We start from the raw sequence: 57671 nt of genomic DNA, 5'->3' as shown, positions 1-57671 counted from the left end.
CCCATATTCCCCAGGATCCATCAAAATCCGCATCATTATTGTATTCCGTCTTACCGTAATAATGATCAAATCCCAATATATTACCAAAACCTAAGAATCCCATCGAACCGTTAGGAGCACCGTGGAAAAACGACGTATCATAACCTTCTTCTTTTAAAGTGGAAACCAGCGACTGTATTTTCTGTTTCGGGTATGGCGAAGAAGTAAAAGCATCCTGGAAAGAAGGAATACCTGCCAGTACCGACGACATTCCGTGAATAGACTTACTACCGTTAGCAAAAGCATTGGTAAAAATCAAACTGTGCTGCGACAACGAATCGATAAACGGCGTATAGCTCACATAACCCGGTATGTTTTTATCCTTATTAAAAGCCCCTATATATTCCCTGCCGTAACTTTCCGTAATAAAAATAACAATATTCGGTTTTGTCTTCGGATGGTTACGATACAGCTTAATCGGTTCAATTTCGGTATTCACAACATCCTGCGATACAAAATTCACTTTCTTAAAGCTCGTGGTACGCATCGTTCTGATAATCGCAAAAGGCGTATTCAAAACAATATCGGCATGTTCCGGCTTGGTTACATAACGGTTTGCATCCACGATATTAATAGGACGTGTACTCTTTTTAAAATCGCCGCGGATCCCGCCAACGGCCATTACCGCAATAACAACAAGCCCCAGCAAAGAGGAAAGGAAATATTTCGGTTTATTTTCATGCTTCACCTCCACTACCTTTACCTTTTTGTACAGGTAAACCCATAAAAAGGCACAAATAAAAAACAACAGGTAAACGTGCCAGTAGCTCACAATAAAGCGGGAAAACATATTGCCTTTATTGGATTCGTTTTTAATAATATCCATAAAAGCGATTGTTGTCCGGGCATACGTAAACCGGTAGTAGATAAAGTCTATAAAATTGGTCGCATAACCAATCAGGTTAAAGACAAAATACACATAAAACAGGAATTTCTGGTATCCTTGTTTAGTGGTTATCCATAACGGAAGTATGGAAAGCACCACAAACAACGCATTCAGATACAAAATCGCGGCAGTGTCAAACACCATACCGTGATATGCCAGCGCTAAAAAGTCGGAAACAGAATCCACCTTCAGCAGCTTGTAATTGTATGTAAAGAACAGCAGTCTGGCAATGAAATAGAAAAGATAGGCTAAAAATAATCTGTAGAATAACGCCTTATATTCCTGAATACGATAATTTGTGTTCATAAAATCCTATAAAAGTCAAAATTATAAAGGAATCAAAATTACAAAATTACCAACACCACTTTTATAATTATTGCTTTTAAATTTTTTGGTTTGAGTTTTTTTTATAATTTGCAGTAACAAAAAAAACAGGACATGACTAACGTTACACGCTTATTTGACTTTCCATATTACCAGTTAGAGAAATACAACCTGTCTGACGCATTGGTAACAAAATACAATGGTCAATGGGTAAAAACATCTACTAAAGAATATCTTGATAAGGCCAATGCCATTTCCCGAGCGTTATTACGAATGGACATTCAGAAAAATGATAAAATTGCTGTCATTTCTTCAAACAACAGAACCGAATGGAATATTACCGATATAGGTGTATTGCAAACCGGAGCCCAAAACGTTCCGATCTACCCTACTATCTCGGAAGACGATTATGAATTCATCCTAAACCATTCCGAAGCGATTTACTGCTTTATTTCCGATATAGAAGTTTTTAAAAAAATCAATGCCATCCGCAGCAGAGTACCTTCATTAAAAGAAGTATATTCCTTTGACCAGATTGACGGTTGTAAAAACTGGCAGGAAGTACTGGACTTAGGAGCCGACGAAAGCAATCAGCAGCAGGTAGAAGACCGCAAAAACAGTATTGTTACGACCGATCTGGCTACTTTAATATATACTTCCGGAACCACCGGAAGACCAAAAGGAGTAATGTTAAGCCACCAGAACATTGTTTCCAATGTACTGGCAAGCTCCGTAAGAGTACCGTTAAGAGCCGGCAGCACAAGAGGATTAAGCTTCCTGCCGATCTGCCATATCTTCGAACGCATGATATTGTACCTATACCAATATTATGGTATCTCGGTATATTTTGCCGAAAGCATCGACAAAATGAGCGACAACCTGAAAGAAGTAAAACCGCATGTCATGACTGCCGTTCCGCGTCTTTTAGAAAAAGTTTACGATAAAATATATGCCAAAGGAGCCGATTTAACCGGAATCAAGAAAAAACTATTCTTCTGGGCAATCGACTTAGGCCTGCACTACAAACCATACGGCGAAAACGGATGGTGGTACGAACAAAAACTGGCCATTGCCCGAAAACTGATTTTCAGCAAATGGCAGGAAGGACTTGGCGGACAGCTGGAACTGATGGTGTCCGGTAGTGCTGCGTTACAGTCGCGTTTAACCCGTGTTTTTGCCGCAGCCGGTATCCCTATTATGGAAGGTTACGGTTTAACGGAAACCTCACCGGTAATTGCCGTTAACGATCAGCGTAACCGCGGTTTTAAAATTGGTACCGTTGGAAAAGTTTTAGACAACCTGGAAGTAAAAATCGCCGAAGATGGTGAAATCCTTTGTAAAGGACCAAGCATCATGATGGGCTACTATAAAGATGAAGAGAAAACTGCCGAAGCATTACAGGATGGCTTTTTCCATACCGGCGATATCGGAGAAATCGATAGCGAAGGCTTCCTGAAAATCACCGACCGTAAAAAAGAAATGTTCAAAACTTCCGGTGGAAAATACATTGCCCCTCAAATCATTGAAAACACGATGAAACAATCCCGCTTCATCGAACAGATCATGGTTATCGGCGATGGCGAAAAAATGCCGGCCGCGTTTATACAGCCAAGCTTTGACTTCCTGAAAGACTGGGCAGCACGCAAACACCTTACTATAGGTACTACCAACGAAGCCATCGTTAGCAACGAACATGTTATTGAACGTATTAAAGAAGAAGTTGACGCCATCAATAAAAAGTTCGGACACTGGGAACAAATCAAAAAATTTGAACTTACCGCAAATGTCTGGTCAATTGACGGAGGCGAATTAACCCCGACACTGAAGCTCAAAAGAAAGATCATAAAGGAGAAATACCAAAATCTTTATGATAAAATCTACAATAACTCTTAAAAAAATGAATAGACTCCTCCTCGCTGGGGAGTTTTTTTTTATTTAACTTAAAATTAATTTTCTAATATTATGCATGCATAGTATTTTTTTGTATATTTGAAATCACAGAAGAAAAATGAAGGACAAAACTATAGATTATGTTTTACGTGCAACCTGGCAAGCTGTTGCAAGAATGTACAACGAAGAAGCTACAAAATATGGCGCCACTATGGCTACAGGTTTTGCTTTGTTAAGTATCGACAGGGAAAACGGAACACCATCAACAGCCTTAGGCCCGAAAATGGGAATGGAAGCAACAAGTCTGACCAGGACTTTAAAATCCATGGAAGACAAAGGGCTGATTATCCGAAAAAAAAATCCGGTAGACGGACGCGGTGTATTGATTCACCTGACCAAATTGGGTAAAGAAAAACGAGAACTGTCTAAAGTAACCGTATTGAAATTCAATGAAACTGTAAAGCAGCACATCAGCGATGAAAAACTAAACCATTTTATGGAAGTCGCTGAGATCATTAATGAATTGATTATGGATAAAACCATCTTCAATACAGAGGAGGATTCTAATTAATAGTACAATAATTGACTGCCTGCCCGTAATATAGTTACCGGCAGGCAGTCAGGCAAACAAAGAAAATTGAAAACACAAATGAAACGACTAATCAAAAAAGTAGCGGTTATTGGATCGGGTATCATGGGTTCTGGAATTGCCTGCCATTTTGCCAATATCGGTGTAGAAGTATTGCTTCTCGATATCGTTCCGAGAGAACTAACCGACGCTGAACAAAAAAAAGGATTAACATTAGAGAGTAAAATTGTTCGCAACAGAATTGTAAACGAACATTTAGCCAACTCTTTAAAATCAAAGCCCTCTCCTATTTACGATCAGAAATTCGCCAGCCGTATTACGACCGGAAATATGGAAGATGATCTATCCAAAATCAAAGATGTCGACTGGATCATTGAAGTTGTAGTAGAACGTTTGGACATCAAACAAAAAGTATTCGAACAAATTGAAAACTTCAGAAAACCGGGTACTTTAATTACTTCAAACACTTCCGGTATTCCAATTAAATTCATGAGTGAAGGACGCAGTGAAGATTTCCAGAAACACTTCTGCGGCACCCACTTCTTTAATCCGGCACGTTACTTAAAATTATTCGAAATCATTCCTGGTCCGCAAACAACAACGGAAGTACTGGACTTTTTAAATAACTACGGTGAAAAATTCTTAGGAAAAACATCCGTAGTAGCCAAAGACACCCCTGCATTTATCGGAAACCGTATCGGAATTTTCGGAATTATGAGCCTTTTCCACCTGGTAAAGGAAATGGGATTAACAATAGAAGAAGTAGACAAACTAACCGGACCAGTAATCGGACGACCAAAATCGGCTACTTTCCGTACCGTCGATGTGGTTGGTCTGGACACCCTGGTTCACGTAGCCAACGGTTTGTATGAAAACTGTCCGAATGACGAAGCACATGACTTATTCAAACTTCCGGATTTCATCAATACCATGATGACCAACAACTGGCTGGGAAGTAAAACGGGACAGGGTTTCTATAAAAAAGTAGACAAAGACATCCTGTCTTTAGACCTGGATACTTTAGAATACAGAGCCGCTAAAAAAGCTTCTTTCGCAACTTTAGAATTAACCAAAACAATAGACAAACCCATTGACCGGTTTAAAGTACTGGTAAAAGGAACCGATAAAGCCGGTGAATTTTACCGAAAAAGCTTTGCCGCCATGTTTGCCTATGTATCCAACAGAATCCCTGAAATTTCAGACGATTTATATAAAATAGACGATGCCATGAAAGCCGGTTTCGGATGGGATAACGGTCCTTTCGAAATCTGGGATGCCGTAGGCGTTGAAAAAGGTATCGAATTACTAAAAGCCGAAGGATTAACGCCGGCGGCCTGGGTAAATGATATGCTTGCTTCCGGAAACAAAAGTTTCTACACGGTAAAAGAAGGCACAACACATTATTACAATATTGCTTCCAGATCCCAAACCAAAGTACCGGGACAGGATGCCTTTATCATCTTAAACAACATCCGCGAAAGCAAAAAAATATGGAGTAACAGCGAATCCATCATTCAGGATTTGGGAGACGGAATTATCAATGTGGAATTCCAGTCCAAAATGAACTCCATTGGCGGTGGTGTTATCCAGGGAATCAATAAAGCTATTGACCTGGCCGAAAAAGAATACTCCGGATTGGTTATTGGCAACCAGGCTCCTAATTTCTCTGTAGGCGCTAATTTAGCCATGATCTTCATGATGGCGGTAGAACAGGAATATGACGAACTGAATATGGCTATCAAAGCCTTTCAGGATACTATGATGCGCGTGCGTTACTCCGGAATTCCGGTAGTAGTGGCTCCGCACGGAATGACTTTGGGCGGCGGATGCGAAATGAGCATGCATGCCGATAAAGTGGTTGCTGCTGCCGAAACCTATATCGGATTAGTAGAATTTGGTGTCGGGGTTATCCCTGGCGGCGGTGGTTCTAAAGAAATGGCTTTACGAGCTTCCGATACTTTCCGCAAAAATGATGTGGAACTAAACGTACTTCAGGAGTACTTCCTGAACATCGGTATGGCAAAAGTAGCGACTTCCGCTTATGAGGCTTTCGACTTCGGAATTCTTCAGAAAGGAAAAGATGTCGTAGTAGTCAACAAAGACCGTCAGTTGGCCGAAGCTAAAAAACACGCTTTATTATTGGCCGAAGCCGGTTATACCCAACCGGTAAAACGAAAAGACATCAAAGTACTGGGCAAACAAGCCCTGGGAATGTTCTTAGTAGGAACCGACAGTATGGAAGCCGGACACTATATCTCCGAGCACGATAAGAAAATTGCAAACAAACTGGCTTACGTAATGGCCGGAGGAGATTTATCGGAACCGACATTAGTAAGCGAACAATACCTGTTGGATTTAGAAAGAGAAGCTTTCCTATCACTATGTGCAGAAAGAAAAACACTGGAACGTATCCAGTTTATGTTAACGAAAGGAAAACCACTTAGAAATTAGACAAAAGGAATTAGAAGTCAGCAAAAAGAAATCGGCCCGTTCCTTTATCTTTTCACTTACTTCATTCATCTAAAACAAAAACAATGAAAACAGCCTATATAGTAAAAGCATACAGAACAGCCGTTGGTAAAGCACCAAAAGGAGTGTTCCGATTTAAAAGACCGGACGAGTTAGCTGCCGAAACCATAGAATACATGATGAAGGAACTGCCGGACTTCGACAAAACCCGTATTGACGACGTTATGGTAGGAAATGCCATGCCGGAAGCAGAACAGGGATTAAACGTAGGACGTCTGATTTCCTTGATGGGATTAAAGATCGAAGATGTTCCCGGTGTAACTGTAAACCGTTATTGCGCATCCGGAATTGAAACCATTGGTATGGCAACCGCAAAAATCCAGGCCGGAATGGCCGACTGTATTATTGCCGGTGGCGCAGAGAGCATGAGTTATATCCCGATGGGTGGTTACAAACCTACACCGGATTATAAAATTGCAGCAGCCGGTCATGAAGATTATTACTGGGGAATGGGACTAACAGCGGAAGCCGTTGCAAAACAATTCAACGTTTCCCGTGAAGACCAGGATGAGTTCTCTTATAATTCCCATCAAAAAGCATTAAAAGCTCAGATTGACGGAAAATTTGACCAACAAATCGTTCCGATCACTGTAGAACAGGTATATATTGATGAAAAAGGCAAAAAGGCTGCAAAATCCTATGTTGTCAATAAAGACGAAGGACCAAGAGCCGATACTTCAAAAGAAGCTTTAGGGAAATTAAAACCTGTTTTTGCTGCTGACGGTAGCGTTACAGCCGGTAACTCTTCCCAGATGAGCGACGGTGCCGCATTTGTTCTGGTAATGTCTGAAGAAATGGTAAAGGAATTAAACCTGGAGCCCATCGCAAGATTAGTAAACTATGCTGCTGCCGGTGTGGAACCAAGAATTATGGGTATCGGTCCGGTTAAAGCCATTCCGAAAGCCCTGAAACAAGCCGGTTTAAAACAGTCTGATATTGAATTAATCGAATTAAACGAAGCCTTTGCAGCACAAAGTTTGGCAGTTATTCGCGAATTAGACCTTAACCCGGATATCATCAATGTAAATGGTGGTGCCATTGCTTTAGGCCACCCGCTGGGATGTACGGGAGCAAAACTATCGGTTCAGCTTTTTGATGAAATGAAACGCCGCGGAAACAAATACGGTATGGTTACCATGTGTGTTGGAACCGGTCAGGGCGCAGCCGGAATATATGAATTGCTTTAGTATTTGAGGAGAGAGAAGAAAGAAGAAAGAAAAAAGAGTTATGAGACATAACTTTAAAAATTTAAAAATATGGACTTTAGCCATGGAAATTGCCGCCGATATTCATAAGGCATGCAAAACCTTTCCAAAAACTGAAGTATATGGTCTCATAAGTCAAATGAATAGATGTTCTGTTTCTATGCCATCAAATATAGCAGAAGGGTCAAGTCGGGGAAGTAAACATTTTCAACATTTTCTGGACATTAGTTTAGGCTCGTCCTATGAATTACAGACGCAGTTATTAATCGCGCTTCAAAACCAATATATTTCTGAGGAATCAGCTATAACAATAGAAAATAAAATTATCGAATTTCAAAAGATGACTTCGGGATTCATAAACAAGTTAGGCCGTTAGTCCTGCTTCTTTACTCTTTCATCTTTTATCAAAAAATCAATTAAAAATGGAAAACATAACAAGAGGAGGTCAATTCCTTGTAAAAGAAACAAAAAGTGAAGACATCTTCACTCCTGAGGATTTCTCAGAAGAGCAGTTAATGATGCGTGACTCAGTAAAAGAGTTTGTTGATAAAGAATTATGGCCTAACAAAGACCGTTTTGAGAAAAAAGATTATGCCTTCACAGAAGAATGCATGAGAAAAGCCGGTGAACTGGGACTTTTAGGGGTTGCTGTTCCGGAGGCTTACGGCGGACTGGAAATGGGATTTGTATCGACCATGCTGGTTTGTGACTATATTTCCGGAGCTACCGGATCTTTCTCTACCGCATTTGGTGCCCATACCGGGATCGGAACCATGCCGATTACATTATACGGTACGGAAGAACAAAAGAAAAAATACGTTCCGAAATTAGCCAGCGGAGAATGGTTTGGTGCTTACTGTCTGACAGAGCCGGGAGCCGGATCGGATGCTAATTCCGGAAAAACCAAAGCTGTTTTATCGGAAGACGGTAAAAGCTATAAAATTACCGGTCAGAAAATGTGGATTTCCAATGCAGGATTCTGCAGCGTATTCATCGTTTTTGCCCGTATTGAAGATGATAAAAACATCACCGGATTTATTGTAGAAAATGTTCCGGGTAACGGTATTACGTTAGGAGAAGAAGAACACAAATTAGGTATTCGCTCCTCTTCTACCCGTCAGGTATTTTTTAATGATACGGTAGTTCCGGTAGAAAATATGCTGGCTGGCCGTGGTGAAGGATTTAAAATCGCGATGAATGCCCTGAACGTAGGCCGTATCAAACTGGCGGCTGCCTGTTTGGATGCACAACGCAGAACGATCTCCGGAGCTGTAAAATATGCCAACGAAAGAATTCAGTTTAATACACCAATTGCCAATTTCGGTGCTATCCGTTCCAAACTGGCAGAAATGGCAACTTCCTGCTATGCAGGGGAAAGCGCTTCTTACCGTGCTGCAAAAAGCATAGAAGACAGAATTAATGCCCGTATTGCAGAAGGCGCCTCGCATCAGGAAGCCGAATTAAAAGGTGTGGAAGAATTCGCTATTGAATGTTCCATCCTTAAAGTGGCCGTTTCGGAAGACATGCAAAACTGTTCGGACGAAGGAATCCAGATTTTTGGTGGAATGGGCTTCTCAGAAGACACCCCTATGGAAAGTGCCTGGAGAGATGCCCGAATTGCCCGGATTTATGAAGGAACCAACGAGATCAACCGTATGCTTTCTGTGGGAATGCTGATTAAAAAAGCAATGAAAGGACATGTTGACCTTTTAGGACCTGCCATGAAAGTAGCCGAAGAATTAATGGGAATCCCATCTTTCGACACACCGGATTATTCCGAATTGTTTGCCGAAGAAAAAGAGATCATCGGCAAATTGAAAAAAGCATTCTTAATGGTTGCCGGTAGTGCGGTTCAGAAATACGGACCGGATTTAGACAAACACCAGCAATTATTAATGGCTGCTGCCGATATGTTAATCGAAATCTATGTAGCGGAAAGTGCGATCCTGAGAACCGAAAAATCGGCTAAAGCCAATGGTGCTGAAAACGTTAAAGAGCAAATCGCAATGGCGCAATTGTATTTATACCATGCGGTAGACACTATCACGCTGAAAGGAAAAGAAGGAATTGCTTCTTTTGCCGAAGGCGACGAACAACGCATGATGTTAATGGGATTACGTCGTTTTACAAAATATGTAAATGTGCCTAATGTAGTGGCATTGAGAGAAATTATTGCGGATAAATTAATAAAAGAGAACCATTACTGTTATTAATAACGCAATAATTATTTTGGTTTAGTTTGTTTGAAAAAAGCCGCTTTGCATTTTGTAAAGCGGTTTTTTTAATTATTTATCTTACATGGCCCCTTTAATTTCCGTAAATTTGATAAAAACAAAATATCATGAAAAAAATCATATTCCTTTCTTTCGGACTGGCACTGTTGTTTTCCGGCTGTAAAACCAAAACAGCATCAAAAGCAAACGAGCTGAAAATAAACCTGGAGGCCAAAAGCAATACTAAAACCAGCGGCACGGTTACCTTTAGCGAAAAAGACGGCGTAGTTACCTTTACAGCGAATATTGCAGGACTAAAACCGGGTATTCATGCCATTCACATTCATGAAAAAGCAGATTGCTCTTCTGCCGATGCTACTTCTGCCGGCGGACACTGGAATCCAACTTTTAAAAAACACGGCAAATGGGGCTCTGCAGAATACCATAAAGGCGACATTGGAAACTTCCCGGCAGACCGTAACGGTAACGGAAAAATCATCATGTCCACAAACGAATGGTGTATTGGCTGCGGCGATCCTGCAAAAGATGTTCTTGGAAAAGCCATCATCGTACATGAAGGTTCAGACGATTTTGTAACACAGCCAACAGGAAATGCCGGCGGACGTGTTGCCTGTTCTGCAATCATCCGATAAGTTTCAATAATATTCTTAAAACTTGCCTGCATATTTTTGTGGGAGCAATAAAAAATATAGCTTTGCGGAATAATACACGGCAATGATTAACCCTTCGATTAACGGTTGGATAGACAAGTTTTTTATTAAGCAAAGTCCTTTGCCTTTACCTGTCGTTATCTACTCGAAAGCGTTTTACAACAACATCAGGGAAACGGGGTTTATTTACGGCCATGTTGTCGATTTTGTAACCGACAAACCCATTAGTACAAAAGGCTGGACTTCCGAAGAGATTACGAAAGTAGCCTTATTAAACATACTATACGGCGTTTTTGGCATGGTAACGCATAGCGGCGAACCAAAGGATTTTATTGAAAAAGCCATTGCTTTTTACAATCAGATGAATCCGGAAGGTTTTAACCTGCTCAAAAAGATGCTTCCGAGCGCCTCACCCAGCAATGAATTAGAGAAAATAATCAATGAGAGAGTTCAGACTAATGACAACATCATTAGTAAGAACTTTTCTCATATTCTTACCAATGCGCTGCTGTTTATCGATGTGCTGGCTTTCCGTCAGTACCTGATACATGGTGAAATTCCCAATAATTACCTGAAAAAACTGGAAGAAACGATCGTCAACCTGGTTGCTTTGGCTTTAAACACCAAAACAAACAAATCCAATTATGACGATTTACTGATCAAATTATTTGAATCTTCCGTACGGTTTACCAAATTTTCCAAAATAGGCATCCAGGATCTGCAAATGCTGGAACTGGACTATTTTTCTTCGGCCCTGGAAAAAAACTATTTGCTGGATATCACCGGTATGGCTTTATGGAGCGATAACATACTGGAAGAAACAGAAACCCGTTTTCTATACAGTCTGGCCGATCAGCTTAAAATTGAAAAGGAATATGCCACGGAAAGCATTACCGCTATTGATAATTTCATCAAAAAATACCAGAAAGAGATTCCATATTTCCGGTATTCCAATCCGGTAAAGCATTTTTATGACCAGGCAACGCAAAATGTGGTCGTACTGATTACACGTAATAAAAACCGGCTTTTAAAGGAAATCAGCGAAAGCGGTGAGTTAATGCTGCTTTTGGCAAAATCCACTCATAAGGAACTGGATTCAAAGGAAAAGAAAAAAATGAAAAAGCAGCTGCTGGATATTTGTAAAACCATCCCGTCGCTAACAATTTTCCTGTTACCGGGCGGTACGTTGCTGCTGCCGATCCTGATTAAGTTCATTCCAAAATTACTTCCGTCAGCTTTTAATGAAAATCTCGATACCGAATAAATAAAAAGTCCGCTGATTAGCGGACTTTTTTTATTGCTTATAATTTTAACTGGTAGACTTCATCCAGATCTTCATTCGAACTCAGGTTTACCTTTAAATCGGTTATATACCCCGATTTCAGTCCGTAAACCCATCCGTGTATGTGCAGTTCCTGGTCGTTTTTCCAGGCGGTCTGAACAATAGATGTTTTGGCTAAGTCATATACCTGTTCGGTAACGTTCAATTCTATGAAACGGTTAAACCTTTCGTTTTCATCTTCAATAGCATCCAGTTCTTCTTTATGAAAACGATAAACGTCTTTTATATGCCGGATCCAGTTATCGATAATACCGACAGAATCGTTAGACATGGCTGCTTTTACGCCGCCACAGCCATAATGTCCGCAAACAATAACGTGTTTTACTTTTAAGATATTCACGGCATAGTCCAGTACGCTTAACATGTTCATATCCGAATGGACAACCATGTTTGCAATGTTCCGGTGTACAAAAACTTCGCCCGGTTCGGCCCCAATAATCTCGTTGGCCGGAACGCGGCTGTCAGAACAGCCAATCCATAACAATGGCGGATTCTGGCTTTTTGATAAACGAACAAAATAGTCCGGGTTGTTGCTCAGTTTGGATTCAACCCATTTTTTGTTATTCTCTATTAATTTCCGATAAAATTCGCTCATCAGGATTTGTCTGTTTTGGACTGAGTCATCAGTTGTTTACTAATCGTGTAAAATTTCTTTCATGAACTGAACTTCTCCGGTTTCAATGTCATAATAACCGCCGGCAATTCCAATTTGTCCGGATTCGAAAAGATCTTTCAAAACCTCGCTTCTATCCAGAATTTCATCCATAGTATGAATTACATTGTGTTGTGCCACGGCAGCTACAAGCCCCGGATCGTTTGTTGCAACACCCGGCATCTCTGCTTTTACTTCATCAACAGATGGTTGTACTTTACTTAAAAGGTTAGTAAGGTGTCCTAACTTCGCTCCTTCACATGCTCCTTTAATAGCACCGCATTTGCTGTGGCCCAATACCACGATCAATTTGGTTCCGGCTACTTTACAGGCATATTCCATACTACCCAGAATGTCTTCATTTAAGATGTTTCCGGCAATTCTCGCGCTGAAAATGTCCCCTAATCCCTGATCGAAGATTAACTCTGCCGACGTTCTGCTGTCGATACAGCTTAAAACTATTGCAAATGGAAACTGACCGTCTTTTGTGTCGTTAACCTGCTCTAAAAGATTTCTGTTAACTTTTAAATTGCTTACAAATCGCGCGTTCCCTTCTTTAAGAAATGCTAATGCTTTATAAGGGGTAATCGTTGCCTGTGTTTCTGCTGTATGTGCTTTCATTTTTATAATTTATTTGTTTGGAAGCTCCATTAAACCATGTTGAAATTAAGCTTTTTTAAATTTCATTAAAATTACTCATTAATATAAACATGATAATAACTTTTGCTTTTTAATTTATTTTTCTTTTTTTAAATCTCTTATTTTGAATGTTCTACAAATACATTTTTTTTATCTGCATTGGTATTTTCAAGCTCGTAGGCTTCTTTGAATCCTATCAGATGTACTTCGATATTGTCTTCAACAGCCCTGATTGTCTTGAATTCTTTAATCAGATCCTGTACATCATGTGCGATATATACCGTATCGGAAGCATTGATGATCACTTTGGAATTTTCCGGAATTTCGTTTAGCGTATTTTTGATAGCCGCTTTATTTAAAAAGGATACTTCCTGTGCCAAATCAATATGGATGATATCACCGTCATGGTATTCTTTTTTAGTGAAGTTGTAGGCTCTTTTATGATTTCCTCTTAAAATAAAAAGAATACTGATCACAATACCTAAAGCAACTCCTTTTAGCAAATCGGTGAAAACCACCCCTAATAATGTCGCAACAAAAGGGATAAACTGGTATTTACCTTTGTGCCAGAAATGTAACAACACTGCCGGTTTCGCTAATTTATATCCTACCAGTAACAGGATCGCTGCCAAAGTAGCCAATGGGATTTTGTTTAGTAAAAAAGGAATGGATACCACACTGATCAGTAATAACAAACCGTGAATAATGGTCGACATTTTAGATTGTGCACCGGCTGTTGCATTGGCCGAAGAACGTACCACTACCGAAGTCATCGGCAATCCGCCTAATAGCGAACTCAACATATTACCAACACCCTGTGCTTTTAGCTCCACATTGGTATTGGTGAATCTTTTATGTACATCCATTCTATCGGCAGCTTCGATACACAATAGTGTTTCTATCGATGCTACAACTGCAATTGTAAAGGCTACGGTCCAAACCTGCGGATTGGTTATTGCTGAGAAATCTGGCGTTACGATAATGTTTTTCACATCATCAAAAGAAGTCATTACCGGTAACGATACCAAATGCTCTTTAGAAATAGCCAGGCTGCTTCCGCTGATCAGAAAGAGTTCGTTAATAATGATTCCCAAAACTACGGCCACCAATGCACCCGGAACCAGTTTTATTCTTTTAAGGAACGGAACCTTGTCCCATGAAATTAAAATAGCCAGGGAGATTACCGTGATAATGATCGAACCTAAATTGATATAATCCAATGCTCCCAATAGAGAGGAAAACGTATTTCCGCCTTCCATCTGTACAAAAGACTGATCTCCTTCGAAATCGTTGTCGTATCCTACTGCATGGGGAATTTGTTTTAAAATGATAATTACTCCGATACCCGCAAGCATTCCTTCAATAACATTGGTAGGGAAATAATTCGAAATACTTCCTGCTTTAATAAAGCCTAAAACGATTTGAATCAAACCGGCAATAAAAACAGTAAGCAGGAACACATCAAAGGCTTTAAGATCAGTAACGGCGGTAAGTACAATCGCTGTAAGTCCGGCAGCAGGTCCTGAAACACTGATGTTTGACTGACTCAGGTATCCTACAATGATACCTCCAACTATTCCTGAAATAATTCCTGAAAACAACGGCGCCCCAGATGCCATAGCAATACCTAAACACAAAGGCAGGGCCACCAAAAAGACTACTAATCCTGAAGCAAAATCCGCTTTCAGGTTAGCAAAAAGATTGATTTTTTTTGTCATAACCGATAAAATATAATGCAATTAGATAGTAAGCGTGTTAAAAGAAAACGCTTAAACTGTTGAACATAAAAGTTCCTGTAATTGTATTATACTAATTCGGGAGGCGGTGAGAAGATCTCTCGGAAACTACTATCGTGTTTTAAAGTATTTTCAAACGTGATGGCAGCTAATGCAGGTTTTGCAACAAAGTAAACCGGGATCTGCAATTCAAATTTCAATTGCGCTTTGGTTTCTTTGATTTCTTTTATCGTTTCTTCTTCTGAGAAACTATATACAGACGAAGTATCAGTATCACTCTTCAGGAACCCCACAACTGTTGGAGTAGCCAAAAAAGTGATAAATAGGAGTAAAACTATTTTTACCAGTACTTTCATGCCGCGAACTTACAAAAAAAATTAAGTAAAAAAAGTTAAGTGAAAAACAATTAATATTTCTTTAATACTTTTTCACTTAACTTTTGGATTTTTAGATCTCTTCTTCTAACCATGCTTTCATCATCCACATGGTTTTTTCCTGCTCTTTGATGAAATCACTCATCATCGAGTTGGTTCCTTCATCGTCAATTTCTCCCGACTGACTTAAAATAACTCTTTCAATCTGCAACAGGCTGGTCAACGATGCGATAATCAAATGAATAGCTTCCTCATCATTGGATATATTTTTCCCTACCGGTAATTTATTGTTTTTAATATAATCGTCAAAAGAATGCAGGGGTACTCCTCCTAAAGTCAGAACACGCTCTGCGATCAAATCCACTTTTAACTGGGCATCGTTATAAAGCTCTTCGAATTTTACATGCAGATCAAAAAAACGTTTTCCGCGGATATTCCAGTGCAATCCTCTCAGATTTTGGTAATAGACCTGAAAATTGGCTAATAGTATATTCAGTTCGGCTACTAAAACTTTCGTTTCTTTTACGGGTAATCCAAGACTATTTGTTTTCATACTTCTATTTTTTTAAATATTATACCTACAAATTTAACCAAAATTTAGGGCTTAAACTATAATTAATATTGATACTTTTTATATTTTTATCGAAAATATTTATACAATGACCATCACCCAATTATACTACGTTTTAGCCGTAGCCGAACATAAAAACTTTACGCTTGCAGCCGAAAAATGTTTTGTGACACAGCCCACGCTGAGCATGCAGATTCAAAAACTGGAAGAAGAACTGGAGATTTTAATTTTTGACAGAAGTAAAAAGCCCATACAGCTAACCGAAATAGGACAGAAAATCGTTACCCAGGCAAAAAACATTGTCAACGAATCCGACAGGATTAAAGATATCGTAGACCAGCAGAAAGGATTTATCGGCGGGGAGTTTAAAATTGGTATCATCCCAACGATAATGCCAACGCTATTACCGATGTTCCTGACCAATTTTGTAAACAGGTATCCGAAAGTCAATTTAATCATAGAGGAATACAACACCGAAGAAATTATCAAACGCCTTAAAAACGGGCATTTGGATGTTGCTATTGCCGCGACACCTTTAGAAGAAGAAAGTTTAAAGGAAATCGTTTTGTATTATGAGCCTTTTGTGGCCTATATACCGGAAAGCAATAAAAACTTTGAGAAAAGTGAGATCGACATCAATGATCTCGATGTGGATTCTATCCTGCTGTTACAGGACGGACACTGTTTTAGAGACGGAATTTTAAATTTGTGCAAAAGTCACGCAGCACATCCTGACAGCCGTTTCCAGATTGAGAGCGGAAGTTTTGAAACATTAATCAAGCTTGCCGATGAAGGATTGGGAACCACACTGCTTCCCTATTTGCACACGCTGGATTTAAAAGAAAAGGACAAAACCAAACTACGCCACTTTAAAGAACCCCGTCCGGCACGTGAGGTTAGTTTAATTTATCCCAAAAGCGAATTGAAAATGCACATTATCGAAGCCCTTCGCAGTACCATATCGGGTGTTGTAAAAGGTGCCATCGCTTTTCACAACGTACAAATTATCAGTCCGCTGAAAAATAAAAAAGGAGCTTAAAGCTCCTTTTTTATTTACTGATTAACGTATATAAGACATTGTTTTAATTCCGGCTTGCCAACTGTGTAATTCAGCAACCAATCTCTCAATTGCTCGATTTCGTATGGTAATAAATTCTTTATGGCTTTTTCTAATTCTTTACAAAATAATTTAGGGTCAAAACTTACTCTTTCTAAAATAGATTTAGTGTAAGAAAACATGGCTCTTGGCATAATTCTACAGCATTAATATGGTTAATTTAGGGTAAGAACGTAAAACTGTTGGGTAAATTTACAAAAAACGTATTTGTTTTCTAAAGACTTAACGTTTCAATTTCATTTTTAGTATGAATTTTATATTTTATTTAACATTCACACTAAAGACTTATTTTTTAACAGCTCTCAGCATTTCGCGTTTCCCCGGCGGCCCTTTTAGCTTCTCTGTTTCAAAACCGGCTTCCCGTAAAGCTTTAATGATTGAAGTTCTACAGGCGTATGTTACTAAAACACCTTTATCCTGTAGCGCCTCATACATGATTTTGAAAATTTCAACTGTCCAAAGCTCCGGCTGAACCTGAAATCCGAATGCATCAAAGTAAATCAAATTAAACCTGTTTTTGTAATATATTTCGTTAAAGTATTGTTGCCTTTTTGTTAAAGAAAAATAAGGCGAAACCTGTACCTGCTCTTCCCAGGGCGAATGGTGCAGCTGTTCAAACTCCTTTTCGAACGCAACAGCATTTAACTCCGATACATAGTTAAGACTCTTCCGCTCTTCCAACGAAATTGGAAATGCTTCCACACCAACATAGTCAACAAATTGTTTTTTTTGTTCCGCTTCCAGTAAGGTAATAAAGCTGTTGAGCCCCGTTCCGAAACCGATTTCTAAAACAGCAACGGACTGTTGCTCCATGAGTGACAGTCCGTTTGCTATAAATACATGTTTTGCTTCCTGTATCGCTCCGAATTTAGAGTGATATGTTTCTCGCCATTCTTCTATATAGATGGTAGAAGAACCGTCAGCCGTTTGTATTACTTTTCTTTTCAATGTTATTTGATATACAATTTTTTAATTCTCGGAATAGGCCCGCCGCATTTGGATTCATGACAGCGCACACAGGCATCGACCCCATTATTAAAATGCTGTTTGGCATTTTTAGGATCGCTGTAGATCAATTCCTGAGCTTCAATAAATTTTTTAGCCTGTTCTTTAAAAAAGGCATCATTCTCGCTTTCATCCGTCATAACCGCTTTGTGAATCTTTAAAAAGTGATTCGGAAAGCGCCCCACGTCTTCTCCGTTGTTAATACGATCTTTTAAACGCTGATTGTCCACATACATCTGCTCCATTAAAGCAGCCATTTCGGACATTTCATACATTTTAAAATCCTTTTTCCCGGATACTTTTTCTTTTTCAACTTCCTTTTTCTGGCAGGCAGCAAACAAAACCACTGCCGAAACAAAAACTAAAATTTTCTTCATTATTATTTACTGATTAAAACCCCGTCCGCCATGAAGGAATACGTCACTTTCGGCTGAGTAATACTGTCAATCTCCGCCTGTGTTTTTCCACCATCTTTAGCATAGTGCTTTAAACGTTCCACCGTTTCAATATTAACAAATGCTTTTCCGTTTACTATCGCTTCCTGGTTCATTGCGTTCATCGGTACAAAAAAGGCATAGTCCTTAAATTTTACAAATGTTTCTTTACCATCTGCCAGATCCATTGTCATCCAGCATCCTTTTTTCTGGCAAACATCTTTAATATTGGACTTAAATTTAAGGTTTATCGTATCGCCTTCTTTTAAATCTTTAAATTTTGCAAACATATCTTCCTTTGTAATAGCACCCTCACTGGTAATACTATCGCCAAAAACGGCATATTCTGTTTTTACCGCTTCCGCTGTTTCTGCACCTTCCTGTTTTTTATTCTTATCATTACAACTCATTAAGCTCAATAATAATCCGGCTAGTAAAATAGTTTTTTTCATATATAATTGTTTGGTTAGTCTGGTTATCAATAGTTTAAAAAAAGAAAACAACAACCCTGTTAACGGCCGGAAGCTCACTTTTTTTTCCACAATCCAAAGAAACAAATTTATATCGAATAGACATAATTCTAATTAATTTTTTCGTTAATTCCCGCTAATCCGAATGATTTTGAACCTATTTTTATCAATTCACAAAAAATTTAATAATTCTTTATACAATTACATTATTTTTAATTGAACAGTCTAAAAAGTGCTTTTTTTCATTAAATTTGCAAAGACACAACAAAAATTTTATCAATTTAAAAATTACACTTTTCGTTGATAGCCAATAATTTAGTGTTCTTTTTAAATAATTATCACATTAAATGGAATTAAAAACAACTACTGATATTAAAATTATCAAAGCTGATGCGTCTAAAATCAACAGTGTTGATTTTGAAAACCTGACATTCGGAAATACTTTTACCGATCACATGTTAATTTGTGATTTTAAAAACGGTACCTGGGGACAACCTGTAATACAACCTTACGAACCTTTCACTTTGGATCCTTCCGCAAAAGTATTCCATTACGGTCAGGCGATCTTTGAAGGTATGAAAGCCTACAAAGACAATAATGATGATGTTTGGTTATTCCGTCCGGATCAGAACTTTGATCGTTTTAACAAATCAGCTGTGCGTCTTGCCATGCCGGAAGTTCCGGAAGAGGTATTCCTTGGCGGTTTGCACAAATTATTGGAAATTGAGAAAGAATGGGTTAAAAAAGGATTCGGAAACTCTTTATACATCCGTCCTTTCATGATTGCAACAGGCTCCGGTGTTGTTGCTGCTCCATCGACACAATATCGTTTTACCGTGATTTTATCTCCGGCAAAATCATACTATTCCGGTGAAGTTAAAGTAATCATTGCCGAACATTTCAGCCGTGCTGCAAATGGAGGAATTGGTGCTGCAAAAGCAGCCGGAAACTATTCCGGACAATTCTATCCGACAAAATTAGCAAACGAACAGGGCTTCCAGCAAATCATCTGGACAGATGATGCAACCCACACAAAACTGGAAGAAGCCGGAACCATGAATGTGTTCTTCAGAATTAACGATACCTTATATACCGCTCCAACCAGCGAGAGAATCCTGGATGGTGTTACCCGAAAAAGTATTATCGAACTAGCAGAAAGAGAAGGAATCAATATTGAAGTACGTCCGGTTTTGGTTAACGAAATCGTGGAAGCGGCAGAAAAAGGCACTTTAAAAGAAATCTTCGGAGCCGGAACTGCTGCCGTAGTAAACCCTATCGTTGGCTTCTCGTATAAAGAAACTTATTATGAGCTGCCAAAATCAGACACTACTTTTGCTGCAAATATCAAATCCATACTTACCGGTATCCAGCACAAGGAAATTGAAGATACTTTCGGATGGACTGTAAAAATCTAATCCGTTTAAAAAGATAAACACAAAAAATCCCGAATCATATTCGGGATTTTTTTATTTTAGAATGGTTTCAAAATTGGGTTTGAAATAGTTTGGTCCTTTCATAACCTTACCATCTTCTCTGTAAATCGGTTTTCCGTCTTCGCCCAGTTTGCTCATATTGCTTCGCTGGATCTCCTCAAAAACATCTTCAATTTTGTGCTGCAGTCCGTGTTCCAATATCGTACCGCACAAGATATAAAGCATATCCCCCAAAGCATCGGCAATTTCAACCAGATCATTATTCTGAACCGCTTCAAGGTATTCTTCATTTTCTTCTTTCATCAGGTTAAACCGCAGCAGGTTTTTCTGTTCTCCCAAATCGGCTTTTGGCGCCTGACTAACTCCCAGACCAAATGATTCATGGAATTCCTGAACGGCTTGCAATTGTTTTTTCATGACATTTAATTTTGCTGTCTAAAATAGAAAATCTCCTTTCAAAACGCTAATTTTGCATAAAAATTAAATCCATGTTTACATCAGGTCAGCTCTACTTTGCATTGTTTTTTGTTTTGGTATTTGTAACTGCTATGATTTATGTATATCGAAAAGACCTGTCAATGCACAAATTACACTATAAAGGTTCGCTTTGGATATTATTAGCCTTTTTTGCTTTTATAGGAATTTTATTTATAATTAAACTCTTTTTGAAAGAATAATTATTATAACTTTGGACAACAAAATGAAATTATCTATAATTCTATGCGCATAGTAAAATACATATTTCTTTTAATCGTTTTGGGGGCAATCGCTTTGGCGGTTTACATTGCTACTCAGAGCAGTAAGTTTGACATTCAAAGAAGTAAAGTAATAAACGTATCACAATCGGCTCTGTATAGTTATATCAATGATTATAAAAATTGGGAAGACTGGGGCCCTTGGAAAGAAGACGATCCGAACATTAAATACAGTTACCCGGAAATTACCGAAGGCACAGGAGCTTCTTTCTCCTGGACCGGAAAAGAAGGAAACGGTAAAATGGAAACCATCAAAACGGTTGACAACGACAGCATTACCCAAAAAATATATTTTAACGACAGTACTGTACCTTCCGATGTTTACTGGACTTTTACGCCTGTAAAAAACGGTACAAAAGTAACCTGGGGCATGAAAGGCGAAATGAATTTCATGATGAAAGCATTCTCCATTTTAAGCGGCGGTGCCGAAAACATGCTGGCGCCAATGTTTGACAAAGGGCTTACCAACATTGACAATGTACTCGTTAAAGAATTAAAATCGTATAACATCAAAATAAACGGTCTGGTTAAAAAGGCAGGAACCTATTATATCAAACAAACCGTAAGCTGCAAGATTCCGGAATTGCCTAAATTAATGAGTGCCATGCTGATTAATTTAAACAAATTCACAAAAGACAATAATATAGCCGTAAACGGCAGTTCTTTTGCTATCTACAACAAATACGACACGGCTAATAACAGCGTAGAGTTTTCGACCTGTATTCCGGTTAAGGATGAAATTTTCACGGCACAGGGCAGCGACATTACCGGTGGAAAATTAGAACCGTATCTTGCCTTAAAAACAACGTTAACCGGGGATTACTCCCACAGCAAAGAAGCCTGGGATAAAGCCTATGCCGAGATCACCAAAAACAAGTGGATGGAAGATACCACCGGAAAATACATCGAGGTTTACAAAGTTAGTGCACACCAGCACCGAAAACCTTCCGAATGGGTTACCGAGATTTTTATCCCGATAACGGCAAAACCAAAACCGGTCGTAAAACCGAAACCGGTTACTCCTACAGCAACACCTGCAGCTCCGGCTGCCACCGAATAATAAAGCATAAAAAAGTCCCTTTTCAGGGACTTTTTTTATTTCTTCAGCAAATATTTGACTACTGTTTCCGCAGCATGCAAACCGAACAATGCCGGCATCCAGCTGTTCGTTCCGTAAAAAGACTTTTTAAAGTTGAGTCCATCTGTCATTTTCAAACTGGTTTCATCCGGTGTTTCCGTCGAGAAAACAGCTTTTACCCCGGTAGTGATCCCTTCTTTCTTTAAACGCTTTCTAATGGTCTTTGCCAGCGGGCAAACATCTGTTTTACTGATATCCCTTACTGTAACTTTACTGGCAAGCAGTTTCCCTCCTGCTCCCATATTACTGATGATCTTTACTTTTTTTCGCTTTGCAGCCAGGATAAGATTCAGTTTTGGTGTAATACTGTCAATACAATCCAAAACATAATCAAACTCCGGAGTTACGAGTTCAAAAGCGCGTTCCGGCGATAAAAATTCCTGAACACGGGTTAACTGCAATCCGGGATTGATATCCATTAACCGGTCCCCTACAATGGTTACTTTGGGTGCCCCCACGGTAGAGTGCAAAGCCGGCAGCTGTCTGTTAATATTGGTTATATCCACTACATCACCGTCCACGATTGTCATTTTACCAACACCCGCTCTGGCTATAAATTCAGCTGCAAACGAGCCTACTCCGCCCATACCCACAACCAAAACGTTGGCATTCTGTAATTTATCCAATCCTTCTTTCTTAAAAAGCAATTCTGCTCTTTCTGTCCATTCCGCCATTTATTTCTTTTTTAATCTTATTTATTGTTACTATTAAATACGTTCTCAAAATTACGGGCCACTATTTCGGTAACAGCATACTGTTTTATCTCCTCCGCTTTCTGATATACCTCAAAAATGGTTTCTTCCACCATATCGGTTTCCATAAAAATACGGTCGTCCGGTATTTGCTTAAAAACAGCCGCTAATTCCGGATTGCGCAGCAGGTATTTTCCAAAAGACAGGTAAAATCCGTTGTCCAGTAATGATTTTGCCACCTGGTAATTTTTTGAAAAACCATGTATAACCATCGGCACCGTGAGCTGCATGCGTTTTTTAATTGCAATCACCTCCTGATAGGCGGCCACACAATGCAGTATAACCGGTTTCTGAAAATGTCTGGCCAGTTCCAGCTGCTTTTCAAAAACGGTTATCTGTGTCTTCAGATCCGTTTCAATTCTTTTATCTAATCCGCATTCTCCCAAAGCCAGGCAGTTATCCCACTGCAATTTTTCTGCTATTACTGCCAGATCCTGATCCAGGCGTTCCAAATGAATATGCCACGGATGAATCCCGATGGAAAAGCACTGTGCCGTCGCGTCAAATTCATTCGGATACTGGTTGACAATTTCCAAAACATTGGCAGCACCGGAAGCTTTATGCGTATGAAGGTTATAGAACATTATTTTTTAAATGTTTTTACTCCGGCTTTGATTTCTGTTTTCAAATCATTTTCCTGAGGCGGGATCGGGCAGGAATATCCTTCGTTATAAGCACAATAAGGGTTGTATGCCTGATTAAAATCAATCGTCAGCATATCGGTTTCCGGCAGCTCCAGATCAATATAACGTCCGCCGCCATAACTCTCCACCCCACTCGTATAATCTGTAAACGGTAAAAACAAATGTTTTTTATACTGCTCCATTTTTATCAGCTCCAGGTTCTGATAAACATTCAGCTTAAAGTTTTTATCCCCTAATGTAAAATGTACTTCTCCGTATTTCACATACAGCGGCTTCCGCTTACCGGTTGTCGGCATATTAAACGGTTTGGCATCTGTAGTTCTGATGAATTTCGCTGTAACACAATACGCTAAATCAATTGGAAAAAAGTCCAGTGATTTAAATGTTTTTAAATCTTTTGCTTTTAAAGGACTATGGGCCGGATCGGCATATTCCGAATTAATTTTCTGCCGAAACGCCTCAACTGCTTCCTTTCCGCATTGCGAAAAACCCAAAACCGGGAACAGTATCGCTATCAGTAAAACGCTTATTACTTTCATGGATTCAAAGTCTTTAAAATCAATTTATTTTGTGCTGCAAAAATAATCAAAAATACCATGCTGAAAAATTCATCATGATTTAACGATTAAACCGTATTAAAATACTAAAACCGGAATAAATTAGTTTGTAAATTTGATGTTTAGAAACCCGCTATGCTGCAACAGGCTTTTTCCCGTTATATCAATAACTTTAAAGGATTCTCAAGAGAGATCTGGATCCTTACGCTAATTACATTTATCAACCGTGCCGGAACCATGGTACTCCCTTTTTTATCCAAGTATTTAAAAGAGGACCTGCTTTTCGACTACCATCAGGTAGGCTGGATAATGGTTTGTTTTGGCGCCGGTTCGATGATCGGTTCCTGGCTGGGCGGTAAACTATCAGACAAGATAGGCTTTTACCGGATCATGATTTTCAGTCTTTTCACCAGCGGTTTGCTGTTTTTCGTAATTCAGTTTATCACCAGCTTTGCAGGCCTGTGCCTCGCCATGTTTTCGATCATGATCATTGCCGATATGTTTCGTCCGGCAATGTTTGTATCGTTAAGTGCCTATGCCAAACCGGAAAACCGTACCCGCGCGCTCACCTTAGTCCGGTTAGCCGTAAATCTCGGCTTTGCTGCCGGACCGGCTTTAGGCGGTTTAATCATTATGGGAATCGGCTACCAGGGGCTTTTCTGGATAGACGGTGCTTCCTGTATTGTTTCCATCCTCATTTTTGCCCTGTTGGTAAAAGAAAAGAAAAAAGAAGCTTTTCACAGTCATAACGATGCTCCTGCCGTGGCAAAATCCGTTTTTAAAGACCGTCCTTTCTGGCTGTTTCTTTTTATCAGTTTTGCAACCGCCATGGTATTCTTTCAGCTATTTACAACCCTGCCGTTATACCATCATGAGCAATTCAACCTTTCCGAATTTCAAACGGGATTACTAATGTCCTTTAACGGTTTGATGATCTTCTTTTTTGAAATGCCTTTGGTCAGTTATTTCGAACGCAAAAAAACGGATAAAACAAAAATCATTTTTTATGGCTCCGTATGCATTGCCATAGCCTTTTACCTGCTGTTACTCAATATATGGGCCGGAATACTCGTGCTCAGCATGATTTTTATCACTTTTGGAGAAATGTTTGCTTTCCCGTTTTCAAATTCCTTTGCCATGGGACGTGCTCCCAAAGGACACGAAGGACGTTATATGGCTTTGTACACCATGAGCTTCAGCCTTGCGCATATTATGAGTTCGAAAACCGGAATGGAGATCATATCCCGCTACAACTACAATACCAACTGGATTTTTATGGGCACTTTTGCCGGAATTGCAGCTTTATGCGGAATCTGGCTGCAAAAAATATTGCGAAACGAAAATTCATAAAACACTAAAAAACAACATTTTAAAACACATTCAATCTTCCAAAACCCCGGCTTAACTATTTTTTTAGTTTACAAACTACTTTTTTAGTTGCAAAACTAAATTTATAGTTATACATTTGTTCTGCGTTACTATAATAAGGATTGCAAACAGTATCGCAATAATTTATCATGACACAGAAGTTAACAAACAAAGAAGAGGAAGTAATGCACATTTTATGGATGCTGGAAAAAGCATTTGTAAAAGAGGTGCTTGCAGAAATTAAGGAAGACCAGCCCCATTACAATACATTATCCACCATAATCCGAAACCTGGAAGAGAAAGGCTATGTGTCCCACAAAGCTTTTGGTAATACCCATCAATATTACCCGCTGATCTCGAAGGAGGATTACCGCAAAGGTTTTATGAATAATGCTATTGAGAATTATTTTAACAACTCCTATAAGAGTATGGTTTCCTTTTTTGCTAAAGAGGAAAAAATCAGTGCTGAAGAATTACGTGAAATTTTAGACATGATCGAAAAAAAATAGGTTTATGGAAGCGTTTGGTATTTATATCTTAAAAGTAACAGTGCTGATAGCTGTTTTTTATCTGGCGTATTTTATCTTTTTGAGAAAAGAAACTTTTTTCAATTCGAACCGCTGGTTCTTACTATTAGGATTGTTTACTTCCGTTTTGCTGCCTTTAATATCGTTCACGAAAATTATCTGGGTAGAACGCACTCCAACTGTCCCGGACACCTATCATCCATACATACAAAATACAATTCCGGCGGTCAGTGAACCTGATTTTCAAATTAACTACCATTTAATTGTCATTTTATTATATGCTGTCGGAATTCTTTTATTATGTATCCGCTTTATAGCAGAATACATCTCTTTACAGCAGATAATTGAAAAACCAAAAGCCGTTACCAAAAATAATCTTTACTATATCGATACGGAAAAAGTCCAATCACCTTTTTCTTTCTTTAATTACATTGTTTACAACTCCAAGCTTTTACAGCAGCACGAGTTAACAGACATTATTGAGCACGAGAAAATCCACAGCATTCAAAAGCATTCGGCCGACATGCTTATTGCGCAGCTGTTCTGTATTTTCTTCTGGTTTAACCCTATTATCTGGGTATACAAAAAAGCCATAGCCCAAAATCTGGAATTCATTGCCGATGCAGAAGCAACAAAAGTTGTCAATGATAAAAAAGCGTATCAAAAAACCTTAGTAAAAGTAACCATGCACACCCAGTGCATTGCGATCACCAATCATTTTTATCAATCATTAATCAAAAAACGAATCGTTATGTTAAACAAAGATCAGTCCCGAAAAAGGAATTTGTGGAAGTACCTAATCATCCTTCCGCTTCTGGCATTATTCATCATGCAGTTCCAGGTAAAAATCCTGGCACAGGAAAAACAAAGCCATATAGCACAAAGTGAAAAAGCTGCCACAGCCGATAATGTTACTGTAGTAATAAACAAAAATACTACAGACGAAGAATTAAAAAGAAATGCCGAGCTGCTTCAAAACGAATATGGCATCAATCTTAAATATTCCAAGATAAAACGAAATAAGAATGGGGAAATCACCCGTATTAAAGTGCAGTTCAAAGACAACAACGGAAATAACGGTATTACGCAAATCGACAACGATGAACCGATATCCACTATCCGTATTGTCCGAAAAACGGACAAAAACGGGAAAGTAAAAATTGGCTTTAATACCGATGCAACACCTGACACTCCCAACAGAAGAACCAGTGTAAAAACGATTGCCCAAAATAGCGACGATGACAATGACGATGCCGAGGATAACAGCTCCTGGTTTGACAATCTGTTAAGCCCGCCGAGTCCACCATCGCCACCTAGCCCGCCTTCTCCGGCAAGTCCGCCTTCTCCGGCAAGTCCGCTTTCGCCATCTGCTCCGGCATCACCAGCTCCGATGAGAAGCTCTACAACAACAACCAGCAGCAGCAGTGTGGTTATTAAAGACGGTAAAGTTGTTTCCAAAAAAGGAAGCACACGGATAATTATTGACGGTGAAGAAGTTTTTAACAGTGACGACATTGATATCGATACTGCAGAAATTGCCCGAAAAGCCATAGAAGATGCCCGCGTTTCAATGGAAAAAATCAGACCTGAAATAGAAAATGCAAAAGCGGAGGCTTTCAAAGCAAGAGAGGAAGCCATGCTGAAAAGAGATGAAATGTTCAAAAAGAGAGATGAGCAATTTAAGGTAAGAGACGAAATGTTCAAGAAAAGGGACGAAATGTTTAAACACAGAGACGAGCTCCGAAAAGACGCTATGAAAGCCAAAGAAAAAGCCCTCAAACTTCGCGAGAAAGAAATCGAAAAGCGTGTAGAAAAAGCGCAAAAAGAAGAAAAAAACAACTAAAAAAAAGACTGTCATGCATTCATGACAGTCTTTTTTTTAACTTTACAAAAACAACATACTCATGTTCAAAGCATTAGCCCGGATAAACAAAATACTGCTTCCCAGTTACAGCAAACAAAATCTGGATTTGTCCAAAGCCAGCAACTGGCAAAAGGCAATTCTTGCCTGGCGGTATTATGTTACCTGTAAAGCGCTGGACTAATATTCCATTGCCGCAAAAATATCATACGGCTTAATTTTCTCCCTTCCGTTTAAAAAACGCAGCTCCATTAAGAAATTCAACTGAACAATTTCTCCGCCCAGCTTTTCTACCAACTCACAAACGGCTTTAGCGGTGCCTCCTGTCGCCAGTACATCATCATGGATCAAAACCCTGTCCCCTTTCTTTATCGCGTCTGTATGGATCTCTAAATTGTCCGAACCATATTCCAGCTCATACGAAGCCGAAATGGTCGTAAAAGGCAGCTTTCCGGGTTTACGGACCGGTACAAACCCAACATTAAGTTCATGAGCCAGCAAAGTAGCAAAGAAAAAGCCCCTGCTTTCCACTCCGATTACTTTATCGATCTTCTTATTTTTCAGGTTTTCCATCAATATTGACAGACATTCTTTAGTTCCTTCCGGGCTATTCAGCAACGGAGTGATATCTTTGAAAATAATTCCTTTTTTAGGAAAATCCTGAATATCACGTACATACTCTTTTAGTGCCATTTTTTTTTAAATTTTATTTCAATTTCGTTTGCAAGTTACACATTATTGCCTATATTTGCACCCGTAAAAACAAGGCCTCGTGGCGCAACTGAATAGCGCATCTGATTACGGCTCAGAAGGTTACAGGTTTGAATCCTGTCGAGGTCACAATATCAGCTCATCTTTAAGATGAGCTTTTTTTTTATTCAAATCTAACTTTTATTGTGAAATAATGAGTTTTTTGCATTTTTTTTAATTCATTTATTCGTATTTTTTATAAATTTATAAAGTTTTAACACCCATCCCCAAAGGCATCTCTAATGAATCTGGATAAAAAAATTACTATTCTCATAAGTTGGTTTTTATCAAGACCTAAAACCACTGGGATATTGGTATTTACACTTTTATTTTTAATCTCAAATTTAATTCTTTTTCTACGTTATCAAATCATAAAAGAAAGCGAACAGCGTGAAATGAGCAGTATTCTGAATGTCGTTCATCAGAATATTGAGCAGTCTTTGAAAAACAGTTACATCACAACCCTAACGTTAGCCATGACCATTGACGATAACGGTCATTCCAAAAACTTTAACGAAGTAGGAAAACAACTCATCGAATCCAGTCCGAATATTGATGCTATCGAATTGGTTCCGGGCGGTGTGATCAAATATGTATATCCTTTAGAAGGAAATGAAGCCGTTGTTAATTACAACATCCTTGACCCTTTAAAAAAAAACAAATCCGCTTTAAAAGCTATTGAGCTCCGTAAAATGTACTATGCCGGTCCGGTAGAATTAAAACAGGGCGGATTGGGCATCATCGGACGGTTTCCGGTTTTTAAAGCCAATAAATTCTGGGGCTTCTGCGCCGTTGTGATCCGTTTTGACACCTTTCTGGAGTCTTCCGGTATCAAAGCATTCTCTAAAGACAAATATTACTTTCAGTTCTCAAAAACCGATACCGATACCGGTAAAGAAGAATTCTTCTTGCCGAATAAGAAAAATTTCCGAAAAAGAACACACCTGACCGTTTCCTTCCCGGAAGGAGACTGGAAATTATACCTGATTACCACAAACAATTACTATTTAATCAAACAGCTAACACCGATAGCCATCCTGGCGATCGTGCTTTCGCTGATTTGCGGCTTATTTACGACAAGCTTATTAAAAAGACCATCAGAACTACAGCGTCTGGTACATTCTCAGGCACTTCGTTTAATGAAGAGCGAGATTAAGTTCAAATCCATATTCGAACAGGCCGCCATCGGAATTGCCCATATTGATTCCAATTCCAGTACGTTCATAGAAGCCAACGAACGCTTTTGCCAAATGCTGGGATATGAAACCAACGAAATCAGCAAGATGGATTATATGATGATCACCCATCCTAACGATCTGGAAAATGATTTCAAAAAAATGAGGCTTCTGAAAAGAGGTGTCATCCGGGAATTCGGACTTGAAAAACGCTTCTTCCACAAAGACGGAAACATTGTCTGGGCAAGCGTTACCATTACACCGCTATGGTCTGTTGGCGAAAAACCGACTTCACACATTGGTATCATTGAAGATATAACCGACAAAAAAGAAGCACAGGACAGAATCAAGAGAAGTGAAAAACGTTTTAAAAGTTTATTCAACAACTCCCCTATCCCCTTATGGGAAGAAGATTTCTCCGAAGTAAAAAATTATCTAAGCGAACTGGATCTTATTGACGCCAGTAAAGAATATGTTGAGAATTATTTCAAAAACAACCGCGATGTTGTCCTGAACTGCCTTACCATGGTTAAGGTAATCGATGTCAACAACATGTGCCTGGCCTTACATTCCGTTAAAGACAAAAACATATTAAAAGGTAAATTAAGCACCATTTTTGACGAAGAAGGCATTCCTATCTTCACCAAACAATTAATTGCCATTACACAAAGACAAAACCACATTACCGGGGATTCCCAGGTAAGACTGCTGGATAACGAGCACCGCCACATTCATTTCAGATGGAGCGTGGTACCGGAATATGAAGGCACTTTAGAACGCGTTCTGGTATCGACAGAGGACATTACGGAACGTAAAAACTCTGAAGAAGTCATTCTGAAATCGCAGCAGAAAATCGAATCCCTGATCAACACTATCGATGGTATTGTATGGGAAGGCGATCCGAATACTTATGATTTTACATTTATCAGCCGTAAAGTAGAAGACATCTTAGGCTATACACCGGAAGAATGGCTGGACTCCCCTTCTTTCTGGATCAACCACGTTCATCCGGACGACAGGGAATGGGTAATCGAGTATTTCTCCCGATACACTTACGAAAAAAGACAACACGACTCCGAATACCGCATGATTCGCAAAGACGGCGAAATCGTATGGCTTCGTGACATCGTTAGCGTTGTGGTCGAAAATGATATTGCCGTAAACCTGAGAGGTATCATGATTGACATTACCAAAGCCAAAATGGCAGAGCTTGAACTGAACAATACCCTCCATCTGGTTACCGAACAGAACAAGCGTCTTTTAAACTTCTCGTATATCGTTTCGCACAACCTGCGTTCGCATACCAGCAATATTCAATCCATCTCCAATCTGATTGAATCTGCGGATACCGATGAAGAAAGAGAAGAAATGATTCAGCTGCTGAAATCTGTTTCTTCGGTACTTAATGAAACCATGAACAATCTGAATGAAGTTGTCACCATTCAAACCAATATTAACCTTATTATTGAACCCTTAAACCTAAATAAATACATAGTAAAAACACTGGATGTACTCCGAGAACAAATTTTAAAGAATGATGTAATAATTAAGAATGAAGTAAACAATGATATAGAAGTAAAATACAATCCTGCTTATCTGGAAAGTATATTGCTTAATTTTATATCGAATGCCATTCGATACGGACATCCTGACAGACAAACGGTCATTGACCTCAAATCGTATCAGGAAGAAGGAAAAACCGTTTTAGAAATAACAGACAACGGAATAGGAATTGATTTGGAAAAAAATGGAGAAAAACTTTTCGGAATGTACAAAACATTCACCAATCACGGTGAAGCAAGAGGAATCGGTTTATTCATTTCTAAAAACCAGATTGATGCTATGGGTGGAAGAGTTGTCGTTAAAAGCGCATTAGGCGAAGGAACAACTTTTAAAATATATTTCAGATGAACGCCCCAAAAAGTATCTGTATCATTGATGATGACCCCATCTATCAATTAATTACAAAAAAAATAATTGAGAAAAGTCAGTTATTTAGTCAGATTCTTAGTTACAAGAATGGAAAAGTTGCTATTGATTCATTCAAAGAAATTGAAAATGCCGAGGAATTTCCCGATGTTATCCTACTAGACATCGACATGCCGGAAATGGACGCCTGGGCATTTATGAATGAATTGCGGCGGATTGATTTCAAGTTTGAAAAAAAACCTGCCATTTACATAGCAAGCTCCTCAATTGCTAACGAAGACCGGGAAAAAGCCAATAGCTTTCCCGAAATAATAGGCTACCTGTGTAAGCCTATTGACAGAGATATTCTCGAGAGAATTGATTTAGAAAACCCCAAAAACTGACACATGAAAAAAAATTCACTTTAAGCAGCCAGCAGCCACTTTAATGAAAAACAACGATTTTATATTCAATACCACTTTTAAGGATCATATTTTTTCCGAAAACGAAATTAAGTTTAAAGAATACGAAGAATGCACATTTAGTCACTGCGATTTTACCAATTGTAATTTTTCAGGAGTAGCTTTTACCGACTGTAATTTTGACAACTGTAACTTTAAAGAAGCAGAAATCAATTATGTCGGCTTACGAAATGTCCAATTTAACAACTGTGATTTCACGAATGTTAACTTTGCCATGACCGACCAGCTGCTGTTTGAATTCCATTTTAAGGACTGTCTTTTAGACTATTCCAAGTTTTACGCTCTCAAATTAAAACAAATGACCTTTACCAATTGCAGTATGATTGCCGCCGATTTTATGGGCACCGATTTAACAGCAGTATTATTTGACAACTGCAACCTACACCAAGCAGTTTTCACAGATGCCAAAGCAGAAAAAGCGGATTTCGTAACCAGCTACAATTTCACGATCGATCCGGAAAAGACCCGGTTGAAAAAAGCGCAGTTTTCTAAAGACGGCTTAAAAGGATTACTGAGTAAATACGAAATTATCGTCAGGTAAAAGGTTAATATAACAACCTGACTTCTTTAATATCAAACGTTTTTACCGAATCATCTTCAAGGAGCACCTCAAGCTTACCGTTTGAGGTTACTCCTTTGATAATCCCCATAAAACGATGGTGATCATCCGTTTCAAACGGCATCGGCACTCCTTTTTTAAACAGGTTTTTATCATAAACCTCCCAAAGCAGGCTGTACTCTTTATTTCGCAGCAAAGCCATATTCCGTTTCAGGTTTTCCAGAATGGCAACAAAAACGGTTTCCTTATCAAATTCTTTACCTGTTATCGCCAAAAGTGAGCTCGCTTTAGGCAGATTTTTAAAGTTTTTCTGGTTCACATTAAGCCCGATGCCCACGATAGAAAAAATCTCACCATTCGGTTTGATGCTGTTTTCAATCAGTATGCCACCGATCTTTTTGTTCTCTGCCAAAATGTCGTTAGGCCATTTAATAAATAAACCGGGAATATTTAAACTTTCCAATGCCTCCACTATGCTAATGGCTACTGCAACATTCAAATGAAAAATCGCATTGATATCCAGCAGCAAATCCTTGATTAAGACACTAAAGGTCAAATTCTTACCCGATTCCACATTCCATTCCGATCCCATCTGGCCTTTGCCTTTTGTCTGATTTTCTGCAATGATAACCGTATAGTTTTCAACAAATTGTTTTGTCAGTAAATCTTTTAAAAAATCATTTGTCGAAGATGTGGCACCGAGTTTGATAATATTCATAGAAATAAATAACTTTATATCGCTTAATCTTGTGTTAAGGTTCAAAAATAAAGACAAAATTTGATAACTTTGCGAAAATATATAAAATAATAAATGGCGAAAAAGGATATTAATAATGATGATTTATTAGCAAACATCATCAAAGGCGTAGAAGAAGTTAAAGGGAATGATATAGATATTCTGGATTTAAGAGCAATCGAAAACACCGTATGCGATTATTTCGTAATTTGTAACGGTAATTCCAATACACAGGTTAACGCGATCGTTAACTCTATACAAAAAGTAGTTTCCAAGGAATTAAAAGACAAACCTTGGCATGTTGAAGGTACCGAAAACGGAGAATGGGTTTTAATGGACTATGTGAGCATCGTGGTGCATGTATTCCAAAAACACATCCGTGAATACTACAACATCGAAAGTCTGTGGGGTGATGCTAAAATCACTTCAATTGAAAACAAATACTAACACTCACATTTTCACATGTCAAAAGATAAAAAACCGAATCCTTCTAAGATCAGAATAAGCCCATGGGTTATTTATGGTGCAGTACTTTTGATTTTAATTGCGATACAGCTTGTTTCCAGCGGAACCAATTTCCAGGAAGTTAAACCGACAACTTTATCCAAATTCTACCAATACCTAGACTCCGGTCAGGTAGACAAAGTAGTTTTTAATAAAAGTACGGCTCAGGTATTCCTGAAAAAAGAAGCGCTTAGTAGCAAAACTCACGCAAAAGTTGAGAAAAAAAACCTATTAGGAAAAGAAAATACCGGTCCGCATTATACGCTGGACATCGGTACGAACAGCGAACTTTTTCAAAAGAAACTGGAAGAAGCCCGTTTGGAAGGAAAACTGAATGATTATTCCTCAGAACCGGAAAGTAACTGGGGTGATATCCTGATTAACTTCCTTCCGATCATTCTGATAATAGCCTTCTGGTTATTTATGTTCCGAAGAATGTCTGGCGGTGGTTCAGGCGGTGGTGGCGGTCAGATTTTCTCTATCGGAAAATCCAAAGCCAAACTATTTGACGAAAAAAACGATATTAAAGTTACGTTTAAAGACGTAGCCGGTCTGGAAGGCGCTAAAGAAGAAATCCAGGAGATCGTGGAATTCCTGAAGCAACCGGAAAAATACACCAGCATTGGTGGTAAAATCCCTAAAGGAGCCTTATTGGTTGGTCCTCCGGGAACCGGAAAAACATTATTGGCAAAAGCTGTAGCCGGAGAGGCAAAAGTACCTTTCTTCTCTTTATCCGGTTCTGATTTTGTTGAAATGTTTGTAGGTGTGGGAGCTTCACGTGTACGTGACCTTTTCAAACAGGCAAAAGAAAAATCACCGTCCATTATCTTTATCGACGAGATTGATGCTGTGGGTAGAGCCCGTGGTAAAAACAATTTCTCCGGTTCTAATGACGAGCGTGAAAATACATTAAACCAATTACTGACCGAAATGGACGGTTTTGGTACCAATACCCACGTAATCGTTCTGGCAGCGACAAACAGAGCCGATGTTTTAGACAAAGCTTTAATGCGTGCCGGACGTTTTGACCGACAAATCTATGTGGATTTACCGGACGTTCGTGAGCGTAAAGAAATATTTGAAGTACACTTAAAACCGCTTAAAAAATCGGAAGAACTCGATACAGACTTCCTGGCAAAACAAACACCGGGATTCTCCGGAGCAGACATTGCCAACGTTTGTAACGAATCGGCACTGATTGCTGCCCGTAAAGGTAAAAAAGCGGTTGACAAACAGGACTTCCTGGATGCTGTTGACAGAATCGTAGGTGGTCTTGAAAAGAAAAATAAAATTGTTACCCCGGAAGAAAAACGTGCCATTGCCATACACGAAGCAGGTCACGCAACAGTTAGCTGGATGCTGGAACATGCAGCACCGCTTGTAAAAGTAACCATCGTTCCGCGTGGTCAGAGTTTGGGAGCTGCCTGGTATTTACCGGAAGAGCGTCTGATCGTAAGACCGGAGCAAATGCTGGATGAAATGTGTGCAACCATGGGTGGCCGTGCGGCTGAGAAAGTTATTTTCGACAAGATTTCAACCGGAGCATTAAGCGACCTTGAAAAAGTAACAAAACAGGCCCGTGCCATGGTAACCGTTTACGGATTAAATGACAAATTAGGGAATGTAACCTATTACGATTCGTCAGGTCAGAGTGAGTACAATTTCTCCAAACCATATTCGGAAGAAACAGCCAGAATCATTGACAAAGAAATCTCGGATTTAATCGAATCGCAGTACAACAGAGCGATTCATATCCTGAATGAAAATAAGGAAAAACTGAATCAGTTAGCCGATATTTTAATTGAGAAAGAAGTTATTTTCAAAGACGACCTGGAAACGATCTTCGGGAAGCGTCCTTATGAAAAAACAGAAAATGAAGTAGTTACCGAATCATAAGAAAAATAAATATCACATTTTATATAAAAATCTTAATTCTAATGTAATATTGAATTAAGATTTTTTTATCTTTGATTGATTTCAAGTGCAAAAAACAAAGATCTGACCTACTTTTATGAGTCTTTTTAAAAAACTTTTCGGCAATGCGAACGATACTTCAAAGGAGGAAAAAGAGCCCGAATTGAGCCAGTATCATCCGGAGATTGAGATGCCAATAGATGAGCAATTCACTTTCAATTTCAAAAAAAATGGAGGTAAGTTTTTGTATTGTGAAAATTTACCCGAAGTACACGATAATTTTGAAAGCATATTAGTTGAGAACGACTGGTTCGAAAGCGAAGTAATTTGCCTGGAGCCAAAACTTTTTAGTCTTCTTGACGAAAATAAACTAAGCTATAACAGCCCTAAAAATCCAAAATTTTTATTCGCTACCTGTGAAAGCCTTATCGCCGATGAAGGTTCGATACTTTTTTCATCCAATCAGCTTAGACAAAACAAACCCAACGATTTACCCTCTAATATCATCATACTGGCTACAACCAGTCAGATTATTGCCAATAAAAGCGATGGTTTAAGAGATATTAAAAGAAAATACGACAAAGAATATCCAACGAATATCACCACTTTTAAATATTTCGAAAAAGCGAAAGAGGAAGATTTTTTACAATACGGCAGCTGCCCTAAAAATCTCTATTTACTGCTTTTAGAAGATTTGTAATATGGGAGAAAGCAGTATCAGGGCCCTTTCGGGTTTTATATATATATTATTATTAATATCGGCCACCCTTTATTCTGAAGTAAGCTTTTCTTTGCTCTTTGGAGTCTTCCTACTGATTGCTGTTGTAGAATTCTGCAAACTGATTCATTTAAAAAACGGATTACCCATAGTACTCGGACTGGCAAGCTACATCTTGTTTGTTGCTTTCCGGACCAATGCTTTTGCTACCGATATCGCCATCTGCCTGGCGGCTTTATTTGTATCTGTTAATCTGATCATCGACCTGTTCAGCACCCGTATTCATGTAAAAGCAGACAAAGCCTCAAAATACGTAAAACTATTCGGCTACATTATCCTGCCTTTTATACTGTTAATGAAACTCCCTTTTATAACCAGTACTTTCAATCCTAAGATTGTTATTGGTGTGTTTGTATTAATATGGACAAATGACACATTTGCCTATATCGTCGGGAAATCATTCGGAAAAACGAAACTCTTTGAGAGAATATCTCCTAAAAAAACAATTGAAGGCTTTGTTGGCGGACTGATCTTTACGATGATCGGAAGTTATATCCTAAGCCAGTTCTTCACTTTCTTCTCCCCTGTTACCTGGATATTTACCGGTTTGATTGTAGGCTTTTTCGGCACTATCGGCGATTTGGTAGAATCAAAATTCAAAAGAGTTGCCGGTGTAAAAGACAGCGGAAAAATAATGCCCGGACACGGAGGTATCTTAGATCGCTTAGATAGTGTTATATTTGCAATACCATTTCTATATTTATTTTATCAAATTTTAAATTATGTTTCATAAGGAAGGCGCAAAAATTATTTTAATAACAACCATTTTGGTTACCGCTGCTATACTTTTAGCAGATCGTTTCATTAGTATTTTCTGGTTGATGAAAGCAGTACAGATCATTGCTTTAATCCTGTTGGTACTCGTACTTCAGTTCTTTAGAAATCCTAAAAGAATTGCCACTATCAGCGACAATCATGTTATTGCTCCGGTAGACGGAAAAGTAGTTGTTATTGAAGAAGTATACGAACCGGAATATTTTAAAGAAAAACGTTTAATGGTTTCTATTTTTATGTCACCTATTAACGTACACGTTACCCGATATGCACTAAACGGATTGATCAAATACAGCAAGTACCATCCGGGTAAATATCTTGTTGCATGGCATCCGAAAGCCAGTGAAGAAAACGAAAGAACGACTGTTGTTATCGAAAACAGAATCTTTGGTGAAGTATTGTACCGCCAGATTGCCGGTGCATTGGCCAGACGTATTGTAAACTATGCCGAAGAAGGCATGAGAGTTGTTCAGGGAACGGATGCCGGTTTTATTAAATTCGGTTCCAGAGTGGACTTATACTTACCATTAGGTACGGAAATTAATGTAAAACTAAATGATAAGGCCGTAGGCAACAAAACTATCATTGCAACCAAACAATAATGACCGATTACGATTTAGATACGCAATTTCAAAAAGCTTTTGAAAAAGCTTCCAATATGACAGAAGGCCTGCCTCAGGATGTCATGCTGCGTCTCTATGCCTATTACAAACAAGCTACTTCCGGCTATTCCAAAGGAGAATCTTTCCAGGAACCCCAGGATCTCAGAAACGCCTTTAAAATGAATGCCTGGATGCAGGTACGCCATTTATCTCCGGATGAAGCCAAAAAATTATACATTGAAATTGTTAATTCCTTAATACCATAAATTATGAGAAAATCCAATATCATAGTTGCAAGTTTCCTATTTTCCAGTGTTCTGTTTTCCTGTAAAGACAAAAACAACCTGGAAGAAGTTGTTCAGATACCCGATCCTGTAGAACAGTCAAAAACGGCTTCTCCTCTGGGAAATCCTGCCGATGTAAAAGCTGATCCGGGTACTTTTCAAATGAAAGGACTGCCTTATGCCTATGATGCCTTAGCACCTCATATTGATGCTAAAACCGTGGAAATTCACTATTCAAAACACCATGTAGGATACGCCAATAACTTAAACAAAGCGATTGCCGGTACCGCATTGGAACAACAAACCATAGAAGACATCCTAACCAAACTGGATCCTGAGAACAAAGCTGTCCGCAACAATGCCGGCGGTTATTACAATCACAATCTGTATTGGGAAATTATGGCTCCGAAAGCCGGTGGGGAACCAAAAGGTGCTTTAGCAGACGCTATTAACACTAAATTCGGTTCTTTTGAAAACTTCAAAACACAGTTTTCCGATGCCGGTGCAAAACAATTCGGTTCCGGATGGGCCTGGTTGGTTGTAGACAAAACCGGAGCTTTAGTAGTAGGAAGCACGCCAAATCAGGATAACCCGTTAATGCCAAATGTAGGCATCTCCGGAACGCCGATTCTTGGCATGGATGTTTGGGAACATGCTTACTACCTGAACTATCAGAACAAAAGAGCAGATTATATCACTGCTTTTTTCAACCTGATCAATTGGGATGCCGTTTCTAAAAAATTCGATGCCGCACAAGCAAAAATCAAAAAATAAATACTAATCCGCCCGCAGGCGGATTTTTTATTATCCATCATCAGTCAATCCGTACCTTTAACCTAACTTTGTATTTCACTGTTATAAGATGACCAAACTGCCTCAAAAATACATTTCCCGGAAAGAAGAAATTACACTTCAGTTTATGGATCAGGTTAACCTGCATCTTGACAATATCCTGCAGGGTAAGGCCGATACGATGTATGAGATCAAAGACATCGCAGCTATAATGTGCATTCATCCGGTACACTTAAGTACAACCATAAAACTACAAACCGGCAATTCACCCTGTTTCTATTTTGAAAACAGAATTATGGAAGAATCCCGAAAATTACTGAAAGACTCCACGATGCCCATTGCCGGCATAGCCGCCTTACTGACATTTGACCCTTCCAACTTTACCAAGTTTTTTAAGCGCTTTGAAGGCTGTACCCCTTCCCAGTACAGAACGCAATTATCTCCGGGCGTACAGGATTAGTATTTTTTATTACAAAAAGTTTAAAATAAAACACTGCGTTTCAGCATTATATAAATTTTATAAAAAAATAACATTTTTTAAAGCAACCAAAACGATAATTCAGAATCTTATAGACTCATCATACTTTTATTACCCACGTTATAATTATAGAGAATCTACCCCAGGGTAGATTTTTTATTTTATACGAATTTTCTAAAACAGTACGCACAGCAAAGCAACAGCCACGCTCTTAACACAAAAACGACGCTTTCTGATGTTAATTCTCAGAAATAATTGTCATTCTCAAAAAAATAATGGATTTTTGACTATTAATACATATCAAATGAAATCGACCTATACCCTATTCTTACTGACCTTTTTATTAATCGCCTGCAAAAAAGAAGAAAAACCGACAGAAATTGTCAACAACTGGAAAGATTATAAACTTTCCGACAATGTAAAAAGCGTTACTGAAAAATCATTTGCACTCGTTGATGGTAAAATCGGTGAACCAAAAACCGAAAACCAGAACGGCTACAACAGCCACCTGGCATTCAGCAATACCGGAAGTCTGATCCTGGAGAAAAAAATCCTGATGAACGGAAACCTGCTTGAAGAAACGACTTTTACCAATAAAGACAAAAAATTACTGGTTACCCAATATATTAATCCGACCTCAGCATTTACAACCAAATACTCCTGGGACGACAACGGGAACAATACCATCATCACCCGCAGAAATCCTCAGGGAGAACAAATTGAAAAAACACTGAACACCTTTATCAAAAACCAATGCGTGGAAGTAAGACGCTTTGACGGTAAAGACAATTTAACCGACAGAACGACCTATACTTTCGGAAAAAACGATAAAGTGAGAGAAGAGAAAGCTTTCCTAAAAGAGAAAACCATCCAGTTCCTTACCGATTATACTTATGACGAGCATAACAATATGACGATGGAACAGCGCCTGAATCCCGATTACAAACGACTATACACCATCAACAATAAATATAACGCCCAAAACCTGCTCATCGAAACCGTAACGCTGAATGCTCAGGATAAAATGGAATATTCCGAAGTTAAAACCTATGATACCAAAGGCAATCTGACATCAAACCGTACCTATGACGGATTTGTAGACGGGAAAGTACTGGAAGAATTTCAATATGACAAAAACAACAACCTCATCCAGCGCAAGGAAATCATCAACGCGGTCGTAACGGCGCAATTAGACCAGACGTATGACGATAAAAACAATCTAATCACAGAAAGGTATACCGGTAAAGACAAAGCCGTTCTTTTGGACCGCAAAACGGCTTATGAATATGACAGCCATGGCAACTGGATTAAAAAAACCATTACGATTAGCGGAGTACCTAAATTTGTAGTGGAACGCAAAATAGAATATTTCAAATAAAATACTAAAAAAGGGAGCTGTAAATGAGCTCCCTTTTTTATAATATTGTCCCGTCCTGAAATAAGTTGACACAAAATCGACTTATTATGAAAGACACAACAACAACGCGAGTTAAGCGTACTCAAAAGGATTATAATATGGCTTTTAAATTAGCTGTAGTTTCCCGAGTTGAACAAGGCGAAATGACCTATAAACAGGCTCAAACTGTTTACGGTATCCAAGGCAGAAGTACTGTTTTGGTTTGGCTGCGAAAATATGGTAACTTAGACTGGAGTAAACCAAATCTGTTATTTATGTCTAAATCTAAAGAAACCCCGGCTCAGATTATTAAACGATTAGAGAAAGAACTGGCAGATGAGAAGCTTCGAAATAAGATCCTCAATACGATGATCGACATTTCTGATAGTCAGTACGGAACCCAGATCCGAAAAAAGTTTTCTCCCAAACCATCTTCCGACTCCGGGAAGGAGCAGGAATAAGTTTGTCCAAAAGTTGCCGATTGTTTGGGATAAGTAGGCAAGCTATATATCAGGAACAAAAAAGAATCCTCGATCGGGAATCTGAGTTACTCAAAGTAAAGCATCTGGTTCTTTCTTTGCGATTGGAAATGCCACGTATAGGGACACGTAAACTATATTACCTACTTTCGAAGCAATTTGATCAACAGGGTGTAAAGATAGGTCGTGATGCCTTATTTGGTTATCTAAGAAGGGAGAAGTTACTTGTTAAACCAATGAAGAGTTACACTAAAACTACCTATTCTAAACATTGGCTACACAAGTACGAAAATCTTTTGAAAGAGTGTGAGATTAAACGTCCTGAACAGGTATATGTAAGCGACATCACTTATGTCAAATCATCCCGGAAAACCCATTATCTGTCTTTAGTTACTGATGCTTATAGCAGAAAAATAATGGGGTATAAGCTGAGTGATGATATGAGTTCTGAAAATGTGGTACAGGCATTAAAAATGGCTATACAGAATAGGAAATCAACATTACCCCTGATACATCACTCCGATAGAGGATTACAATATTGTTCTAAAATTTATCAGGAAGTATTAGCTAAAAACGGTATTACACCCTCTATGACTGACGGATATGATTGTTATCAAAATGCTTTAGCTGAAAGAATAAACGGAATTTTAAAAAACGAATTCTTGTTTTATAAATGCAAAGATGGTCAGACTTTAGGAAAGCTTATAAAAACAGCGATAGAAACGTATAATGCTAAAAGACCTCATTTGAGTTTAATGATGAAAACGCCTAATTTTATACATGAAAAAACCAGCCAGGTAAACCTGACTGGTTAATATATTTTTATTCTAAAATCTGTCAACCTATTTTAGGACGACTCATATACTTCCTGCAAAAAAAACAAGGCAAATAAAAAGGGAACTATTAGTTCCCTTTTATATCTTGAATAATATTAATTATTCATCTTTCTTTTTATTTCTCTTTTCTTTGATCAATTCGATGATTGCTCCGCCCAGCCAATACTGAACAAAACCAACCAAGAAAATCATTAACCAAAATCCAATGGTTAAGATACACAAGAAAAGTAAAAAGCCTAAATACTGTTGAAATTCAAACATGTTTTCCGGAATTTTGAATACCCGCCAAAGATAAGCTGAATAATCGTCTTAACCAATATTTATCAGAAATTTATTTTATTTCATTTTTTTAAGCTGTCGATATTGATTATTTTTGAAAGGATTTTACAACAAGGGACACAGCGCATTATTTTCCTGTTACCCGTTGTTTCTCATTACGAATTTACAAATACATATACACAACAATAAAATGGAATATAGAATAGAAAAAGACACCATGGGTGAAGTAAAAGTTCCGGCAGAAAAATACTGGGGAGCTCAGACAGAACGTTCTAGAAACAACTTCAAAATTGGTCCGTCCGGATCAATGCCAAAAGAAATCGTTGAAGGATTTGCCTACTTAAAAAAAGCGGCGGCTTATGCTAACCACGATTTAGGTGTATTACCCGTAGAAAAAAGAGATGCTATCGCTGCTGTTTGCGACGAAATCTTAGCCGGAAAACTGGACGACCAGTTTCCGTTGGTTATCTGGCAAACAGGTTCCGGTACACAAAGCAACATGAATGTAAACGAAGTAGTTGCTAATCGTGCTCAGGTTTTAGCCGGATTTAAAATCGGTGAAGGCGAACAAATCATCAAAGCAAACGATGATGTAAACAAATCACAATCTTCTAACGACACTTACCCGACAGGAATGCACATTGCTGCTTATAAAGCTGTAGTGGAAGTTACTATTCCGGGAGTTGAAAAATTAAGAGACACCCTTCACGCTAAAGCAACCGAATTTAAAAGCGTTGTAAAAATCGGACGTACCCACTTAATGGATGCAACGCCATTAACATTAGGTCAGGAAATTTCCGGTTATGTAGCGCAGTTAAACCACGGTTTAAAAGCATTAAGAAACACGTTGTCACACTTATCGGAAATCGCTTTAGGTGGTACCGCTGTTGGAACCGGATTAAACACTCCGGACGGCTATGACGTGAAAGTAGCGGAATATATCGCTAAATTCACCGGACATCCGTTTGTAACAGCCGAAAACAAATTTGAAGCTTTGGCAGCACACGATGCTATCGTGGAAACTCACGGAGCGTTAAAACAATTAGCGGTATCTTTAAATAAAATCGCAAACGACATCCGTATGCTGGCATCGGGACCACGTTCCGGAATTGGTGAAATTTTCATTCCGGAAAACGAACCGGGATCATCTATTATGCCTGGAAAAGTAAACCCTACACAATGTGAAGCCTTAACAATGGTATGTGCTCAGGTTATGGGTAACGATGTGGCCATCACGATCGGAGGAACACAAGGACATTATGAACTGAATGTTTTCAAACCTTTAATGGCTTCCAACTTCTTACAATCGGCAAGACTATTAGGAGATGCCTGTATTTCTTTTGACGAGCATTGCGCACAAGGTATCGAACCGAACCACAAACGCATCAAGGAACTGGTTGACAACTCTTTAATGCTGGTTACTGCTTTAAATACTAAAATCGGTTATTATAAAGCTGCAGAAATCGCACAAACCGCACACAAAAACGGAACGACTTTAAAAGAAGAAGCAGTTCGTTTAGGCTATGTATCACCGGAAGATTTCGATGCCTGGGTAAAACCGGAAGACATGGTAGGAAGTTTAAAATAAGAACTTTCCCATACACCATAAAACCAAAAACCTGCAACAGTAGTTGCAGGTTTTTTATACTATAAAACCACGCGATCATGATTATAGAAGACCAGATTTTCGAAAAGATAGATTACACTTCCCATCCGTTGGAAAAAGCAGAATTTGACAACTGCAGGTTTATTAATTGCAGCTTCGCCAACGTTTCACTTCCGAATCTGATTTTTATTGATTGTGAATTTACCGATTGCGATTTCAGCATGGCTAAAATTAACGGTACCGCTTTTAAAGACGTTACTTTTACCGACTGCAAACTGCTGGGCGTTAACTTTAACGACTCGGAACCTTTTTTACTGCAATTGAAATTTCAAAACTGCAATTTAAAACTGGCCTCTTTCTATAAATTAAAACTAAAAAATACCGCTTTTAAAAAATGTATCCTGGAAGATGTCGATTTTACCCAAACCGATCTCACAGGAGCCACGCTTGAAAACTGCAATTGCAACAAAGCCATCTTTGACAATACCATACTGGAAAAAGCCGATTTGCGAACGGCTACCAACTACTCCATTGATCCTAATGTAAACAGGATCATAAAGGCCAAATTCTCCTATCCTTCCGTTTTGGGATTACTGGATAAACATAAAATTATAGTACAATAGCAGTTATTTCCCTACCCTTTTAATAATATCATTCATCATATCAATCTGTACCCGCTGAATTTCCAGCATGGATTGCTCCTGATGTAAAATGAGGTGGTCGATTTTCTCGTGCAGCATCCGGATTTCCAGTTCCGATTTCAGGTTGATCATATAATCATTCTTCGCTCTTTCCCTGTCTTTCTCTTCCTGGCGGTTCTGGCTCATCATAATTACCGGTGCCTGCAATGCCGCAATACAGGAAAGAATCAGGTTTAACAGAATAAACGGATACGGATCAAATCCTTTATTCATTAAAATAAAGACATTAAACCCTATCCAAAGGACTAAAAAGGTCATAAACGAAATGATAAATGTCCAGCTTCCGCCAAACTCCGCAACCCTATCTGCAACCCGCTGTCCGAACGTATAATGCTGCGCCTCATCCTCTTCCAGCTTGCTGCTCACGATGGTTTTATCTTTAAGGGCATTCAGCACTGTTTGTTCCAATTCTGAAATTTCTCCTACTTCTCTTAACAAAAAATCGGAAATGTATTTCTCCCGGAAATAATTCAGTTCCCCGATAGCCATAAACTTATCGTTGGAAAATTCGGGATTCTCTTTCAGGATAAACGCCATTATGGATCCTCTGATTGTTTTTCCGGAAACTTTCTCCTGTATCGGAAACTCTTTTCCGGAAATAGCACTGATAAATGTTTTCATAGTAACGTTTGTCTAAGCTTTTAAAACCATTTTTTTCTTTTAAAATAGGTCACCATCAAAATGGCTAAAATCCCCATTAACCCTAAAACCGCATAATAACCGTTCTCCATTTTTAACTCCGGCATGTATTCAAAATTCATCCCGTAAACCCCCACGATAAACGTTAAAGGCATAAAAATAACCGAAACAACGGTCAGTATTTTCATAATCTCGTTCATTCGCTGCCCCTGAGCCGAAAAATAAAAATGTGAGGCACTGTCCAGTGAATTTGTATCATAATCAATTTGCTCTAAAAGCTCCAGACACTTTTGATGCAGCCGGGCAAAAAACGTATAGTTTGCCTGTTCAATCCCGTCGTACTCATCATCATCCTGAAAACTTTTCAGGCTATACAAAGCATCCCGGAGCGGAATAATGGACCGTTTCAGGAAATTAAGGTTCTCCCGGTTTTTTTCAATACGTACCAGTACATCCTGGCGGTAATTTATTTTGGATTCGATCATTAACGCTTCAATCCTGTCCTCATAACTTTCAATCGTGATATAAAAGTTTTCAATAATGGCATCCAGCATTAAATACAGCAGGTAATCGTTCTTTTTCTTGCGGACTATCCCGGTTCCGGTCCGGATCCTTTCCCGGATATGGGTAAAAAAGTCACTTCTTTTTTCCTGGAATGAAACCAGCAAATTCTCCTTCAGGATAAAACTGATCTGTTCCACCTGTATGTTATCCAGATCATCCCCCGGCAAAATCGATTTGATATTAAAAAACAGCATATCGTCCAGTTCTTCAACTTTTGTACGGCGAAGCGTGTTTAAAATATCGCCCACAATAAAATTCTGGATCCCAACCTGATCACCAATCTTTTTTATCAGCTCCACATCGTGAAGTCCGTGTATATTCAGCCATTTTACATCCTCTTTCTGCAGCAGGTCATTCAGCTCTTTTTCGATCTTGTTTATTGCAACTTTGGAATATTCCTCAAACCGGTTTTCATTATAAACAAACAATTGCATCTTCACAGGCTCATCGGTGTGAATTCCTGTATATTCATAGTAATTAGGCTGGACTTTCCGGACTTTTCGATACTTAACTTTTCTCACTGCATAATAATTTTATATAAAGATAGGAGTTTTTAAAATTCCAGTTTATTTTTACAAAAATTATTTAAACACAAAACAGCAGCCGGCAGCAGCCCTTTCAAAACGGCCCGTTATTTCCGAATACCGGCAAACACTATAGCTGCTTAAAAGACAACAACATGAAAATCCTGATTAAAAACATAAAAGAATTACTACAGGTAAGACCCGCAGGAATAAGCAAGGTTTCCGGAGCGGAAATGGCATCACTTCCCAAAATTGACCATGCCTATCTGGTACTTGAAAACGATTTGATTTCCGATTTCGGAAGTATGGACCACTGCCCTCCTGAATCCGGGTATGACGTTATCGATGCCGAAGGAAGCGTGGTATTGCCAACCTGGTGCGACAGCCATACTCATATTGTATATGCCGGCAACAGGGTACAGGAATTTGTAGACCGCATTAACGGTCTTAGTTATGAAGAAATCGCCAATCGCGGCGGCGGAATCTTAAATTCTGCTAAAAAACTACAGGAAACACCGGAAGAGGAAATCTATAACCAGTCCAGAAAAAGACTGGAAGAAGTAATGCTGCAGGGAACCGGTGCGGTAGAAATCAAATCCGGTTACGGACTAACGGTCGAAGCCGAATTAAAAATGCTTCGCGTAATCAAAAAGCTATCCGAAAACTATCCAATCGCGATTAAAGCTACTTTTTTAGGCGCTCACGCCTTTCCGGCTGAATTTAAAGAAAACCATACCGGCTATATTGATTTAATTGTTAACGAAATGCTTCCGGCTATCGCCAGAGAGAACCTTGCCGAATATATCGATGCCTTTCTGGAAACCGGTTATTTTTCGGTAGCGGAAACAGAACGGATCATCGAAGCCGGAAAACAATACGGATTGATCCCGAAAATCCATGTCAACCAGTTTACGGCAATTAACGGAATTGAAGCCTGTGTAAAACACGGAGCCCTTTCTGTTGACCACCTGGAAATTGTGACCGACGAAGACATTGCCGTTTTAAAAGACAGCATCACCATGCCGGTAGCACTGCCAAGCTGTTCTTATTTTATCAGCATACCATATACTCCGGCGCGAAAAATGATTGCTGCCGGATTGCCTTTAGCTCTGGCTTCCGATTTTAATCCGGGAACCACCCCTTCCGGAAATATGAATTTTGTGGTCGCCACCGCCTGCATTAAAATGAAAATGACCCCGGAAGAAGCCATTAATGCCGCTACGCTGAATGGCGCCTATGCCATGGGGCTTTCCGATACTCACGGCAGTATTACAAAAGGCAAAAAAGCAAATATCATTATTACCAAACCGATCACTTCCTATTATCAGCTGCCGTATGCTTTTGGTACGGACCTGATTAAACAGGTTATTATTGACGGAAAAATAATCGCATAAAAAAAGCGGAACTTTAAAAGTTCCGCTTTTTTTATTTTGCTGTAGTTCCGCTTATCGTAAAGTGAAACTCGTTTTAGATACTAATTCTGCTTTGTCGAAAATATTCACAAAGAAAGTACCGCCTTCAATATTCTCTACCGGTAGATCCTGAGTAACCTGAACGGTTTTGTTTTCATATTTAACGGTTTTAGTAAAACTGTACGTTAAGGTTTTATCCCCAAAGTTCTCAATACGTTTTTCACCTAAAACATTGTTTTTGCTATCGATAATCTGGATATAATAGGTTTTATCTCCCGATTTTGCAATCTGGTTTTCAGCGATCGTAAAGCTCACTTTCAACACATCTGCTCTTCTTGCTTTATCCGTATCAATCTGTTTTCCGGAGCTTCTTTGTTTCACAGCTGTTGTCTGTAAATTAAGGACTGTTAGTTTAGACCCTTTTTCAACGGTTTTTGCCAACTGGTCGTTTTGTGATGTTAAAGTATCGTTTACTACTCTGGCATTGTTTAAAACCACCTGAGTACTGTCACGTTGTGTTGTTAAGGTTGCATTTTGCTTTTTAAGCACATCATTCTCCTTCATTAAATTATCCATTTCACGTTTTAAACGCAGATAATCATTTTTAAATTTAGCCAGTGAAGCGGCATCACCTTTCGATTTTTCAAGCTCTTTTTGCAATTGGACCAATTTATCTCTTTCTGCAGTCAACTCTGTAGACAGAGAAGTGTTATCTGCAATAGCGGCATCATATTTTGCAATTGAAGCTTGAAGCTCTTCATTAAGCTTATCTTTCTCACTCATGATCTTATTCTCAGAAGTCTGATTATCAGTACTCATCTTGTACATATAAGCCAAACTTCCTATTAACAGCAGTGATAAAACAACAATAATAGCCTTTAAACTCGAATTACTTTTTTGATTTTCCATAGTCACATTTTTTTTTCAAATATATGTATATAAAATTATTACTTTAAGTTATTAACGAAAGTTTTATAGAAAATAGTATTTTTGGAAGCAACATTTTTTATATGGAAAAACTTATCCGTTTTACATTAAACGATTTAACTAAAATAACCAATCATCGCAGTGGTGAAATAAAATTTGGCGAACGTATTCAAACCGTTCCTAAAGAGATGGATACACTGGAATTCGTACAATCCAGTGATGCCGAATTTGTTTTACTGGGAATTCCGGAAGATATCGGAGTACGTGCCAATTTGGGTCGTCCCGGAACTGCTTCGGCCTGGGAAAGCACTTTAAAAAGCATTGTAAACATCCAGAACAACCGTTTTTGCAAAGGAAGTCAATTGTTAATTTTAGGTAAAATTGATGTTTCCGCCGAAATGGAAGAAGTCACCAAACTGGACATCCATTCAAAAGAAGACCGTAAGAACTTTTTTAAACTTGTCGAAAAAATAGACAAGGAAGTTTCCCACATCGTCTGCCAGATCATCAAAGCCGGAAAAACACCTATTGTTATTGGCGGCGGTCACAATAATGCTTACGGCAATATTAAAGGACTCGCCCTTGCAAAAGGCAAACCGGTTAATGCTATTAATTTTGATGCCCATACCGATTTCCGTGCGCTGGAAGGACGTCACAGCGGCAATGGCTTTTCGTATGCCTTTGAAGAAGGCTTCCTGAAAAAATACTTTATTTTCGGACTGCACGAAAGCTATACGCCCAAAAGCGTACTGGATGCCATTAAAAAGGTTACCGAAAAAATTAAATACAACACTTACGAGCAAATCGCCGTTCGCAAAGAAAAAGGTTTTGAAGCCGAAATGGAAATGGCTAAAAAACATATCGCTTCCGAACCTTTCGGGATTGAGATCGATCTGGATGCCATTCCCGGAATTGCCAGCAGTGCCATGACTTTAAGCGGTTTCTCTGCCGAACAGCTGCGCCAGTTTATCCATTATTTCGGGCAAAGCCTTAATGCCTCTTACCTGCACATTTGTGAAGGAGCACCCGACCTGGACAATGAAAAAAACAACCACCTGGTGGGCAAATTGATCGCCTATCTGGTAACCGACTTTATGAAGGCAAAACTGAACATATAAACAAACTCAATATTTTAAACTACTTTTGTAAACGATAACAACTAAAAGTTATCGTTTTTTTATGCAATTTCAAGACTTAGATTTACTTCGTAATATACAACAAGCTTTAACAGAAGAAGGATATGAAAGCCCTACTCCCATTCAGGAACAGGCAATTCCGATTATTTTAGAAGGAACAGATTTAGTAGGATGTGCACAAACCGGAACCGGAAAAACGGCCGCTTTTGCAATTCCTATCCTGAATTTACTGCACCGCATTGTGGGCTCTTCAAAAAAAGTAAAGCACATTCGTACCTTAATAGTTACCCCAACGCGGGAACTGGCCATTCAAATCGGAGAAAGTTTCAATACCTATGGTAAATATACCAACATCCGGACTTTAGTGATTTTTGGCGGTGTCAACCAGGTACCGCAGGTCGATCAGCTAAAAAAAGGAGTGGATGTACTGGTTGCCACACCGGGACGTTTATTAGACCTTCACAAGCAGGGTTTTATCGATTTGAACCACCTGCACCACCTGGTACTGGATGAAGCCGACCAGATGCTGGATATGGGATTCATTAACGATGTTAAAAAGATCATCAAACTGACGCCCAGTAACCGCCAGACACTGCTGTTTTCCGCAACGATGCCTATCGCTATCCGGGAATTGGCCGATACATTCCTGACACAGCCAAAATATGTTTCTGTAGCTCCTGTTTCCAGTACAGCCGAAACAGTACAGCAAAAAGTATATCTGGTAGAAAAAGAAGACAAACGCAAATTATTATACCACATTATCCGCAACGATAAACTTTCCAATGTACTGGTATTTACCCGTACCAAACACGGTGCTGACAATGTTGTAAAAGCTTTAAAGAAAAATGGGATCAATGCCGAGGCTATCCACGGCGATAAGTCGCAAACGGCAAGACAGCGTGCGCTGGATAATTTTAAAAACAAGGAGGTATCCGTATTGGTGGCCACCGATATTGCTGCCCGGGGTATCGATATCGAGCAATTGCCATATGTGATCAACTTTGATTTACCCAACATTCCGGAAACCTACGTACACCGCATCGGTCGTACCGGACGTGCCGGAAATTCCGGACTTGCCATTTCATTTTGCAGTAAAGACGAAAAAACCTACTGGCAGGATATTGAAAAATTAACCCGTCAGAAAATCAAAGTGGTTACCGATCAGCCTTATCCATGGAAAGAAGAAGAAACTGCAGCGGCTGCCAAAACGGCAAAACCGGATCTTAGAAACAAGAATAAAAATGCGGGTTCCAAATCAAGAAAATCACCGGAATCCAAGAAAAACAAAAAACGCTGGTACTAAGTTTCCAACAGACTTACAACCCTTTATAAAAAATAAAAGCAGCTCCTCAGGGAGCTGCTTTTGTTCAAAAAAACTAAAGATATGCAAATAAAAACTTATTGTATATTAAACAATATTTTTCGGAAATCATAAAAAAATAAAATGCTGAACAGTTCTCCGCCCAGCATTTTAACCCAAAATTAAAAGAACTTCACTAACTAAAATACACCTTTTCGATGTGTAAAGAAGACCATATTTTGCTATCAACTTAAAAAGTTTAGGAACACACAGTTAATAAATCAATAAGGTTTAATATGGTCTTTTTAAACTTACTAAATGAAAAACTCTATTAGGGCAAAATTCATAAATTTAAGTGCAACAAACAATACGTAGAAATACTGCTTTTTCATCCCGAAAAACACTTCTTTTCGAGGAATACAGCCGGATGCGAAGGTATTTGCCGTAAAAAACTACGGCTGATTCAGCTCTTCTATGGAAAGTAACTGATGGCGTAAGGCGAATAAAATAACGCCGATGAAGTTTTTTGAATTTGTTTTTTCCATGATACGCTTACGGTGCGTTTCCACGGTCCGGACATTGATGTGCAGCTGGTCGGCAATTTCAATACTGCTCAGCTCTTTGCAGGCCATGCGGATAACATCCATTTCCCTGTCGGAAATAGAAATCGACGATGCCGCCACCTTTAGTTTGTTATTCTTTTCCCAAAGGATCGCTTCTCTTAAAACCACGCCCAGTTCCTGCCCGAAATAAAATTCCTTTTCATGAATGCTTTTAATGGCATTCTCCAATTGCTCCGGATCGGAATTTTTGGTAAAGAAACCGTGCGCACCCAGTTCCATTACTTTATGGATACTCTCTTTAGTCGTTAGCTGGGAAACGATCAGTACTTTCATGTCCGGATAATGTGTCCGTACATACTCACACGTTTCAAAGCCGTCCATTTCCGGCATCTGAATATCCAGTAACAGCAAATCAATAGGATTGTTTTGCAGCTGTTCCAGCAAATCATTCCCGTTTTGGGCTTCCAGAACAACCTTGGTGTTTTTAAACGAACCGATTAAAAGAGCAAGACTCTTTCTAAAAAGTTTGTGATCGTCAACTATTCCTACTCTAAGCACTTTTCTTTCTTTAATAAAATGGTGAAACTATTTCCTTTTTCGACAGTATCCTGTACAAACTCCGCTCCTATAATTTTGAGCCTTGAGTTGATATTTTTTACTCCGGTTCCTTTTGAAGTTGCCAAAAGCCCGGCAAAGTTAAACGGAATCCCGTTATCCACGATCATAATTTTAAAATTTGTATCGGTAAAACCAAGTATTACTGTCGCTTCCGATACTGCTCCGTATTTAATCATGTTCGTGGTAAGCTCCTGAACGATACGGAATAACTCATACGCCACAGCGGCAGACAAGGTAACTTCTTCCGTTTCGCTTTCTACCCTGAAAGCAATTTCCGTTTTCCTGGACAGTCCGTCCAGATAATCTTTTAAAGCCGTAACCAGACCAAATGTTTCCAATAACGGCGGCATCAGATTATACGACACCTTACGGGTATTTTCCAAAGCCATCTCCACACCCATCCTGATTTCATCAAAAATCTCATGATTCTCGGCACTGGTATCTTTCTTTTTTAATATGGTCAAATAATTACGAATAGAATTCAGATCGCCGGAAACACTGTCGTGCAGGTCGGCCGCAATTCGCCTTCTTTCGTTCTTTTCGGTTTCCAGTGAGGTTTTAAGCAAAAGCTCTGTCTCTTTCCGCTTCATCTTGGAGAAATGATTCTGGTAATACAATACCAGTGATAACAATCCAAAAGCCAGAAACAGCATTCCCAATGTTCCCAACCAGAAAACGATTCTTATTTCTTCTGCTCCTTCCATATCCCTATCATTAAAAATATATTTTTGATAATGTTCAAAATGATATTAAACACCCAAAAATCCTCGAAAATTACTTCAGGACTTTCATAGATTAAATCACCCATCAAAAATAGAAATAAGGTACCGGAAAAATAGAATATAAAGCCAGATATAAAGTAAAAAAGTGGAAAATTCCACAAGTACTGTTCGGTCAGGTTTAAGAAGACATCTTTAAACCACAGAATAACAAAAGTATAGACAAAAATGGCTTCAATGAGCGATAAATAGGAATCTGTCTTTAAATTATTCCAATCGTTCCAAACATAGAGCAATCCGATAAAGGTTAGCAGGAAAACGGCACCGAAAAAGTAAAATAAAAAGCGGTAACGGTTTTTAAAAACGTTGAAGAAGAAATAAAACAACGCCATAAACTCAAGCAACAGGTACGTCCGGAACCAGACATCGGAATTGAGTTTAAAGATAAGTGTACAAATGAGTTCGTATACACTGGATATCAGAATGAGCCAAACATAAGGCTCCAGGTATAAGGTTTGTATCGACAGCCTCTTTTTCCGTTTCCGTATCAAAAACAAAACAATAGGAATAAATCCTATAAAGAGTGATATCAGCGCTATTAAATATACTGGTCTCAAATTGTACTGTATTGGGGGTCTGAAAATTACGCAAATATATAAAAACTTAAACCTGTTGATTTCACCAACAGGTTTAAATTTCATTTTTAGCAAATAATGCTCATTAATCCTGGAAAAGCGGACTCATGATATCGCACATATCCGGGCATTTGATTCCTCTGTCCAGTAGTTTTCCCTGTACCATGTCTCTTCCTTCACAATCGACACCTACCACTACTATATTCGGACTGTTTTCTTCTTCATTAAATCCGTTATAGATCCGAATCCCTTCACACCCTTCCTGATCAAGTATAGCCTGCAAGTGAGTAGCGCCTACAGCAAAAGCTTTTACTCCTTTCGGGTTATTTGCACGGAAAGCCTTTACATACGTTACTCCTAAACCTAAACTAATCTCTTCGCCTGAATTTTTACTAAATTCCATGTTTATAATATTAAAATTTGAAGCGAAATTAGGGAGAGTAGCTATCACTGAAAATACCATTAAATACGTAATTTATTACGTATAAATACGCATTCGCACAGGTTGCCGACCCTGTTTTCCGCAAAAGAGGCAGAAAACAAGGCAACGAAGATGTAGAAAAGAAAGGCAATAGTACGTATTTATCCTTAAGAAAATACCGGTATTTTTACCTGATTACACCTTGCAAATTCAAAAGCAGGAAGCCGGATTAATTCCATATTTATTAGTATTTTTACAGTCACAAATGAAATGAAGATGAATTTGAACCAATTCCCCGACAGCCCCTTTAAAATCAAGGTTTCCTTTCACAAAGTACTGGAAACACTGGAAAATATTGCACAGTCGGATGAGGCTGATTACCGTTCAAATTATGCAAAGGCCTTATTAAAAGAAGCCGATAAGCTTCCGGAATTACGGGAAGGCATCACAACCTACCGGCAGATTGAAAAACAGGAGAAGCTGATTCACAATTTACTGGCCGATTTGTTCCCCACTGCTTTAACCAACAATGAAATTAAAGCGGTAACCATTCCTTTCCAGAATATCACTTTCAATTATACCGAACGTTTTAAAAAAATACTCAGCGAAGCCGGTAAAGACTTTGACATGACCATTCGTGATTTTGATCAGCATCAGTTTTATGTCATGAACTGCTGTTTGATCCTGAACTCCTTTTATGGCCGGGATTTCGACTTTAGCCGCCCGCTTTTTTATGACATTCCGGATAAAAACGGAATTATCAGACATTACCGCATTATGTATAATGCCGATTTTATGGAAATCATTCCTACTGAAAAATCGGTAAAACTATCGGAAGAAGACATTGACCAGCTTATTGACAATTTTGACAATTTTGAACTCTGGAAAGAAAAATTCCCGCAGGAAAGCTGGATATTAAAAGGCTTCGGGATAGTCATCCTGTTTGATGCCACTATTGAAAATTCGGTTTCCAACTTAAAAAGCAATCTGTTACGACCGGACAAAAGCAACCTGAATCACGACAACAGCATTGAAACCATCTTTCGCTCGATTTATAAAATCGCCGATTTAAGAATCGGTTTTACCCCGTTTAACAGTGAGGAACAAAAATTTGAGCAGGTTCCCACCAAGAAGCTCAACAGCCTGATCCTTTCCGACAAACTGGATTATGATTGCCAGAACGCGCTTTGCGAATGCTCGTTTGAAACCTTAATCAGTGAAAAGAAATACTTCACGATATCCAACGTTTCCAAATTTGTAGCCGCGGCCAAAGACAAAACACTGGGCAATCATTTACTGGCACAAAATATCCAAAGCTGTATCCTGGCACCGGTGGTAAAAGATGACCGGATTTTAGGAATTATCGAACTGGCGTCCTCAATTCCGGGCAAGCTGAACAGTTTAAATGCAAACAAGCTGGAACTGATCATGCCGTATATTATTGACACACTGGACCGCTATAATTCGGAATGGCAAAACCATATTGAAGCAGTTATTCAAAAAGAATATACCGCCATCCACCCGAGCGTATACTGGAAATTCAAAAAAGAAGCCGAAAATTACCTGATCGACAACAGTCAGCAGAAAGAATATATCTTTAAGGAAATCGTTTTTAAAAATGTCTATCCGCTTTACGGCCAGATCGACATTAAAGGCTCTTCCGATGCCCGTAACAAAACCGTACAGGAAGATCTGAGAAATCAGCTCGAAACGATTTTAAACATTTTTGAAATGATGAAGTCCAATATCAATTTAATGATACTGGAACAACGGAAATTTGAAATGGAAACCTTATTGCAGGAATTGGCAATTTCGCTAAAAGCCGATACGGAACAGCAGATCCAGAGCTATATCCAGAACGAAATCCATCCGATCCTGAAAAATGCCAGAGCCAACAATACCGAAACTCAGAGTATCGACAGCTATTTTGAAAAACTGGATCCGAAAACCGGAACGTTTTATGAAGCCCGTAAAAAATTCGACCTGGCCCTGTCGCTGACCAATAAAAAAATGGCTTCCATACTGGATGCCAAACAAATTGAAGCGCAGGCTATTTTCCCGCACTATTACGAACGTTTTAAAACAGATGGTGTAGAACACAACCTGTATATTGGTGCCAGTATTGCGCCGCAGTTAAACTTTGACCTGATGTTTCTCCAAAACCTGCGCCTATGGCAATTACAGGCCTTATGCGAAATGGAAATGGAACACGATCACCTCAAGCTGTCACTGCCGTTTCAGCTGGAAGTAACTTCGTTAATTTTAGTTTTCAGCTCCCCTATTTCCATTCGTTTCCGTATGGACGAAAAGCGTTTTGATATAGACGGCACTTACAATGCCCGCTATGAAGTGGTTAAAAAACGGATCGACAAAGCGAATATTAAAGGAAAAACGGAACGCATTACGGAACAGGGCAAAATAACGATCGTATATTCCCATCTTTATGAAGAAACCGAATATAAAAAATACATTCAGTTCCTTCAGTTTAAAGGTATTCTGGAAGAAACCGTAGAAAGTTTCGATGTGGAAAGCCTGCAGGGAGTATCCGGTTTAAAGGCACTGCGTGTTAAAGTGAACAACAAGCCGTATAAAGGCACTCCAAAAACGTATAGCTATCAGGAATTACTGGACGAACTTAAATAATTCAGACGCCAAGCGAACGGAAAGCAAGAACAAACACGATTACCGAGAAAATAATTCCGATCATGAAAATGGTATAGGTAATACGCAGTAATTTGTATTTTCTATCCAGTACCAATCCCAGGTAATACAAGTCTTTTATCATCGAATTGTACAAATAATCCCGGTCTTTCATCATGACATTCATGGCCCAGATATATTCGTCAATCGGCATTTTATAAAAATTCCCGAAAAACAGTAAGTTCACTTTTTTATCTTCAATATCCTTACGGGTAAAAGTCCCGCTGGTCACTTTGGGACGTGTGGACAAAATGGCAAAAATGATCGACAGTACGCTGAACACGATCATCGTAAACGTTGGTATGATCAAATGCGCATTGCTCGGGCTGTCCAGTTTGGGCACCAGAGTGGAAAGAGCAACCGAGATAATGATTGCATTTACCGATAGCAGTATATTCGCTTTACTGTCGGCAATATCGCTAAGGCGGGTGTGATTGTTCAGTGTTACGCGAAACATTGTATCGATACCGCGTTCCGGCCGTTCCAGTTTTTCCAGCTTTTTTTTCTTGATGCTGGATTTGGAATCCGCTTTTTCTTCGGTCAGTTTCTGAATGATCCGCTGACAGGCAATAATGTTGCTTTCCTTTTTAGGCTGCCAGTGTTCTTTTGCATAATCCGTATAATAACGATGGCTCTGCACCATCATTTTCCGGTTTCCCATCGCCCATTCCAGATCGGTAAAAACCCTGTTTTCGGTCAGTTTCCATTCTTCCCGAAGCAAATCGCTCAATTCCAGATAATTGTCGGCCGCAAAATGAT

At 38.9% G+C, this 57671-nt stretch carries 58 protein-coding genes and 1 tRNA gene (2 of these 59 cut by a window edge); 35 read left to right on the top strand and 24 right to left on the bottom strand.

Annotated features, from left to right (window positions below):
- Positions 1 to 1231: the 5' portion of an LTA synthase family protein gene (locus tag HW120_RS09810; RefSeq protein WP_177733660.1), read on the bottom strand. The gene continues 692 nt to the left of window position 1, outside the view; only the first 1231 of its 1923 coding nucleotides appear in the window; its start codon is at positions 1229 to 1231; the stop codon falls past the left edge of the window.
- 132 nt (positions 1232 to 1363) lie between these two features.
- Here HW120_RS09810 and HW120_RS09805 point away from each other — a divergent pair, with 132 nt between their 5' ends.
- The 8 genes from HW120_RS09805 to HW120_RS09770 all read left to right on the top strand — a co-directional run bounded on the left by HW120_RS09805 (position 1364) and on the right by HW120_RS09770 (position 11610).
- On the top strand, positions 1364 to 3142 hold the full coding sequence (locus tag HW120_RS09805) for an AMP-dependent synthetase/ligase (RefSeq protein WP_177733658.1): 1779 nt from the start codon (positions 1364 to 1366) through the stop codon (positions 3140 to 3142).
- Between the two features lie 115 nt (positions 3143 to 3257).
- Positions 3258 to 3710, top strand: a complete 453-nt coding sequence (locus HW120_RS09800) for a MarR family winged helix-turn-helix transcriptional regulator (RefSeq protein WP_177733656.1) — start codon at positions 3258 to 3260, stop codon at positions 3708 to 3710.
- Positions 3711 to 3788: 78 nt separating this feature from the next.
- The gene (locus tag HW120_RS09795; protein WP_177733653.1) at positions 3789 to 6179 is read left to right on the top strand and encodes a 3-hydroxyacyl-CoA dehydrogenase/enoyl-CoA hydratase family protein; all 2391 of its coding nucleotides are present in this window, start codon (positions 3789 to 3791) and stop codon (positions 6177 to 6179) included.
- An 83-nt stretch (positions 6180 to 6262) separates the two neighbouring features.
- Positions 6263 to 7444 carry an acetyl-CoA C-acyltransferase gene (locus HW120_RS09790; protein ID WP_177733652.1) on the top strand — a complete coding sequence of 394 codons (1182 nt, stop codon included), beginning with the start codon at positions 6263 to 6265 and terminating at the stop codon, positions 7442 to 7444.
- A 40-nt stretch (positions 7445 to 7484) separates the two neighbouring features.
- A complete protein-coding gene (locus HW120_RS09785; RefSeq protein ID WP_177733650.1) occupies positions 7485 to 7838 on the top strand; it encodes a four helix bundle protein in 354 nt (117 codons plus the stop codon).
- 46 nt (positions 7839 to 7884) lie between these two features.
- Positions 7885 to 9675 carry an acyl-CoA dehydrogenase family protein gene (locus HW120_RS09780; protein WP_177733648.1) on the top strand — a complete coding sequence of 597 codons (1791 nt, stop codon included), beginning with the start codon at positions 7885 to 7887 and terminating at the stop codon, positions 9673 to 9675.
- A 128-nt stretch (positions 9676 to 9803) separates the two neighbouring features.
- Complete coding sequence (locus tag HW120_RS09775) at positions 9804 to 10328, top strand: superoxide dismutase family protein (RefSeq protein ID WP_177733646.1); 525 nt, start codon at positions 9804 to 9806, stop codon at positions 10326 to 10328.
- An 82-nt stretch (positions 10329 to 10410) separates the two neighbouring features.
- Complete coding sequence (locus HW120_RS09770) at positions 10411 to 11610, top strand: LETM1-related biofilm-associated protein (RefSeq protein ID WP_177733644.1); 1200 nt, start codon at positions 10411 to 10413, stop codon at positions 11608 to 11610.
- A gap of 37 nt (positions 11611 to 11647) precedes the next feature.
- Here HW120_RS09770 and can read toward each other — a convergent pair whose 3' ends face one another.
- The 5 genes from can to HW120_RS09745 all read right to left on the bottom strand — a co-directional run bounded on the left by can (position 11648) and on the right by HW120_RS09745 (position 15642).
- Positions 11648 to 12283, bottom strand: a complete 636-nt coding sequence (gene can, locus HW120_RS09765; protein ID WP_177733642.1) for a carbonate dehydratase — start codon at positions 12281 to 12283, stop codon at positions 11648 to 11650.
- A 39-nt stretch (positions 12284 to 12322) separates the two neighbouring features.
- The gene (locus HW120_RS09760; RefSeq protein ID WP_177733640.1) at positions 12323 to 12961 is read right to left on the bottom strand and encodes a carbonic anhydrase; all 639 of its coding nucleotides are present in this window, start codon (positions 12959 to 12961) and stop codon (positions 12323 to 12325) included.
- A 137-nt stretch (positions 12962 to 13098) separates the two neighbouring features.
- Positions 13099 to 14697 carry a SulP family inorganic anion transporter gene (locus HW120_RS09755; protein ID WP_177733638.1) on the bottom strand — a complete coding sequence of 533 codons (1599 nt, stop codon included), beginning with the start codon at positions 14695 to 14697 and terminating at the stop codon, positions 13099 to 13101.
- A gap of 86 nt (positions 14698 to 14783) precedes the next feature.
- Positions 14784 to 15071: a hypothetical protein gene (locus HW120_RS09750; RefSeq protein WP_177733636.1), complete on the bottom strand. Its 288-nt coding sequence runs from the start codon at positions 15069 to 15071 to the stop codon at positions 14784 to 14786.
- 91 nt (positions 15072 to 15162) lie between these two features.
- Complete coding sequence (locus HW120_RS09745) at positions 15163 to 15642, bottom strand: Dps family protein (RefSeq protein ID WP_177733634.1); 480 nt, start codon at positions 15640 to 15642, stop codon at positions 15163 to 15165.
- Between the two features lie 106 nt (positions 15643 to 15748).
- Between HW120_RS09745 and HW120_RS09740 the strand changes: the two genes are divergently transcribed.
- Positions 15749 to 16699 carry a LysR substrate-binding domain-containing protein gene (locus tag HW120_RS09740; RefSeq protein WP_177733632.1) on the top strand — a complete coding sequence of 317 codons (951 nt, stop codon included), beginning with the start codon at positions 15749 to 15751 and terminating at the stop codon, positions 16697 to 16699.
- 14 nt (positions 16700 to 16713) lie between these two features.
- Here the strand turns inward: HW120_RS09740 and HW120_RS17735 are convergent, their stop codons facing one another.
- The 4 genes from HW120_RS17735 to HW120_RS09725 all read right to left on the bottom strand — a co-directional run bounded on the left by HW120_RS17735 (position 16714) and on the right by HW120_RS09725 (position 18668).
- Complete coding sequence (locus HW120_RS17735; RefSeq protein WP_246296973.1) at positions 16714 to 16911, bottom strand: hypothetical protein; 198 nt, start codon at positions 16909 to 16911, stop codon at positions 16714 to 16716.
- Between the two features lie 151 nt (positions 16912 to 17062).
- Positions 17063 to 17725: a tRNA (5-methylaminomethyl-2-thiouridine)(34)-methyltransferase MnmD gene (gene mnmD, locus HW120_RS09735; protein ID WP_177733630.1), complete on the bottom strand. Its 663-nt coding sequence runs from the start codon at positions 17723 to 17725 to the stop codon at positions 17063 to 17065.
- Between the two features lie 2 nt (positions 17726 to 17727).
- Positions 17728 to 18159, bottom strand: coding sequence for a hypothetical protein (locus HW120_RS09730; protein WP_177733628.1), 432 nt, complete (start codon positions 18157 to 18159; stop codon positions 17728 to 17730).
- 2 nt (positions 18160 to 18161) lie between these two features.
- Positions 18162 to 18668 (bottom strand): DUF4920 domain-containing protein, encoded by a 507-nt coding sequence (locus tag HW120_RS09725; protein ID WP_177733626.1) that lies wholly within the window; start codon positions 18666 to 18668, stop codon positions 18162 to 18164.
- 365 nt (positions 18669 to 19033) lie between these two features.
- Here HW120_RS09725 and HW120_RS09720 point away from each other — a divergent pair, with 365 nt between their 5' ends.
- The gene (locus tag HW120_RS09720) at positions 19034 to 20101 is read left to right on the top strand and encodes a branched-chain amino acid aminotransferase (RefSeq protein WP_177733624.1); all 1068 of its coding nucleotides are present in this window, start codon (positions 19034 to 19036) and stop codon (positions 20099 to 20101) included.
- A 51-nt stretch (positions 20102 to 20152) separates the two neighbouring features.
- Here the strand turns inward: HW120_RS09720 and HW120_RS09715 are convergent, their stop codons facing one another.
- On the bottom strand, positions 20153 to 20536 hold the full coding sequence (locus HW120_RS09715; protein ID WP_177733623.1) for a pyrophosphohydrolase domain-containing protein: 384 nt from the start codon (positions 20534 to 20536) through the stop codon (positions 20153 to 20155).
- A 303-nt stretch (positions 20537 to 20839) separates the two neighbouring features.
- Between HW120_RS09715 and HW120_RS09710 the strand changes: the two genes are divergently transcribed.
- Entirely contained in the window at positions 20840 to 21934 is a 1095-nt protein-coding gene (locus HW120_RS09710; RefSeq protein WP_177733621.1) for an SRPBCC family protein, read from the top strand.
- 35 nt (positions 21935 to 21969) lie between these two features.
- Here HW120_RS09710 and HW120_RS09705 read toward each other — a convergent pair whose 3' ends face one another.
- Genes HW120_RS09705 through HW120_RS09695 form a run of 3 tightly spaced genes read right to left on the bottom strand, consistent with a single transcriptional unit; the run spans position 21970 to position 23947 of the window.
- Positions 21970 to 22686 (bottom strand): tRNA threonylcarbamoyladenosine dehydratase, encoded by a 717-nt coding sequence (locus HW120_RS09705; RefSeq protein ID WP_177733619.1) that lies wholly within the window; start codon positions 22684 to 22686, stop codon positions 21970 to 21972.
- A 17-nt stretch (positions 22687 to 22703) separates the two neighbouring features.
- Positions 22704 to 23348 (bottom strand): TatD family hydrolase, encoded by a 645-nt coding sequence (locus HW120_RS09700; protein ID WP_317168369.1) that lies wholly within the window; start codon positions 23346 to 23348, stop codon positions 22704 to 22706.
- Positions 23348 to 23947: a DUF1684 domain-containing protein gene (locus tag HW120_RS09695; protein WP_177733617.1), complete on the bottom strand. Its 600-nt coding sequence runs from the start codon at positions 23945 to 23947 to the stop codon at positions 23348 to 23350. The genes HW120_RS09700 and HW120_RS09695 overlap by 1 nt, the downstream gene beginning before the upstream one ends.
- A gap of 153 nt (positions 23948 to 24100) precedes the next feature.
- On the opposite strand from HW120_RS09695, the gene HW120_RS09690 reads away from it, so the two are divergent.
- From HW120_RS09690 to HW120_RS09675, 4 genes are all read left to right on the top strand, one after another.
- Complete coding sequence (locus tag HW120_RS09690) at positions 24101 to 25315, top strand: MDR family MFS transporter (RefSeq protein WP_177733615.1); 1215 nt, start codon at positions 24101 to 24103, stop codon at positions 25313 to 25315.
- 167 nt (positions 25316 to 25482) lie between these two features.
- Positions 25483 to 25842, top strand: a complete 360-nt coding sequence (locus HW120_RS09685) for a BlaI/MecI/CopY family transcriptional regulator (protein ID WP_177733613.1) — start codon at positions 25483 to 25485, stop codon at positions 25840 to 25842.
- Between the two features lie 4 nt (positions 25843 to 25846).
- Complete coding sequence (locus HW120_RS09680) at positions 25847 to 27703, top strand: M56 family metallopeptidase (protein WP_177733611.1); 1857 nt, start codon at positions 25847 to 25849, stop codon at positions 27701 to 27703.
- 61 nt (positions 27704 to 27764) lie between these two features.
- The gene (locus tag HW120_RS09675) at positions 27765 to 27905 is read left to right on the top strand and encodes an SsrA-binding protein (RefSeq protein WP_177733609.1); all 141 of its coding nucleotides are present in this window, start codon (positions 27765 to 27767) and stop codon (positions 27903 to 27905) included.
- On the opposite strand, the gene HW120_RS09670 is transcribed toward HW120_RS09675, so the two are convergent.
- Positions 27902 to 28414: an adenine phosphoribosyltransferase gene (locus tag HW120_RS09670; protein WP_177733607.1), complete on the bottom strand. Its 513-nt coding sequence runs from the start codon at positions 28412 to 28414 to the stop codon at positions 27902 to 27904. The genes HW120_RS09675 and HW120_RS09670 overlap by 4 nt on opposite strands.
- Before the next feature lie 73 nt (positions 28415 to 28487).
- Here HW120_RS09670 and HW120_RS09665 point away from each other — a divergent pair.
- The 4 genes from HW120_RS09665 (at position 28488) to HW120_RS09650 (ending at position 32577) form a co-directional block, all read left to right on the top strand.
- Positions 28488 to 28561 (top strand) — tRNA-Arg (locus tag HW120_RS09665).
- Positions 28562 to 28866: 305 nt separating this feature from the next.
- Positions 28867 to 31557: a PAS domain S-box protein gene (locus HW120_RS09660; protein WP_177733605.1), complete on the top strand. Its 2691-nt coding sequence runs from the start codon at positions 28867 to 28869 to the stop codon at positions 31555 to 31557.
- Positions 31554 to 31958, top strand: a complete 405-nt coding sequence (locus tag HW120_RS09655; protein ID WP_177733603.1) for a response regulator — start codon at positions 31554 to 31556, stop codon at positions 31956 to 31958. The genes HW120_RS09660 and HW120_RS09655 overlap by 4 nt, the downstream gene beginning before the upstream one ends.
- Positions 31959 to 32001: 43 nt before the next feature.
- On the top strand, positions 32002 to 32577 hold the full coding sequence (locus HW120_RS09650; protein WP_177733601.1) for a pentapeptide repeat-containing protein: 576 nt from the start codon (positions 32002 to 32004) through the stop codon (positions 32575 to 32577).
- Between the two features lie 4 nt (positions 32578 to 32581).
- Here the strand turns inward: HW120_RS09650 and HW120_RS09645 are convergent, their stop codons facing one another.
- Complete coding sequence (locus tag HW120_RS09645; RefSeq protein ID WP_177733599.1) at positions 32582 to 33313, bottom strand: biotin--[acetyl-CoA-carboxylase] ligase; 732 nt, start codon at positions 33311 to 33313, stop codon at positions 32582 to 32584.
- Between the two features lie 93 nt (positions 33314 to 33406).
- Here HW120_RS09645 and rsfS point away from each other — a divergent pair, with 93 nt between their 5' ends.
- The 10 genes from rsfS to HW120_RS09595 all read left to right on the top strand — a co-directional run bounded on the left by rsfS (position 33407) and on the right by HW120_RS09595 (position 42147).
- Positions 33407 to 33778 (top strand): ribosome silencing factor, encoded by a 372-nt coding sequence (gene rsfS / locus HW120_RS09640; protein WP_177733583.1) that lies wholly within the window; start codon positions 33407 to 33409, stop codon positions 33776 to 33778.
- A 15-nt stretch (positions 33779 to 33793) separates the two neighbouring features.
- Positions 33794 to 35731 carry an ATP-dependent zinc metalloprotease FtsH gene (gene ftsH / locus HW120_RS09635; protein ID WP_177733581.1) on the top strand — a complete coding sequence of 646 codons (1938 nt, stop codon included), beginning with the start codon at positions 33794 to 33796 and terminating at the stop codon, positions 35729 to 35731.
- A gap of 115 nt (positions 35732 to 35846) precedes the next feature.
- The gene (locus HW120_RS09630) at positions 35847 to 36449 is read left to right on the top strand and encodes a lactate utilization protein B/C (RefSeq protein ID WP_177733580.1); all 603 of its coding nucleotides are present in this window, start codon (positions 35847 to 35849) and stop codon (positions 36447 to 36449) included.
- A 1-nt stretch (position 36450) separates the two neighbouring features.
- Positions 36451 to 37260, top strand: a complete 810-nt coding sequence (locus HW120_RS09625) for a phosphatidate cytidylyltransferase (RefSeq protein ID WP_177733578.1) — start codon at positions 36451 to 36453, stop codon at positions 37258 to 37260.
- Positions 37250 to 37903 carry a phosphatidylserine decarboxylase family protein gene (locus HW120_RS09620; protein ID WP_177733576.1) on the top strand — a complete coding sequence of 218 codons (654 nt, stop codon included), beginning with the start codon at positions 37250 to 37252 and terminating at the stop codon, positions 37901 to 37903. The genes HW120_RS09625 and HW120_RS09620 overlap by 11 nt, the downstream gene beginning before the upstream one ends.
- Positions 37903 to 38169 (top strand): acyl-CoA-binding protein, encoded by a 267-nt coding sequence (locus HW120_RS09615; RefSeq protein WP_177733573.1) that lies wholly within the window; start codon positions 37903 to 37905, stop codon positions 38167 to 38169. Before HW120_RS09620 ends, HW120_RS09615 begins: the two co-directional genes overlap by 1 nt.
- Before the next feature lie 3 nt (positions 38170 to 38172).
- Positions 38173 to 38961, top strand: coding sequence for a superoxide dismutase (locus HW120_RS09610; protein ID WP_177733571.1), 789 nt, complete (start codon positions 38173 to 38175; stop codon positions 38959 to 38961).
- A gap of 88 nt (positions 38962 to 39049) precedes the next feature.
- Positions 39050 to 39439, top strand: a complete 390-nt coding sequence (locus HW120_RS09605) for a helix-turn-helix domain-containing protein (protein ID WP_177733569.1) — start codon at positions 39050 to 39052, stop codon at positions 39437 to 39439.
- Positions 39440 to 39761: 322 nt separating this feature from the next.
- Positions 39762 to 40835, top strand: a complete 1074-nt coding sequence (locus tag HW120_RS09600) for an RHS repeat domain-containing protein (protein ID WP_177733567.1) — start codon at positions 39762 to 39764, stop codon at positions 40833 to 40835.
- Positions 40836 to 40921: 86 nt separating this feature from the next.
- A protein-coding gene (locus tag HW120_RS09595) for an IS3 family transposase (RefSeq protein WP_394353019.1) occupies positions 40922 to 42147 on the top strand; the annotation gives its coding sequence in 2 pieces (ribosomal slippage) (positions 40922 to 41270 and positions 41270 to 42147; 1227 coding nt in all).
- A gap of 120 nt (positions 42148 to 42267) precedes the next feature.
- Here the strand turns inward: HW120_RS09595 and HW120_RS09590 are convergent.
- A complete protein-coding gene (locus HW120_RS09590) occupies positions 42268 to 42429 on the bottom strand; it encodes a hypothetical protein (RefSeq protein WP_177733565.1) in 162 nt (53 codons plus the stop codon).
- Positions 42430 to 42637: 208 nt separating this feature from the next.
- On the opposite strand from HW120_RS09590, the gene fumC reads away from it, so the two are divergent.
- The gene (gene fumC, locus HW120_RS09585; protein WP_177733562.1) at positions 42638 to 44035 is read left to right on the top strand and encodes a class II fumarate hydratase; all 1398 of its coding nucleotides are present in this window, start codon (positions 42638 to 42640) and stop codon (positions 44033 to 44035) included.
- A 77-nt stretch (positions 44036 to 44112) separates the two neighbouring features.
- Positions 44113 to 44676, top strand: coding sequence for a pentapeptide repeat-containing protein (locus tag HW120_RS09580; RefSeq protein ID WP_177733560.1), 564 nt, complete (start codon positions 44113 to 44115; stop codon positions 44674 to 44676).
- Between the two features lie 3 nt (positions 44677 to 44679).
- Here HW120_RS09580 and HW120_RS09575 read toward each other — a convergent pair whose 3' ends face one another.
- Together HW120_RS09575 and corA are read right to left on the bottom strand one after the other, a co-directional pair.
- Entirely contained in the window at positions 44680 to 45375 is a 696-nt protein-coding gene (locus tag HW120_RS09575) for a DUF1003 domain-containing protein (RefSeq protein WP_177733558.1), read from the bottom strand.
- Positions 45376 to 45395: 20 nt separating this feature from the next.
- Positions 45396 to 46478, bottom strand: coding sequence for a magnesium/cobalt transporter CorA (gene corA, locus HW120_RS09570; protein ID WP_177733556.1), 1083 nt, complete (start codon positions 46476 to 46478; stop codon positions 45396 to 45398).
- Positions 46479 to 46636: 158 nt separating this feature from the next.
- On the opposite strand from corA, the gene hutI reads away from it, so the two are divergent.
- Positions 46637 to 47875: an imidazolonepropionase gene (hutI, locus tag HW120_RS09565; RefSeq protein WP_177733554.1), complete on the top strand. Its 1239-nt coding sequence runs from the start codon at positions 46637 to 46639 to the stop codon at positions 47873 to 47875.
- 51 nt (positions 47876 to 47926) lie between these two features.
- On the opposite strand, the gene HW120_RS09560 is transcribed toward hutI, so the two are convergent.
- Positions 47927 to 48802, bottom strand: coding sequence for a GAS domain-containing protein (locus tag HW120_RS09560; RefSeq protein WP_177733552.1), 876 nt, complete (start codon positions 48800 to 48802; stop codon positions 47927 to 47929).
- A 101-nt stretch (positions 48803 to 48903) separates the two neighbouring features.
- On the opposite strand from HW120_RS09560, the gene HW120_RS09555 reads away from it, so the two are divergent.
- Both HW120_RS09555 and HW120_RS09550 read left to right on the top strand, forming a co-directional pair.
- Positions 48904 to 49938: a formimidoylglutamase gene (locus HW120_RS09555; protein WP_177733551.1), complete on the top strand. Its 1035-nt coding sequence runs from the start codon at positions 48904 to 48906 to the stop codon at positions 49936 to 49938.
- A 61-nt stretch (positions 49939 to 49999) separates the two neighbouring features.
- The gene (locus HW120_RS09550) at positions 50000 to 51259 is read left to right on the top strand and encodes a DEAD/DEAH box helicase (RefSeq protein WP_177733549.1); all 1260 of its coding nucleotides are present in this window, start codon (positions 50000 to 50002) and stop codon (positions 51257 to 51259) included.
- Positions 51260 to 51708: 449 nt separating this feature from the next.
- Here the strand turns inward: HW120_RS09550 and HW120_RS09545 are convergent, their stop codons facing one another.
- From HW120_RS09545 to HW120_RS09535, 3 genes are all read right to left on the bottom strand, one after another.
- On the bottom strand, positions 51709 to 52377 hold the full coding sequence (locus HW120_RS09545; protein ID WP_177733546.1) for a response regulator transcription factor: 669 nt from the start codon (positions 52375 to 52377) through the stop codon (positions 51709 to 51711).
- Positions 52365 to 53141: a sensor histidine kinase gene (locus HW120_RS09540; RefSeq protein WP_177733544.1), complete on the bottom strand. Its 777-nt coding sequence runs from the start codon at positions 53139 to 53141 to the stop codon at positions 52365 to 52367. Before HW120_RS09540 ends, HW120_RS09545 begins: the two co-directional genes overlap by 13 nt.
- Positions 53142 to 53876: 735 nt before the next feature.
- Positions 53877 to 54194, bottom strand: a complete 318-nt coding sequence (locus tag HW120_RS09535) for a hypothetical protein (RefSeq protein WP_177733543.1) — start codon at positions 54192 to 54194, stop codon at positions 53877 to 53879.
- A 294-nt stretch (positions 54195 to 54488) separates the two neighbouring features.
- On the opposite strand from HW120_RS09535, the gene HW120_RS09530 reads away from it, so the two are divergent.
- A complete protein-coding gene (locus HW120_RS09530) occupies positions 54489 to 56855 on the top strand; it encodes a GAF domain-containing protein (RefSeq protein WP_177733541.1) in 2367 nt (788 codons plus the stop codon).
- 1 nt (position 56856) lies between these two features.
- Here HW120_RS09530 and HW120_RS09525 read toward each other — a convergent pair whose 3' ends face one another.
- Positions 56857 to 57671, bottom strand: the 3' portion of a protein-coding gene (locus tag HW120_RS09525) for a Pycsar system effector family protein (protein WP_177733539.1). It continues 373 nt past the right edge of the window; the window shows 815 of its 1188 coding nt (coding positions 374-1188); the start codon falls outside the window, past its right edge — the gene reads right to left on this strand; its stop codon occupies positions 56857 to 56859.

Origin of the sequence: Flavobacterium inviolabile (genome assembly GCF_013389455.1) — a bacterium.
Lineage (GTDB): Bacteria > Bacteroidota > Bacteroidia > Flavobacteriales > Flavobacteriaceae > Flavobacterium > Flavobacterium inviolabile.
The sequence above is the reverse complement of the archived record's forward strand: the minus strand, read 5'-3'. Positions and strand labels throughout refer to the sequence as shown.

Excerpts from the sequence above, each read along its gene's own strand:
- HW120_RS09805 (WP_177733658.1), top strand. The coding sequence starts at position 1,364 with ATGACTAACGTTACACGCTTATTTGACTTTCCATATTACCAGTTAGAG.
- HW120_RS09800 (WP_177733656.1), top strand. The coding sequence starts at position 3,258 with ATGAAGGACAAAACTATAGATTATGTTTTACGTGCAACCTGGCAAGCT.
- HW120_RS09795 (WP_177733653.1), top strand. The coding sequence starts at position 3,789 with ATGAAACGACTAATCAAAAAAGTAGCGGTTATTGGATCGGGTATCATG.
- HW120_RS09790 (WP_177733652.1), top strand. The coding sequence starts at position 6,263 with ATGAAAACAGCCTATATAGTAAAAGCATACAGAACAGCCGTTGGTAAA.
- HW120_RS09785 (WP_177733650.1), top strand. The coding sequence starts at position 7,485 with ATGAGACATAACTTTAAAAATTTAAAAATATGGACTTTAGCCATGGAA.
- HW120_RS09780 (WP_177733648.1), top strand. The coding sequence starts at position 7,885 with ATGGAAAACATAACAAGAGGAGGTCAATTCCTTGTAAAAGAAACAAAA.
- HW120_RS09775 (WP_177733646.1), top strand. The coding sequence starts at position 9,804 with ATGAAAAAAATCATATTCCTTTCTTTCGGACTGGCACTGTTGTTTTCC.
- HW120_RS09770 (WP_177733644.1), top strand. The coding sequence starts at position 10,411 with ATGATTAACCCTTCGATTAACGGTTGGATAGACAAGTTTTTTATTAAG.
- can (WP_177733642.1), bottom strand. The coding sequence starts at position 12,283 with ATGAGCGAATTTTATCGGAAATTAATAGAGAATAACAAAAAATGGGTT.
- HW120_RS09760 (WP_177733640.1), bottom strand. The coding sequence starts at position 12,961 with ATGAAAGCACATACAGCAGAAACACAGGCAACGATTACCCCTTATAAA.
- HW120_RS09755 (WP_177733638.1), bottom strand. The coding sequence starts at position 14,697 with ATGACAAAAAAAATCAATCTTTTTGCTAACCTGAAAGCGGATTTTGCT.
- HW120_RS09750 (WP_177733636.1), bottom strand. The coding sequence starts at position 15,071 with ATGAAAGTACTGGTAAAAATAGTTTTACTCCTATTTATCACTTTTTTG.
- HW120_RS09745 (WP_177733634.1), bottom strand. The coding sequence starts at position 15,642 with ATGAAAACAAATAGTCTTGGATTACCCGTAAAAGAAACGAAAGTTTTA.
- HW120_RS09740 (WP_177733632.1), top strand. The coding sequence starts at position 15,749 with ATGACCATCACCCAATTATACTACGTTTTAGCCGTAGCCGAACATAAA.
- HW120_RS17735 (WP_246296973.1), bottom strand. The coding sequence starts at position 16,911 with ATGCCAAGAGCCATGTTTTCTTACACTAAATCTATTTTAGAAAGAGTA.
- HW120_RS09730 (WP_177733628.1), bottom strand. The coding sequence starts at position 18,159 with ATGAAGAAAATTTTAGTTTTTGTTTCGGCAGTGGTTTTGTTTGCTGCC.
- HW120_RS09725 (WP_177733626.1), bottom strand. The coding sequence starts at position 18,668 with ATGAAAAAAACTATTTTACTAGCCGGATTATTATTGAGCTTAATGAGT.
- HW120_RS09720 (WP_177733624.1), top strand. The coding sequence starts at position 19,034 with ATGGAATTAAAAACAACTACTGATATTAAAATTATCAAAGCTGATGCG.
- HW120_RS09715 (WP_177733623.1), bottom strand. The coding sequence starts at position 20,536 with ATGAAAAAACAATTGCAAGCCGTTCAGGAATTCCATGAATCATTTGGT.
- HW120_RS09710 (WP_177733621.1), top strand. The coding sequence starts at position 20,840 with ATGCGCATAGTAAAATACATATTTCTTTTAATCGTTTTGGGGGCAATC.
- HW120_RS09705 (WP_177733619.1), bottom strand. The coding sequence starts at position 22,686 with ATGGCGGAATGGACAGAAAGAGCAGAATTGCTTTTTAAGAAAGAAGGA.
- HW120_RS09700 (WP_317168369.1), bottom strand. The coding sequence starts at position 23,348 with ATGTTCTATAACCTTCATACGCATAAAGCTTCCGGTGCTGCCAATGTT.
- HW120_RS09695 (WP_177733617.1), bottom strand. The coding sequence starts at position 23,947 with ATGAAAGTAATAAGCGTTTTACTGATAGCGATACTGTTCCCGGTTTTG.
- HW120_RS09690 (WP_177733615.1), top strand. The coding sequence starts at position 24,101 with ATGCTGCAACAGGCTTTTTCCCGTTATATCAATAACTTTAAAGGATTC.
- HW120_RS09685 (WP_177733613.1), top strand. The coding sequence starts at position 25,483 with ATGACACAGAAGTTAACAAACAAAGAAGAGGAAGTAATGCACATTTTA.
- HW120_RS09680 (WP_177733611.1), top strand. The coding sequence starts at position 25,847 with ATGGAAGCGTTTGGTATTTATATCTTAAAAGTAACAGTGCTGATAGCT.
- HW120_RS09675 (WP_177733609.1), top strand. The coding sequence starts at position 27,765 with ATGTTCAAAGCATTAGCCCGGATAAACAAAATACTGCTTCCCAGTTAC.
- HW120_RS09670 (WP_177733607.1), bottom strand. The coding sequence starts at position 28,414 with ATGGCACTAAAAGAGTATGTACGTGATATTCAGGATTTTCCTAAAAAA.
- HW120_RS09660 (WP_177733605.1), top strand. The coding sequence starts at position 28,867 with ATGAGCAGTATTCTGAATGTCGTTCATCAGAATATTGAGCAGTCTTTG.
- HW120_RS09655 (WP_177733603.1), top strand. The coding sequence starts at position 31,554 with ATGAACGCCCCAAAAAGTATCTGTATCATTGATGATGACCCCATCTAT.
- HW120_RS09650 (WP_177733601.1), top strand. The coding sequence starts at position 32,002 with ATGAAAAACAACGATTTTATATTCAATACCACTTTTAAGGATCATATT.
- HW120_RS09645 (WP_177733599.1), bottom strand. The coding sequence starts at position 33,313 with ATGAATATTATCAAACTCGGTGCCACATCTTCGACAAATGATTTTTTA.
- rsfS (WP_177733583.1), top strand. The coding sequence starts at position 33,407 with ATGGCGAAAAAGGATATTAATAATGATGATTTATTAGCAAACATCATC.
- ftsH (WP_177733581.1), top strand. The coding sequence starts at position 33,794 with ATGTCAAAAGATAAAAAACCGAATCCTTCTAAGATCAGAATAAGCCCA.
- HW120_RS09630 (WP_177733580.1), top strand. The coding sequence starts at position 35,847 with ATGAGTCTTTTTAAAAAACTTTTCGGCAATGCGAACGATACTTCAAAG.
- HW120_RS09625 (WP_177733578.1), top strand. The coding sequence starts at position 36,451 with ATGGGAGAAAGCAGTATCAGGGCCCTTTCGGGTTTTATATATATATTA.
- HW120_RS09620 (WP_177733576.1), top strand. The coding sequence starts at position 37,250 with ATGTTTCATAAGGAAGGCGCAAAAATTATTTTAATAACAACCATTTTG.
- HW120_RS09615 (WP_177733573.1), top strand. The coding sequence starts at position 37,903 with ATGACCGATTACGATTTAGATACGCAATTTCAAAAAGCTTTTGAAAAA.
- HW120_RS09610 (WP_177733571.1), top strand. The coding sequence starts at position 38,173 with ATGAGAAAATCCAATATCATAGTTGCAAGTTTCCTATTTTCCAGTGTT.
- HW120_RS09605 (WP_177733569.1), top strand. The coding sequence starts at position 39,050 with ATGACCAAACTGCCTCAAAAATACATTTCCCGGAAAGAAGAAATTACA.
- HW120_RS09600 (WP_177733567.1), top strand. The coding sequence starts at position 39,762 with ATGAAATCGACCTATACCCTATTCTTACTGACCTTTTTATTAATCGCC.
- HW120_RS09590 (WP_177733565.1), bottom strand. The coding sequence starts at position 42,429 with ATGTTTGAATTTCAACAGTATTTAGGCTTTTTACTTTTCTTGTGTATC.
- fumC (WP_177733562.1), top strand. The coding sequence starts at position 42,638 with ATGGAATATAGAATAGAAAAAGACACCATGGGTGAAGTAAAAGTTCCG.
- HW120_RS09580 (WP_177733560.1), top strand. The coding sequence starts at position 44,113 with ATGATTATAGAAGACCAGATTTTCGAAAAGATAGATTACACTTCCCAT.
- HW120_RS09575 (WP_177733558.1), bottom strand. The coding sequence starts at position 45,375 with ATGAAAACATTTATCAGTGCTATTTCCGGAAAAGAGTTTCCGATACAG.
- hutI (WP_177733554.1), top strand. The coding sequence starts at position 46,637 with ATGAAAATCCTGATTAAAAACATAAAAGAATTACTACAGGTAAGACCC.
- HW120_RS09560 (WP_177733552.1), bottom strand. The coding sequence starts at position 48,802 with ATGGAAAATCAAAAAAGTAATTCGAGTTTAAAGGCTATTATTGTTGTT.
- HW120_RS09555 (WP_177733551.1), top strand. The coding sequence starts at position 48,904 with ATGGAAAAACTTATCCGTTTTACATTAAACGATTTAACTAAAATAACC.
- HW120_RS09550 (WP_177733549.1), top strand. The coding sequence starts at position 50,000 with ATGCAATTTCAAGACTTAGATTTACTTCGTAATATACAACAAGCTTTA.
- HW120_RS09540 (WP_177733544.1), bottom strand. The coding sequence starts at position 53,141 with ATGGAAGGAGCAGAAGAAATAAGAATCGTTTTCTGGTTGGGAACATTG.
- HW120_RS09535 (WP_177733543.1), bottom strand. The coding sequence starts at position 54,194 with ATGGAATTTAGTAAAAATTCAGGCGAAGAGATTAGTTTAGGTTTAGGA.
- HW120_RS09530 (WP_177733541.1), top strand. The coding sequence starts at position 54,489 with ATGAATTTGAACCAATTCCCCGACAGCCCCTTTAAAATCAAGGTTTCC.